This is a genomic window from Ancylobacter rudongensis (genome assembly GCF_900100155.1).
Taxonomy (GTDB): Bacteria; Pseudomonadota; Alphaproteobacteria; order Rhizobiales; family Xanthobacteraceae; genus Ancylobacter; species Ancylobacter rudongensis.
In genome coordinates, this window is record NZ_FMTP01000001.1 from 564,751 (window position 1) to 621,314 (window position 56,564).

A 56,564-nucleotide genomic window follows, 5' to 3' on the forward strand; every position below is an offset into this window, starting at 1 on the left:
GCTTCTGCACCACGTCATTATGCGCCTGCGGCCAGTACCAGCCCGAGCGCAGCCGCCAGCCGTCGACGATGTCGCCGACGAGGTAGATGGTGTCGGCGTCGTGATAGCGCAGGAAATCCAGCAGAAGATCGGCCTGGCAGCCCTTGGTTCCGAGATGGACGTCGGACAGGAACAGGCTGCGATAGCGGCGTGCCTCGGGTGCGTCGTTCACCTCGAAAGCCCCCTCGATCAGGCCCTCAAACGGGCTGGGCAATGTCTCCATGGGGAAGCATAAGCCCGAGTCGCATCACCCTTTTATGACGATGCTGCGCTGCACCTTTCACGGAAGGCGTGTCAGAGGAAGAGCAGGACCACGCTCAACGCCACCAGCGCCGCCATCGCGTAGTTGACGAGGCGCTGCTGGCGCGGGGTCGACAGCAGGCGGGCGAGCAGCGCGCCGAACCCCGCCCACAGGCACAGGCTGGGCAAGGTGACGACGCCGGAGACCAGCGCGATCATCGCCACCTCGGCGAACAGATGCTCGCCGCCCACCGTGGTGAAGGCCGGCACGATCGACAGCGCGATGGTCCACGCCTTCGGGTTCACCCATTGGAACAGCGCCGATTGCAGCAGGGTCATCGGCCGCTCCACCGCCGTCCCGCCCCCCGGCCCGCCGGCATTGGCGATCTTCCAGGCGAGATAGAGCAGATAGAGCGAGCCGACGATCTTCAGCGTCTGGTGCATGTAGGGGATGGCGAGGAACAGCGTGCCCAGCCCCATGCCGATCGCCACCACCATGATCGCGAACCCCACCGTGACGCCCCAGATCTGCGGCAGGGTGCGGCGGAAGCCGAAGGCGGCGCCGGAGCCGGCCGAGATCATGTTGTTCGGCCCCGGCGTCAGCGCCCCGGCGAGCGCGAACAGGAACATGGGCAGAAGCTGGGACGACAGCGGCACCGGATTTTCCTCGGCGGGGCGACAGGCCGGATCGGCGCGTCAGAGCTAGAGCGTTTTCGAGCGAAGTGGCTACCGGTTCGCGTGAAGAAAACGCGACAGAGCAAAGAACTGGATCATTTCACTGTTTCCATGAAACGGTGAAATGATCCACCCGGGTACCCGCCGGCCGCAACCCGGAAACGCCGACGCCGTGCGCCAAAACGACAACCGCCGGCCCTTGTTCGGAGCCGGCGGCGATCCTGGCAAAGCGGCGGGCGCGCGGCCCGGCGGCTCAATGGGCGACGAACAGCGGCACCGGCGGGTCGACCAGCAGCGAGGCGGTGACGCCGCCGAGGATCATCTCGGCCAGACGCGAGCGGCTGTAGATGCCCATCACCAGCAGGTCGGCGCCGAATTTCTGCGCCTCCTGGGGAATGACGACACCGGCCTGGCCCTCGGGGACATGGCGGTGCGTGGCATTGACGCCATGGGTGGAGAGGTAGGCGGCGAGCTTGGCGCCGGAGGCGGAGACATCCGTCTTGCTTTCCTCGACGGTGAGCACTTCCACCTGGTCGGCAAGCGCCAGCACGGGGAGGGCGAAGCGCACGGCATGGCCGGCCTCGCGCGAGGGCTTCCACGCCACCAGGACGCGGCCGATGCGGGCCGGCACCGGCTTGCCTGTCGGCACCACGATCACCGGGCCGTTGCAGGCGAGGGCGAGATGCTCGGGCAGGGTGGCGGCGAGTTCGTCGTCGACCGTGCCATAGCGCGTCTCGCTGACCACGGTGACGTCGGCAAAGGTGACTTCATCGCGCAGCGCGGCCGTGACCTCGCCCTCGATGGTCTGCCACACCCCGTTGACGCCGGCCTCGGCGACGGCGGCCTCGAACTGCGCCTTGAGGGTGACTTCCTTCTCCTTCGCCTCGCGTACCAGCTCGTTCACATAGATCGACAGCGCACGCCCGACGCGCGGCACGCCGGCGGGGTAGAGCGTGTAGACCGCCTTGAGGTTGGCCCCGGTCTGGCGCGCGAGGCCGGCGGCGAAGGCCAGACGGTCGCTGAAGCCCGAATCGGGCGCGGCGTGCAGCAGGACGGTACGGATGGACATGGCGTTTCTCTCTCCTGGCGGCTGTTCTTTTGACGTAAGGACATTGCCTCTCGATGAACATGCGGAAAACCACGATCCGCAAGAGGCATTAGGTATTCACCGTACCCGGCTTTCCGCCCCATCACGAGCGCGCGACCGTGCCGCGTGCGTCATTGCCATCGCATACGCGCTCACTACTCTCGCACCGCGCGCCGGGCCCGGCGCGTAGATGAGGGAGCATCTCATGGTTCGTCGCCTGACGGCTGCGCTTGCAGCCGGCATCATCACCGCTATCGCCGCAACCGCGGTCATGGCCCAAGCCGATGTCATCAAGGAGCGGCAGGCCCTGCTCAAGCAGTTCGGCGATGCCACCAAGCCGATCGGCGGCATGCTGCGCGGCAGCGTGCCGTTCGATCTCGCGCAGGTGCAGGCGGCGCTGGACCTCTATGTGAAGGACGCCAAGGTGCTGCCGACCCTGTTCCCGGCGGGCTCGGGCACTGGCGACACCGAGGCGCTGCCGGCGATCTGGACCAACAAGGCGGATTTCGACGCCCGCTTCGCCAAGCTCGGCACCGACGCCGCCGCGGCGCGCGCGGCGATCACCGACGAGGCCAGCTTCAAGGCCAATTTCCCCGGCGTGGTCCGCAATTGCGGCGGCTGCCACGACAATTACCGGCAGAAAAATTGACCGGCGCCCCCCTTTCCTCACCCACGCCGGCGCCGATGCTGGCGTGGGACCTGCCGACGCGGCTGGCGAAATGGAGCCTGGCGGCGCTGGTCGGGCTCGCCTTCGCCAGCCGCTACTGGGGCGACGAGGCGCTGGTCTGGCACCAGTGGAACGGCCTGGCCATATTGGTGTTGATCGTGTTCCGGCTGCTCTGGGGGCTGGTCGGCGGCTCGACGGCGCGCTTTGCCGGCTTTGTCAGCGGCCCGGTCGGCGGGCTGCGCTATGCCATGAGCCTGCTCAAGGGACAGCCGCCGCATTTCCTCGGCCACAACCCGCTCGGCGGCTGGATGGTGCTGGCGCTGCTGGCGATCGTGGCGGCGCAGGCACTCACCGGCCTGTTCACCAGCGACGACATCATCGTCTATGGCCCGATGACCGCCGCGGTGAGCGACGAGACGATCCGCAGCGCCTCCGCCTGGCACCAATGGCTCTACCCGTTCCTGCTGGCGCTGATCGGCCTGCATGTGCTGGCCAATCTCGCCTATTCGCTGTTCGGCCGGGACAATCTGATCCGCGCCATGGTCACCGGCTCCAAGCCGGCTGCCAGCTATGCCGACCGGGCGCCGGCGACGCCGGGCGGGGTGGGCCGCGCGCTCGCCTGCCTCGCGCTGGCGATCCTCGTCGTGTTTGGTGGTATCGCGCTGGCGGGAGGCCATCCCTTCCCGTGAAATAACCCGTTTGGCCGGCTGGCGAGCCCCCTTGCCGGAGTTGGTGAACCGTGCTCCATGGCGGCCCCATGAACGCGCTCAAGGGCATCGCGCTGCAGGTCGGCGCGACGTTCCTCTTCACCATCATGTCGGCCCTCGTCCGCATCGTCTCGGATCACGTTCCGACCGGCGAGATCGTCTTTTCGCGCTCGTTCTTCGCGCTGTTTCCGCTGCTGGCGCTGCTCGCCTGGCGCGGCGAGATCGGCGCGGCGGTGCGGACGGCGAATCCGCTCGGCCATGTCGCGCGCGGCACCATCGGCGTGTGCGCCATGGGGCTGAGCTTCGCGGCGCTGGCGCGGATTCCGCTGGCCGACGCCACCGCCATCGGCTTCGCCGCGCCGCTGCTCACCGTCATGCTGGCGGCGCTGCTGCTGCGCGAGCGGGTGCAGCTTTATCGCTGGGCGGCGGTGGTGGTCGGGCTTGGCGGGGTGGTGGTGATGCTGTGGCCGCACATGCACGGCTCGTTCGACACGCCCGGCCACATGTTCGGCGCGCTGTACGCGCTGATGGCGGCGGCCTTCACCGCCGGGGCGATGGTGCAGGTGCGCCGTCTCACCCAGACCGAGACGACGGCGAGCATCGTTTTCTATTTTCAGGCGCTCGCCGCGCTGGCCGGCCTCGCCACCGCCGGCTGGGGCTGGGTGCTGCCGAGCGGGCGCGAGGGGCTGCTGCTGCTGACGATCGGCTTCATCGGCGGGGTCGGGCAGATCCTGCTGACCGAGAGCTATCGCTACGCCCCGGCTTCTGTCGTGGCGCCCTTCGCCTATTCGGCCATGCTGTGGTCGCTGCTGCTCGGCTTCATCCTGTTCGCCGAGATGCCGCCGCTGCTGGTGCTGCTCGGCGGCGCCATCGTCATCGCCGCCGGGCTGTTCGTCATCTGGCGCGAGCGCCAGCTCGGCATCGACCGGACGCGCGAGGAGGCGGCGACCACGCCGCCGGCCGCGCCGGCCCCGTGAGGGCTCAGAACGCCTTGAAGGTGATCAGCGTCCGTGTGTCCTGGATGCCCGGGAAGAGCTGCACCTTCTCATTGACGAAATGGCCGATATCGGTGCCCTCAGGCACGTAGAACTTCACCAGCAGGTCGAACTCGCCGGCGGTGGAATAGATCTCGGAGGCGATCTCGGCGTCGGCGATGGCGTTCGCCACCTCGTAGGCGCGGCCGAGCTGACATTTGATCTGCATGAAGAAGGGAACCATCGCGGTCTTCCGGCTTGGGTCGGGAGGCCGATAGGAACCAGAAGGCGGGGGACGGCGCAACCCCCGGCGCGGGCAGCGCTCGCGCCCGGAAGCGCTTGCGCGGGCGGGCGTCCTCGCCTATCTCGCGGGGACGATCACGTTGGGGTGCCCAAGGCGCGCAAGCGCTCCGGGCTGAGAGGTAAGGCCGAGAGGCCGGGCGCGCCGCCGGGCACGCCGCCAACCCACGAACCTGATCCGGGTCATGCCGGCGGAGGGAACGGATCGCGCGCGCTCGGGGCCGCTTTCCCCGTCGCGACGCCTCCGCCTCCCGCGCGGCGAGGGGAGGCGTAGCATGGCAGGCTCCACACCGATTGCGGTGACGATGGCGGGCTCGGATAGCGGCGGCGGCGCCGGCATCCAGGCCGATCTCAAGACCTTTTCCGCGCTCGGCGTCTATGGCGCCAGCGTCATCACCGCGCTCACCGCCCAGAACACGCGCGGCGTCACCGGCATTCACGATGTGCCGCCCGCCTTCATCGCCGCGCAGATCGACGCCGTGCTGTCCGACCTCGCGGTCGATGCGGTGAAGATCGGCATGCTCTCGCGCCCCGAGGCGATCCTGGAAGTGGCCTCGGGGTTGAAGCGCCACGGCATGGCGACGGTTGTGCTCGATCCGGTGATGATCGCCGCCTCCGGCGACCGGCTGCTGGTGCCGGAGGCGATCGAGACGCTGCGCCGCGATCTGATGCCGCAGGCGCTGCTGATCACCCCGAACCTGCCGGAAGCCGCCGCCCTGCTCGACGCGGCGCCGGCGGAAGACCTCGCCAGCGTGCGGGCGCAGGCGCAGCTGCTGCTGGCGATGGGGCCGCGCGCGGTGCTGATCAAGGGCGGCCATGGCGAGGGGCCGGACAGTATCGACGTGCTGCTCGACGAAGACGGCTTCCTGGAGCTTTCGGCGCCGCGCATCGTCACCCGCAACACCCATGGCACCGGCTGCACGCTGTCCTCCGCCATCACCGCCGGGCTGGCCAAGGGCCTGCCGCTGCGCGAGGCGGTGGCGGCGGCGAAGGACTATCTGACCCGGGCGCTGGCTCGCTCGGAAGAGCTCGCCATCGGCCAGGGCCACGGGCCGGTGCACCACTTCCACGCCTGGTGGTGAGCGCGGACGTATCGGCTCTCGCGCCTCGCGGCGGAGCCTGCTAAGCGGGGCGGGTTCCCTCGCGAGCCGCCTCGTGCCCCTCATCGCCCCCCGCCACGCCATCGCCGCCGTCTATGCCGGGCTGTTCTTCGGCATCGGCGTGTTCATGCCGTTCTTCCCGGTCTGGCTGGAGGGGCGGGGCTTCGACGCGGCGATGATCGCGCTGGCGCTGGCCGTGCCCCAGGTGGTGCGGCTCGTCACCATGCCGCTCGGCGGGCTGCTGGCCGACCGCAGCGGGCGCCCGCGTGCCACGCTCATCGTCTATGCCGCCGCCACGGCGCTGTGCTTTGCCGGCATCGCCTTCGCCCCCAGCGCCACCTTCATCCTGATCGGATTGGGGCTCGCCGCCGTGTTCTGGCAGCCGAGCCTGCCGGTGCTCGACGCCTATGCGGTGGCGCGCCGGCGCGAGGGGCTGATCGATTATGGCCGGGTGCGGCTGTGGGGCTCGATGGCCTTCATCGGCGGCAACCTGCTGGCCGGCGCCCTGCTCGGCGGGGTGTTCTTCGCGAAGGTGCCGACGGACACGGTGATCTGGCTCATCGCTGGCGCCAGCGTGGCGGCGGCGCTGGCGGCGGCGACGCTGCGCGAGGTGCGCCCCCTGCCGCATGAGACGGCGGCGCGGCGCCCGACGCTGGCCGGCATGGCGCCGGTGCTGCTTGTCGGCCTGGCGGCAGCGGCGCTGGTGCAGGGCTCGCACGCCGTGCTCTACGCCTTCGCCTCGCTGATGTGGCAGGGCAAGGGCCTGTCGAGCACGCTCATCGGCCTGCTCTGGTCGCTCGGCGTGCTGGCCGAGGTGGTGCTGTTCCACTACGGCACGCGGGTGACGATGCGGCTGGGGCCGGAAAAGCTGCTGCTGCTCGGCGGCCTCGCCGGGGTTCTGCGCTTCGCGGTGATGGCGCTCGACCCGCCGCTGCCGCTGCTCCTGCTGCTGCAGCCGCTGCACGCGCTCACCTTCGGCTGCACCTATCTCGGCACGGTGGAACTCGTCGCCCGGCACGCCCCGCCGGGGCGGGGGGCCAGCGTGCAGGCGCTGGCGGCGTGGGCGACGGCGATCGCCATGGCGGGGGCGACGCTGGCCGCCGGGCCGCTGTGGCAGGCCTATGGTCCGGGAGCGTTCCTCGCGTCAAGCGGGCTGGCGCTGGCCGGAACGGGGCTCGCGCTGCTCACCGGGCGGCTGCGTCAGCCCCAGAGCGCCGGTTCGGGCGGGTAGACCAGGCTGCCCTGATAGCGCAGCGCCGGGGTGCGGTCGGCGGCGAGCAACAGCGGGCCGTCGAGATCGACGAAACGCGCCAGCGGCGCCAGCAGCAGCGCCGGCGCCATGGCCAGCGAGGTGCCGACCATGCAGCCGACCATGATGTCGAGCCCGGCCGCCTGCGCCGCGCGGGCGAGGAGGATCGCCTCGGTCAGCCCGCCGGTCTTGTCGAGCTTGATGTTGAGCGCGTCGTAGCGCCCGGCCAGCGCGTCGAGGCTGTCGAGCCCGTGCGCGCTCTCATCGGCGCAGACCGGCACCGGGCGGGCAATGTCGGCGAGGGCGGCATCGTCGGCGGCGGGCAGGGGCTGTTCGACCAGTTCGACGCCCGCCTCGGCGCAGGCGGCCAGGTGCGCCTCCACAGTGTCCGCCGTCCAGCCCTCATTGGCGTCGACGATGAGCCGCGTTTGCGGCACCGCCGCGCGGATGGCGGTAAGGCGTTCAAGGTCGCCCTCCGCGCCGAGCTTGAGCTTGAGCAAGGCGTGCCCCGCCTCGCGCGCCGACTGCGCCATCGCCTGCGGCGTGTCGAGGCTGAGCGTATAAGCGGTGACGACCGGCTGCGGCGCCGGCAGGCCGGCCATCTCATAAGCGCGCATTCCGGCCCGCTTGGCCTCGATGTCCCACATCGCGCAGTCGAGCGCGTTGCGCGCCGCTCCCGGCGGCAGCAGCGTCATCAGGTCCTCGCGGCGAAGCCCCTCCGCGACCAGCTTTTCCAGCGCGGCGAGCTGGTCGATCACGCCCTCGACGCTCTCGCCATAGCGGCCATAGGGCACGCATTCGCCGCGCCCGACATGGGCGCCGTCGCGCAGCTCGACGGTGACGACGGCCGCCTCGGTCTTCGAGCCGCGGGCGATGGTGAAGCGGCCGCGGATCGGAAAGCGTTCCGGGGTGATGAGAAGTTCGGTCATGGGACAGGCCGCCGGGAGAGGGGAATCGCGCGCCCAGCATAAGGCCCTCGGCCCCCGGCCGGGCGTCGCATCGAAAGCACAGTCGCGCCGATTACGCCGTCAACGGGGTGCCGTCGCCCGGATTCGCCGGGCCGCTCTCTCGACGGGCGGAGGACCGACCGCTAAGTAGAGCGTTGCGAATTTGTATCGGTGTCGCGGCCGCTTGGCGTGTCATGCCCGCAGGAGAGGTCATCTTGGGAGCTGCTGAAGCGCCGCTTCTGGCCACCGCCCGCAATGGCCGCGAACTCGTGTTCGTGGGCAATGGCCGCTGGGTGGCCGGGCAGGGGCGCGCGCTGGAAGGCAGCGTCGATGCCGCGCTGGCGGAAGTCGGCGCCGGCGCCAGCGAGACGGCGCGGATCGACCTTTCCGGCGTGCGCAGCTTCGACACGCTCGGCGCCGTGGTGCTCGACCGGCTGCTGCAATCGCTCGACAAGGCCAATATCCGCTTCCAGATCGTCGGGCTGGAGCGCCGCTTCCGCCCGCTGCTCGACGATATCGTCAAGGGAAGCCACCAGAACCCGCCACGCCGGCACCATGTGAACCCGGTTCTGGGCGCTCTCCAGCTGGTCGGCAAGACCACGGTGTCGATGGCGGAGGACGCCCTGGGGCTGCTTTCCTTCATCGGGGCGGTGGTGGCGGCCTTCCTGCGCGTGCTGGTGCGCCCGCACACCTTCCGCTTCACCTCGATGATCTATCATCTGGAACGGGCGGGGCTGCGGGCGGTGCCGATCGTGGCGCTGATCACCTTCCTGATCGGCTGCATCATCGCCCAGCAGGGCATCTTCCATTTCCGCAAGTTCGGCGCCACCACCTATGTCGTCGACATGGTGGGCATCCTCACCCTGCGCGAACTCGGCGTGCTGATCGTCTCGATCATGGTGGCCGGCCGCTCGGGTAGCGCCTTCACGGCCGAACTCGGCTCGATGCGGATGCGCGAAGAAGTCGACGCGCTGCGGGTGATGGGCTTCGACCCCAATGAAGTGCTGGTGCTGCCGCGCCTGGTGGCGCTGGTCATCGCCGTGCCGCTGCTGACCTTCATCGGCAATATGAGCGCGCTGTTCGGCGGCGGGCTGGTGGCCTGGCTCTATGGCGGCATCTCGCCGGCGATCTTCATCGCCCGGCTGCAGGAGGCCATCGGCCTCAACACCTTCGAGGTCGGCATGATCAAGGCGCCGTTCATGGCGGCGATCATCGGCCTCATCGCCTGCATGGAAGGCATGCGGGTGGGCGGCAGCGCGGAATCCCTCGGCGCCCACACCACCGCCTCGGTGGTGAAGGCGATCTTCCTGGTGATCGTGGTGGACGGGCTGTTCGCCATGTTCTTCGCCGCGATCGACATGTGAGGCGCGCGTGCACGCCGAAAGCGACACCCTTCCAGACAGTGGCTCCGCCATCCCCGAAGTCGCCCCCGGCGAGCCGATCATCCATGTGCGCGACCTGGTGGTGGCGTTCGGCGAGCGCACCATTCTCAAGGGCCTCTCGCTCGACGTGATGCGTGGCGAGATTCTCGGCTTTGTCGGTGCCTCGGGTGGCGGCAAGTCGGTGCTGACCCGCACCATTCTGGGGCTGGTGCCCAAGCGCGCCGGTACGGTGGCGGTGTTCGGCCAGGATCTCGACGAGCTGACCTTTGCCGGCCGCCGCGCGCTGGAGCAGCGCTGGGGCGTGCTGTTCCAGCAGGGGGCGCTGTTCTCCTCGCTGAGCGTGCGGCAGAACATCCAGTTCCCGATGCGCGAATATCTCGACCTGTCGCAGGGGCTGATGGACGAACTGACCATCGCCAAGCTGGAAATGGTCGGCCTCGCTCCCGACGTCGCCGAGAAGGCCCCTTCCGAGCTTTCCGGCGGCATGATCAAGCGCGTGGCGCTGGCGCGCGCGCTGGCGCTCGACCCGGAAATCCTGTTCCTCGACGAGCCGACCTCGGGCCTCGACCCGATCGGCGCCGGCGAATTCGACGAATTGATTGCAACCCTCCAGCAGACTTTGGGGTTGACGGTATTCATGGTAACCCACGATCTGGACAGCCTGCATACGGTGTGCGATCGCATCGCCGCGCTCGCCGACGGCAAGGTGATCGCCGTCGGACCTATCGAGACCATGCTGGCGTCGAAACATCCCTGGGTTTCGGCCTATTTTCACGGCAAGCGGGCGCGCGCCGCCGGCTTCGGATCTGAAGGGGCGCGCTGAGGACACCATGGAGACACGCGCCAACTACACGATCATCGGGCTGTTCACTCTCGCCGTCGTCGCGGGGGGCTTCGCCTTTGTCTGGTGGTTCACCGGCTCGGCCAATCGCGGGCCGCGCACCTCCTATGACGTCGTGTTCAGCGGCGTGGTGAGCGGGCTGCAGACCGGCTCCTCCGTCACCTTCAACGGCATTCCGGTCGGCGAGGTGACGGCCCTGCGGCTCGATGCGCAGGACCCGCGCAAGGTCATCGCCCGCATCGCGGTGCAGCCTGACACGCCGGTCAAGTCCGACACCCGCGCCACGCTCGATTCGCAGCTGCTCACCGGCCTTGCCTCGGTCGGGCTGGTCGGCGGCTCGACCCAGGCCGCGCCGCTGCCGGCGCCGCCGGACGGCCAGCTGCCGAGCATCGAGGCCGACACCTCGGCCGTGCAGGACCTGATGCGGACCGCCCGCGATGTGCTGGGGCGGGTCAACGACATCGCCATCCGCGTCGATGACCTGATCAAGGCCAACGACGCCAAGATTTCCTCGGTGATCGACAATGTCGACAAGTTCACCGCCGCCCTGGGCGAGAATTCCGGCAATATCGACACCTTCCTGCGGGAAATGGGCGGCGCCGCGCGGCGCATCTCCTCGCTGGCGGACAATCTCGACAAGCTCGTCGTGGCCGTCGATCCGCAAAAGCTCGGCAGCACGGTGGACGATATCAGCGCGTTCACCTCGCAGCTCGACACCATGGCCAGCAAGGTCAACGTCATCCTCGACAATGTGAATGCGATGACCACGAGCGAGGAAGGCAAGGGGATGTTCAACGAGATTTCCAGCGCGGCCGCCGAAGTGCGCAAGCTCGCCGCCAATCTCGACACCCGCACGGCCGAGCTGTCGGCCAACCTCAACAAGTTCACCGGGCCTGGCCTGCGGCAATACGAGGCGCTGGCGGTGGACGGCCGGCGCACGCTCGGCGAAATCGAGCGCGTTTTCAGGAATTTCGAGCGCAACCCGCGCCAGTTCATCTTTGGCGGGTCGAACGTACCCAGCTACAATGGGCGCTAGGCGATGGGGCGCCATATGATGGGAAGTCGTGCAACCGACGGGGGCAGGGGCGTTCGCGTGAGTTTTGACGAGACAGGCGACCGCGCGGCCGGGCGCAGCTTTCCGGGGCGGGGCTCTTGCGCGCGCAGGCTCGCGGGCGCGCTCGGCATGGCGGCGCTGGCCGCGCTGCTCGGCGGCTGCAGCACGCTTCTGTCCGGTGGCGAGACGGCGGTGCCGACCTTCGATCTCAGCGCGCCGGCCGATTTCAGCGCCCCGCGCCGGGGAACCGGCCTGCTGGTGGTGGGCCCGCCCAGCGCGCTGGCGGTGCTCGACACCGAGCGGATCGTGGTCGAGCCGCAGCCCGGGCAGATCACCTATCTCGACAAGGCGCAGTGGAGCGACCGGCTGCCGGCGCTGTTCCAGGCGCGGCTGATCGAATCCTTCGAGAACGGCAACCGCGCCCGCTCGGTCGGCCGGGCCGGCGAGGGGCTGAGCGCCGACTACATGCTGCTCTCGGACCTGCGCGCCTTCGGCATCCGAACCTATGAAGGCGGGCCGGTGGCGATGGTCGAGGTGTCGGTGAAGATCGTCGGCGCCAGTTCCGGCCGCATCGTCGCCGCGCAGGTGTTCACCGCCCGCGCCCCGGCCGCCTCCACCAGCGGGCCGGACGCGACCGCGGCGCTCGACCAGGCCTCGGACGAGGTGTTCGTGCAGCTGGTGCGCTGGGCGTCCGCCCGCTTCTGACGCGCGGGAGCCGACAGAGGCGCTGCGCTTCGGCGAGCGTCTCCCCCACCGTCCCCATCGTGTCCAGACGCAAAAAAGCCCGGCTCGCGCCGGGCTTTTCCGTTTGGTTCGTCAGGCGTGGATCAGAACTTGTAGCTGATCGCGGCGCGGACGATGTTGCTGGTCAGGTCGGCCTTGGCGCTGACAAAGCTGCCCGAGGTGCCGGCGAGATAGCTGGTCACGTTGGCCTCGCCGAGGTCGACATAGAGATATTCGCCGCGCAGGATCCAGTTGTCGGTGATCGCATATTCAAGGCCACCGCCGACGGTCCAGCCGGTGTTGACGTTGTCATGCGAGCCGGAGGCCGCGGTGGTGAAGTCCGGCGCGCCGCCGCCGGTGAGGCCCATCACGGTGGTCGAGCTGCTGACCTTGCCATAGGCGAAGCCGCCGGTGCCGTAGACGAGCAGGCGGTCGAAGGCGTAGCCGAGGCGGGCGCGCACGGTGCCGAACCACTCCAGCTCGGCGCTGGTCTGGTAGTAGGGGCCGCCCGGCGTGGCGTAGAAGGCGATGCTCTCCTCGGCGCCGGTCCACTGGAAGTCGGCCTCGACGCCGACGACCACATTGTTCTCGAACTGGTAGTTGTAGCCGATCTGGCCGCCGGCGACCCAGCCGTCCATATTGCCGAAGTTCAGGTCATTGCCGGCATAGAGCCCGGCCTCGGGCGTGTAAACGCCGCCGGTGCTGTCGAAGAACAGCACGTCGGTGGCCTTGGATTCACCCCAGGCATAGCCGGCATTGCCGCCGAGATAGAGGCCGGTCCAGGAGAAGGCCGGCACGAAAACCGCGACCGGCTCGGCCTTGACGGGATAGGGCATGTCGGCGGCCAGGCTGGCGGTGCCGGTGGCAAGAAGGGCAGCCGCGCCAAGAAGCAGCGAGCGGTTCATGAGGTTTCTCCAGGTAAACGCACTGACGGGATAATGACATTCCCGGCAAACAGTTCGGTTGTGGCCTGCTACCCCCGCGTTAGTTCCTGAAGGTGCGCCCGAAATGTCACAGAAGACGTTCTCGAATACCATTTGGTCCGTATCAGCTTGGCTGGCTACCTCCCGGAGGTAGCGGACAACATGGCAGGCAGGGCGAGCCCGTCGGCGGTTCGGCTTTATCGGGTGGTCCCGACGGGCCGGCACTGAACGGCGGGTGGCGGGATGGGCGGCAGGCGGGTGCGAAACCCGAGGGCGAGTCGGCAGTGACCCCGGGTTTGCTTGGGCGGGGCGCGCCCTTTTTTGGGAGGAGCTGCGTGCTTCGAGGCTCGCGCCGCTCGCGCCTCAGCATGACGAGGGTCATGCGCAGCAAAAAGGGCGCGGCTTGCGCCGCGCCCTCGATAGCCTCTCACGGTAGAATGGATTTCCTCAGAAGTCCATTCCGCCACCCGAAGTCGGCTGTTGCCGACTTCGGCACCTGGAAACCGCAGGGGCGAATGGGCTTCCTCAGAAGTCCATGCCGCCACCTAAGCCGGACTCGCCCGGCTTAGGCACTCAGCGACAAGCAGGGGCGAATGGATTTCCTCAGAAGTCCATTCCGCCCATGCCGCCCATGCCGCCGCCCGGCATGGCGGGGGCCGCGCCGGCCTTCTTCGGAATGTCGGCGATCATCGCTTCGGTGGTGATCAGCAGCGAGGCCACGGAGGCCGCGTTCTGGATCGCCGAGCGCAGCACCTTGGCCGGGTCGATGACGCCGGCCTTGTACATGTCGACATATTCGCCGGTCTGGGCGTTGAAGCCGTAGGCGTAGTCGCTCTTCTCAAGGATGCGGCCGACGATCAGCGAGCCGTCTTCGCCGGCATTGTTGGCGATCTGGCGCGCCGGGGACTGCACCGCCTTGCGGACGATGTCGACGCCGGTCTTCTGGTCCGGATTGGCGGTGACGACGGCGTCCAGCGCCTTGATGGCGCGCAGGAGGGCGACGCCGCCGCCCGGCAGCACGCCTTCTTCCACGGCCGCGCGGGTGGCGTGCAGCGCGTCGTCGACGCGGTCCTTCTTTTCCTTGACCTCAACCTCGGTCGCGCCGCCGACGCGGATCACCGCGACGCCGCCGGCGAGCTTGGCCAGGCGCTCCTGCAGCTTCTCGCGGTCGTAGTCCGAGGTGGTCTCCTCGATCTGCGCCTTGATCTGCGACACGCGGTCCTCGATGTCCTTCTTCGAGCCGGCGCCGTCGACGATGGTGGTGTTCTCCTTCTCGAGCACGACCTTCTTGGCGCGGCCGAGCATGGCGAGCGTCACGGTGTCGAGCTTGATGCCGAGATCGTCGGAGATGGCGGTGCCGCCGGTCAGGATGGCGATGTCCTGCAGCATGGCCTTGCGGCGATCACCGAAGCCGGGCGCCTTGACGGCCGCGACCTTGAGGCCGCCGCGCAGCTTGTTGACGACGAGGGTGGCGAGCGCCTCGCCCTCGATGTCCTCGGCGATGATCAGCAGCGGCTTGGAGGTCTGCACCACGGCTTCCAGCACCGGCAGCAGTTCCTGCAGGCCCGAGAGCTTCTTCTCGTGGATGAGGATGTAGGGGTCCTCGAACTCGACGCGCATCTTCTCGGCATTGGTGATGAAGTAGGGCGAGAGATAGCCGCGGTCGAACTGCATGCCCTCGACCACGTCGAGCTCGGTCTCGGCGGTCTTGGCTTCCTCGACGGTGATGACACCCTCGTTGCCGACCTTCTGCATCGCCTCGGCGAGGTACTTGCCGATCTCGGAATCGCCATTGGCGGAGATGGTGCCGACCTGGGCGATCTCGGCGTTCGACGTCACCTTGCGGGCGTTCTTCTTCAGATCGGCCACGATCGCCTCGACCGCGAGGTCGATGCCGCGCTTGAGGTCCATCGGGTTCATGCCGGCGGCGACCGACTTGGCACCTTCCTTCACGATCGCCTGGGCGAGCACGGTGGCGGTGGTGGTGCCGTCGCCGGCGAGGTCGTTGGACTTCGAGGCCACTTCGCGCACCATCTGCGCGCCCATGTTCTCGAACTTGTCCTCGAGCTCGATCTCCTTGGCGACGGTGACGCCGTCCTTGGTGATGCGCGGGGCGCCGAAGCTCTTCTCGATCACGACGTTGCGGCCCTTGGGACCGAGCGTGACCTTGACGGCATTGGCGAGAATGTCGACGCCGCGCAGCATCTTCTCGCGCGCGTCGCCAGCGAACTTAACTTCCTTGGCAGACATGATTTCTTACTCCGGTGATGCGTTGCGAGCAGCGTGAGCGGCTGGCTCAGGCGGCCTTCTTGGCCGCAGAGGTGGCGTCCAGAACGCCAAGGATGTCGGACTCCTTCATGATGAGGTAGTCGACGCCATCGATCTTGACCTCGGTGCCCGACCACTTGCCGAACAGCACCCGTTCGCCGGCCTTCACGTCCAGCGGGACCAGCTTGCCGGCCTCGTCGCGGGCGCCCGGGCCCACAGCGACGACTTCGCCCTGCGAGGGCTTTTCCTTGGCTGTGTCGGGAATGATGATACCGCCCGCGGTCTTCTCTTCCGCATCAATGCGCTTGACCACGACCCGGTCATGCAGGGGACGGAACTTCATCGGCTCTCTCCAATCGTGAACGATCGTTTGATCCTGCACCTGCGCCCGCCCGGCCGGAGGGCCGGGGGTATCTCGCGGTGCCGTGCGACATCTAGGCGCCGGGGATAGGGGGCGCAAGGTGCGGGCGGCAAAAAACTGGCAGTCTCGTGAAGAGAGTGCCAGCGCGGCGGCCGCCTTGCTGTCAGCACTCCGTCGCAAATGCTGCTAGTGCATTGATATTGAACATCTATTGCGATTTTTAGCCTTGCCGGAAGCCGGCAACGGTCGCACACTCCCTTATCGTCACGAAAGGAGGTTCCGCATGACCGATCATGGGGTGTCGTCGCGTGGTGGGCTCTCGCCGCAGGCGGAGGGGGAGGGGGCGGGTACCGGCGGGCGGGTGTCGCCGGATTTCCGCAAGCAGCTGGAGGGCTATGGCCTCACCACTGCCCAGATCCTCTACCGGATGCCCGATCATCCGGGAATTCTGCAGACCTTTCTCTGGCAGCATTACGATCTGTGCCCGCATTTTCCGGAGCTGAACCGCTTCCTCGCTTTCTGGAAGCGCGAGCTGGAAGGCCCGCTGCACTCGGTGCTGGTGGCGCATTCGCGGCTGATCGGCCCGGCCGAGCTGCGCCGCGTCGACGGAGAGTTCCGGCTGAACTGAGGCGCGCTTCTTTTGAGCGTGCCGCCCTCTTCTTGCCGCGTGCGACGTGCTATGAGCGCAGCAAAGGGGGCCGGTCCGGCGCCCGAGGGAAGTCAGGCAGCTGGTCACGCCGGTGGATCATCGTTCTCCGCGCACGTCGGAATTGCTCTCGGCGATCGTCACCGCCCATTCGGCGGAACGCATCGGCGTGGGCGAAATCGTGCACGCGCTGCGCAACCGCGCCTTCGGCCTGTCCATCCTGCTGCTCGGCCTGCCGAACTGCCTGCCGATGCCGCCGGGCCTGCCGGTCATCTGCGGCATCCTGCTCTGCCTTGTCGGCGGGCAGATGCTGGTGGGGCGCGATGAGCTGTGGCTGCCGCGCTGGCTGGCCAACCGCACCATTTCGCGCGGGCTGCTGGAGAAGATCGTCAACGGCTCGCTGAAGCTCATCCGCCGCTTCGAGGGCTATTCCCGCCCGCGCCTGCCCTATTTCTCCTCGCCCTCGGCGCGCTTCGTGCTGGGCGGGCTGGTGGTGGTGCTCGGGCTGCTGCTGCTGCTGCCGATCCCGATCTTCGGCAATCTGCCGCCCGGCATCGCCGTGGTGATTCTCGGCCTCGGCCTGGTCGAGCGCGACGGCGTGTTCATCCTCGCCGGCGTGGCGGCGACGCTGATCAGCTTCGGCGTGATGGGGATTTTGAGCTGGCTGCTGTTCCAGGGCGCGCTGGCGGTGTTCTGAGCCGAAGGTGGGCGACGGGCCGAAATGGCGCCTGGTTGCATTTTACCATATACAACCTAAGATATTCCCCTGTTCCATTCGCACGTCGATGTGGAGGCGGGAATGTCAGCCGTGCTGGCCAGCCAAGCGACACCGCCCCCGGCGAAGACGCGCCGGCGACTCATCCTCTGCCTCGACGGCACCTGGAACACCGCCGATGGCGAGGAGATCACCAACATCGTCCGCCTGCGGGACATGCTGCAGCCGGGTGTGACCGACGGGGTCGAGCAGCGTATCTATTATGATGAGGGCGTCGGCACGCGCGGCGGGCTCGACACCTATCTCGGCGGCGGCATGGGCCGGGGGCTGGATGTCAATGTGCGCCAAGCCTATCGCTTTCTCAGCCGCTTCTACGAGAAGGGCGACGAGATTTATATCTTCGGCTTTTCCCGCGGCGCCTTCACCGCCCGCAGCCTCGCCGGCTATATCGGCGCCACCGGCCTACTGCATCGCGACAATTGCACGCGCGAGAATGAGGAAGCGACCTGGCTGCACTACCGGACCGATACCAAGGACCGCTACCCCAAGGACGGCCTTCGGCTGGCGCGGCTGTGCCACGAAAATCTGCGCATCCGCACGCTGGGCGTGTTCGACACGGTCGGCTCGCTGGGGATTCCGCTCGATGCCGCCGATTGGCTCACCGGCCGCCGCAGCCAGTACCAGTTTCACGACACGACCCTGTCCTCTGTCATCGACCATTCGCTGCAGGCGCTGGCCATTGACGAGATGCGCCGCTTCTTCCCGCCCTCGCTCTGGCAGGTGCCGCAGCACGCCAATTTCACCACGGTCGAACAGGTCTGGTTTCCCGGTGTGCATTCCGACATTGGCGGCGGCTATGGCGCGGGCGGCATCGGCGCGGTGACGCTGGACTGGATGCTGAACCGCATCGACACGCTCAACGCCGGGGCCGGGCAGGCCTCTCTCAGCTTCCGGCCCGGACACCGGCCGGCCCCGTCGGGCGCAGCGCCGGTGGCGATCCACGAATCCCGCCATGGCTGGCGGTCGATCCTCAGCAATCGCGAGCCATCGCTGCGGGTGATCGCCCAGCAGCGCCCGCCCGACAAGGGCTACACGCTGGCCGCGCTGCCCCCGCACGCCAAGCCGCTCGGCGAATATGTGCACCTTTCGGCGCTGGAACGGCTGATGGGTGGCAACAATGCCAAGGGGGAGGCGTACCGGCCCCGCAACCTCGCCTTCGCGCTCGAACAGTTCTTCGCGCCGGCGCATGTGGCGCTGGCGCACCCCACGGTGGATCTCGGCTTCATGGGCGATGCCGGCCCGCTCGACTGGCTGAACGATCCGGCCGACTTCGCCCGGTTGCAGAGCGCCATGCCACCGGAGCATCACCCGGCTCTGGCGACGGCACGGGCGAACTGGGTCCAGCCGCCCACGCCTCACCCCGCGTCTCAGCCTGCGGCGGCGTCGCCAGCCCCCTAACCTCGCTCAGCCCCGCCCGACAAAGGGGGCGCTGCTGGCCATGATGGTCATGGTGAGGATGTTGGCGTCAAGCGGCAGGCTGGCCATGTGGGCCACCGCGCGGCCGGCATGGCCGGCGTCGAAGGTCGGCTCGACCATGATCTGGCCGTTGGGCTGCAGCACGCCGGTCTTCATCTTCGCCGTCATGTCGGTCTCGGCATTGCCGATGTCGATCTGGCCGCAGGCGATGTTGTGGGCGCGGCCCTCCAGCGCCACCTGCTTGGTGAGGCCGGTGACGGCGTGCTTGGTCGCGGTATAGGAGCCGGTCAGCGGGCGCGGGGCATGGGCCGAGATCGAGCCATTATTGATGATCCGCCCGCCCTTGGGGTCCTGCGCCTTCATCAGCCGCATGGCGTGCTGGATGCACAGGAACACGCCGGTGAGGTTCACATTCACCACATGCTGCCAGTCTGCCAGCGGGATGTCCTCGATCGGCGTGGCCGGCGACCAGCCGCCGGCATTGTTGAACAGCACGTCGAGCCGGCCGAAGCGCTGCTGCACCGCCGCGAACAGCGCCGCCACCGAGGCGGGGTCGGCGACATCGGCGGTGATGGCGTGGCCCCGGCCGTCCATCGCGGCGGCCACCGCCTCCAGCGGCTCGGCCCGGCGCCCGGTGAGCACCACGGTGAAGCCGGCCTCATGGAGGGCGATCGCGGCGGCCTTGCCGATGCCGGTGCCAGCGCCGGTGACGAGGGCGATACGGGGGGCGTTCATGCGGAGTTCTCCCAACGAGCGCGCCGTCGGCCGGCGCCCAGGCCTGTGTGCGGGTGCCCCATCACGGACGGAGGCAGGATTGTGTCACAGTTTCGGACGCGACAAGGAACCCAAAAGCAAATTCGGCGTTGTCAAGGCGAACCCCACGTCTTTCAAAACCGGAGGGCAAATCATGCCTATTCTTTTGTGGCTTATCGGTATCCCGATTCCGATCATTCTTCTGATCTGGCTCCTCACCTGACGGGTGAAGACGCCTTTCACCTGCGGCAATTGCAGGTTTTTACAAAATGGGTTGCCCGTATAAGCATCCGGGCGGCCCATTTTGCTATCGATCGCGCCTCAGCGCCCGTAGGGCGGGCGTGGGATCGAGGTGTGCGCGGCCCGCAGCGCCGCCGACCAGCGCTCGCGCAGATCGTGGAAATAGGGCTCGCCCGGCTCGATGCGGTAGTTCAGTTCGGCCTGCCCGCCATCGCGGCGCGCCACCAGAATGTCGATCGGCATGCCGACACCGAGATTCGAGCGCATGGTCGAATCCATCGAAATCAGCGCGGATTTCAGCCCGTCATAGAGATCGGTGTCGAAGGTGATCGAGCGGTCCAGCACCGGCTTGCCATATTTGTGCTCGCCGATCTGCAAAAACGGCGTGTCGCTGGTGCATTCGATGAAATTGCCGGCGGCGTAGATCATGAACAGCCGCATGCGCCCGCCATTCACCTGCCCGCCGAACAGGAACGAGACGTCGAAGCGCAGATCCGCCTCCTTCAGCGCCGCGCCGTAGAGATCATAGACATGGCGCACCGCCCGCCCGACCAGCTGGGTGGCGCGGAACATGCTGCTGCAGGTCGAGAGCGTCTCCTTGGCCCCGGTCTCCGGGTTCTCCAGACCCTCCTGCAGCGTGCTGATCACAGCCTGCGAGATCGACAGGTTGCCGGCGGTGGACAGCGCCAGCACATGCCGGCCCGGCTCCTCGAAGACGTGGAGCTTGCGGAAGGTCGAGACGTTGTCGAGGCCGGCATTGGTCCTCGTATCGGCGATCATGACGAGGCCGTCACGCACCAGAATGCCGCAACAATAGGTCATGAAAGGCACTTCCCCCATCCGCGCCGGCGCCAGAAGGCGCCGCCCCGCGCCCTTATACCGGGCCGCTTTCCTGCGGGGCAACCTCAGCGATGCACGTTACGCCCGATCGCTCAGCCCTGAACCTGGCGACTCGACTGGTCAACCTTGAGGGCGACGGTGAGGTTTTCGTCGCCGCCACCATAGCGATTGCCCCGCACCGGGGCCGCGCCGAGATAGTCGAGCCCGACGGCGAGGCGCACATAGGCCTCGGTCGGGCACTGGCCCTGGGCGGCGTCGAAGCCGATCCAGCCGAGCCCCTCGATATAGGCTTCCGACCAGGCATGCCCGGCCTGATGGCCGGCGCGCTGCTCCGCCTCGGCGCCGTCGCCGACGAGATAGCCGCTCACATAGCGCGCCGGCACGCCGATATGGCGGGCGCAGGTGGTGAAGACATGGGCGAAGTCCTGGCACACGCCGCGCTTGGCCTTGAAGGCGGCGGCGGCGGTGGTGGAGACATGGGTCGGGTCGGCGTCGAACTCGATCGCCGCCGTGATCGCGTCCATCAGCGCGTGCAGCCGGGCGATGCGGTCGCTCTCGCCGCCGCTGGCGGCCTGCGCGAAGGTCATGAGGTCGGCGTCGGGGGTGGTGAGGTCGGTGGTGCGCAGGAAGAACGAGGGCGGAAAACGCTCGTTTATGCCGCGAATGACCCCGGCGGTGTCCTGTGTCTCGACCTCGCCCTCCACCAGCACCCGCAGCTCCTTGATCGGGCCGTCGAGGGCGAAGGTGTGGGTCAGGTTGCCGAAGGCGTCCTGGTGGGCGCGCAGCTGGCAGCCTTCCGAGACGTCGATGCGCCAGGTGACGACATACTGGCCATCATGGTTGCGCGGCGTCAGGCGCAGGGTCTGGATCGCGCCATTGGCCGGCGGATCATAGGTGTAGATGGTCGCGTGATTGACATGGATACGCATGACGCAGGCCGGTTCAGAGCAGGTACTGCTCGTTGACGATGGAGCCGAGGCGGTTGTTCTCGGTCACGAAAGTGTCGATGTATTCGTGCAGGCCGGTCTGGAAAATGTCCTCCATGCGGCTGTTGCCGAGCCGGGTCAGGGTCGAGCGCGCCAGCCTCTGCGAGCCGCCCTGGCGGCCGTAATAGGCGGCGATATCGTCGAGATAGCGCGTTATGTTCTGGTAGCAACTGGTCAGCGAGCGCGGCATCTGCGCGTTGAGGATCAGAAGATCCGCCACCAGCCACGGCTTCACGCTTTCGCGGTAGACCCAATGGAACGAGGTCAGCGCCGACACCGAGCGCAGGATCGAGGCCCACTGGAAATAGTCGAGCGGGCCGCCAATGTGCTCGGAATCCGGCAGCAGCACATGGTATTTCACGTCGAGGATGCGGGCGGTGTTGTCGGCGCGCTCGACATACATGCCCACGCGCGAGAACCAGAAGGCGTCGTTGCGCAGCATGGTGCGGTAGGCGGCGCCGTCGAAGCGCAGCGAGGTTTCCTTGACGAAGGACATGAAGCGCGCCAGCTCCTCGCGCGTCATGTTCTTGGTGGAATAGCGCTTCAGCTCCAGCCAGGAGGAGTTGATCGTCTCCCACATCTCCATGGTCAGCGCGGTGCGGACCGAGCGGGCATTGGTGCGGGCGATCTCGAAGCAGTTGCGGATCGAGGACGGGTTTTCTGGTGAAAACGCCAGGAAGGTGATGACGTTCTGCTCGCTGATGTCGTCGCCATACACCGCCTTGAACTGCTCGGCGCAGCCGGCGGTGAGCAGGGCCGAGCGCCACTCATTGGTGGAGCCGCCATAGGCCGCCGGCAACTGGGCGAGACGCTGCGTCACATCGAGGATGCGGGCGAGGCAATCCGCCCGCTCCATGTAGCGGGACAGCCAGTAGAGATTGTCGGCAGTACGAGAGAGCATGGGACCCGCGTTCTATTTGGCGTTGCGCCAGGCGAGCGTGGCGACGCCCGCCGCGATCAGCAGCGAACCGCCGACCCGGTTGATGATAGCGACCATGCGCGTGTTCTGCACCGCCCCGCGCAGGCGGCCGGCGAGCAGCGCGTAGCCGAAGGCATTGGCGGCGGCGAGCACGAGGAAGGTCGCCTCGAAGATCGCCAGCTGGGTGAGGAAATCCCGGCCCGGATCGAGGAATTGCGGCAGGAAGGCCACGAAGAAGGTGATGCTCTTCGGGTTCAGCGCCGTGACCACCCAGGCATGGGCGATCATGGCCCCGGCCGAGCCCGCCGGGCGGGCCTCGCCGAAGCTCGCCTGTCCGCCGGCGCGCCAGAGCTTGATGCCGAGCCAGATCAGATAGGCGGCGCCGACCCATTTCAGCGCGGTGAACAGCGTCGCCGAGGTGGCGAGCAGGGCGCCGAGGCCGAGCATGGACAGCGTCATGGCGGTGAAGTCGCCCAGCGCCACGCCGAGGGCGACCGGAAACGCCACCTTGCGCCCTTGGCCGAGCGCATAGGAGACCACGAGCAGGATGGTCGGCCCGGGGATCACCAGCAGGACCGCCGAGGCGGCGACGAAGGCCAGCCAGGTTTCAATCGACATCTGCGCTCCCCCTCATTGCATTCCAGAGAGCACCGTCATCCTGAGGTGCGAGCGAAGCGAGCCTCGAAGGATGCTCATCTGGGGCGATATCCCTCAAAGCCCGGTTGCGCCGGGCTCCTCAGGATGACGTGGTGTTTTCCGTCGCTAGAACGCCGAACTCAGCTCTCCTCCAGCACCCAGGTGTCCTTGGTCCCGCCGCCCTGGCTGGAATTGACCACCAGCGAGCCGGCCTCCAGCGCCACGCGGGTCAGCCCGCCCGGCACGATCCGCACCTTGTCGGACCCCGTCAGCACGAAGGGGCGCAGATCGACATGGCGCGGGGCGATGCCTTCCTCGACGAAGGTCGGGCAGGTCGACAAAGCCAGCGTCGGCTGGGCGATGAAATTGTTCGGGTCCTGCTTCAGCTTGGCGCGGAACAGCTCGATCTGCGCCTTGTCGGCGCGCGGGCCGATCAGCATGCCGTAGCCGCCCGAGCCGTGCACTTCCTTCACCACCAGCTCGTTCAGATGGTCGAGCACATATTTCAGGTGGTCCGGCTCGCGGCAGCGCCAGGTCGGCACGTTCTTCAGCAGCGGCTCCTCGCCGAGATAGAAGCGGATGATGTCAGGCATGTAGCTGTAGACCGCCTTGTCGTCGGCGACGCCGGTGCCGACCGCATTGGTCAGCGTGACGTTGCCGGCATTGTAGGCGCTCATCAGCCCCGGCACGCCGAGCGCGCTGTCGGGACGGAAGGCGAGGGGATCGATGAAATCGTCATCGAGCCGGCGATAGATGACATCGACCCGGCGCGGCCCCTCGGTGGTGCGCATGTAGACAATGTCGTTGCGCACGAACAGGTCGCGGCCTTCCACCAGTTCCACGCCCAGCTTGTCGGCGAGGAAGGAGTGCTCGTAATAGGCCGAATTATAGATGCCGGGGGTCAGCACCACGACAGCCGGGTCGCTGTTGGACGTGCCCGGCGCCAGCGATTTCAGCGTCGCCAGCAATTCGTCGGTGTAGTTCTCGACCGGCGCGACGCGGTTTTCCGCGAACAGCTCCGGGAAGAGCCGCATCATGATCTCGCGGTTCTCTAGCATGTAGGAGACGCCGGAGGGCGTGCGGGCATTGTCCTCCAGCACATAGAACGTGTCGGCGTCGACACGCACCACGTCGATGCCGGCAATGTGCACATAGAGGTCGTGCGGCACCTTCTGGCCGTTCATTTCCGGCCGGAAGGCGGGGTTCTGGTACACCAGATCCTCCGGCACCACGCCGGCTTTCAGGATCTCGCGCCGGGAATAAATGTCCTTGAGGTAGAGGTTCAGCGCCTTGGTGCGCTGTTCCAGCCCCAGCGACAGCCGGCGCCACTCACCCCCGGTGAGGATGCGCGGGATGATGTCGAAGGGGATCAGGCGCTCCTGCGCATCGCTCTCGCCATAGACGGCGAAGGTGATGCCGATGCGCCGGAATATGAACTCCGCCTCCCGGCGGCGATAGTCCAGCACGTCGGGCGGCACATTGCTCAACCAGCGGGAGAGCGCGGCGTAAGCGGGCCGGATCGAACCGTCCGCATTGGTCATTTCGTCGAAGGCGACGCTCATTGGTGCAAATCTACTCCCCAACTCAGCCAAGTTAGCTACAAAGCTCGTGCCAGCGGAAGGGGAGGAACCTCTCCCGCCGCGATAATTGCGAGATTGCGCACCATCTGCCTGTTTTAGCGGCATTGTGCCCTTGCAAGCGGCGACCGGTGCAGTGAATTGCGGCGGATGGCGGTATCGTCATCCCGAAGTGGGAGGAGAATCGAATGGCGGGCGCGGCAGAGCCGGTGACGGCGGCGGTCCTGGTCATTGGCGACGAGATACTTTCCGGGCGCACCAAGGACCGGAACATCGGCTATATCGCCGAATATCTCACCGCCATCGGCGTCGACGTGCGCGAGGTGCGGGTGGTGCCCGACATCGAGGACGAGATCGTCGGCGCGGTGAACGCGCTGCGCGCCCGCTACACCTATGTCTTCACCACGGGCGGCATCGGCCCGACCCATGACGACATCACCGCCGATTCCGTGGCGAAGGCGTTCGGGGTCGGCATCGACGTCGACCCCCGCGCCCGCGCCATGCTGCTGGAATACATCAAGCCGGAAGACCTCAACGAGGCGCGGCTGCGCATGGCCCGCATCCCGCACGGCGCCGATCTGGTGGAGAACCCGGTTTCCAAGGCGCCCGGCTTCTGGATCGGCAATGTCATCGTCATGGCCGGGGTGCCGACCATCATGCAGGCCATGCTCGACCAGGTGGCGCCGAAGCTGCGCACCGGCGTGCGCATGCTCTCGCAGACGGTGCGGGCGGACGCGCGCGAGGGCGATGTCGGCGGGCCGCTCGGCGCCATCGCCAAGGCCAACCCGGAAGTGAGCATCGGCAGCTATCCCTTCATGGCCGAGGACGGGCGCCCCAACACCAATCTCGTGGTGCGGGGCCGCGATCCCGAGAAGCTGGCGGCGGCGGTGGCGCAGGTCGAGGCCATGGTAGCGGCGCTGGCGCCGCGGCCGTGAACCCGCCGGTCCGAATTTCCCGTGCGAAGCCGGGAATTTCCACCCGGCGGCACTGGAGAAGGCGCGGCGCTGCCGCTATTGATCGCCGCTGACGTTTCTGCCAGCCTTGCCGGGATTTCGCCTGATGTCCGATGACCGCCAGAACAAGGCCTTTCCGGTCTCCTGGGATCAGTTCCACCGCGACGCGCGCGCCCTGGCGTGGCGTCTGGCCGGCGCCGGCCCGTTTGAGGGCATCGTCTGCATCACGCGGGGCGGGCTGGTGCCGGCGGCGATCGTGGCGCGCGAGCTCGGCCTGCGCATGATCGAGACGGTGTGCATCGCCAGCTATCACGACTACACCAAGCAGGGCGAGATGCAGGTGCTCAAGCCCATCGCCGAGGTGGTGACGTCGGTAGCGGGCGAGGGCGGCAAGGGGCTGCTGGTGATCGACGATCTGGTCGATACCGGCAAGACGGCACGGCTGGTGCGCGATATGCTGCCTTCCGCGCATTTCGCCACCGTCTATGCCAAGCCGCTCGGCCGGCCGCTGATCGACACCTTCATCACCGAGGTGAGCCAGGATACGTGGATCTATTTCCCGTGGGACATGGGGCTGAGCTTCCAGCCGCCGATCCGCGACGGGGTAGCGTGAGGACAGGACATGCCCGGCAGCAGCACTGAAAACCCGGAAGACGAAAACGACGAGGGCTATGAAGCCGCCTTCGACCAGCACCGCGCGGCGCTCTACGACATGCTCATGGAGTATGCCGACGATCACGACCTGAGCGACGGCTTCATGGCGGTTCTGGCCTCGGATATCGGCCTGTCGCTGCGCATGGTCGCCTATGCCTCCGAGACGGAGAAGCCCTCGGTCGGTGGGCTGCGGCTCGACCTCGACCGCTATGCCCGCGAGCTCGGCGACAGCGTGCGCGACGCCAAGAAGTACGCCGCCGAGTTCATCGCCGAAGCCAAGGCCGCGCAGGAAGCGGACGATGCGGAGGACGACGAGGACGAGGACGAAGACGACACCGGACCGGACGAGGATGGCTCGGACGGGAGCGATGCGGACGGCGACCCGAAAAGCCGCCCGTCCTGAGGCACGGGAGCCGGCGGGCGCCTCGCCTTTCGGCTTCCCCTGCGCTATGCCGGAGGTGCGGCAAATCGCGCCGCTTAGGGAACCTTACCGATGACCCCCGCGATCATTTCCGGCATTCTTCTCTCGCCGATCACGGCCTTCGTCGCGCGTCTCCTGCTTGTGTTCATGTTCCTCGGCAGCGCCATAGCCAAGATCACCGACTTCGCCGGCGCTGAGGCCGAGATGGCCCATTTCGGCCTCAGCCCGCCGTGGCTTTTCGCGGCGGCGACCATCCTCACCCAACTTGCCGGCGGGCTGCTGATCCTGCTGAACCGGGCCACCTGGCTGGGCGCCGGGGCACTGGGCGTCTTCACCCTGCTGACCATCCCCATCGCGCACCATTTCTGGAGCATGGAAGGGCCGATGGCGCAGATCGAATTCTATTTCGCGGTCGAGCATCTCGCGGTGCTCGGCGGCATGCTGCTGGTCGCCATACTGGCCGAGCGCACGCGCGCGGCCTGACAGCGGCACGGGCCGGGCGCATGCGCGGCCTAACGGTGAAAAGTGTAACGGGAGCTCCTATGACGACCGCGCTGCGCACGATCGACCCTACCAGCGATGCGGCGATCGCCGCTTCCGTGACGCCGCGCCCCATCGAAGAGATCGGCGAGCGGCTCGGCGTGCCGCCCGCCGCGCTCTACCGCTACGGCCCGGACAAGGCGAAGATCGCGCTCGACGTCGCCCGCGCCGCCGAGGCGAAGGCGGATGGCAAGCTCATCCTCGTCACCGCCATCAACCCGACCCCGGCGGGCGAGGGCAAGACCACCACCACCATCGGCCTCGGCGATGCGCTGGCCCGCGCCGGCAAGCGCGTCGCCATCGCCCTGCGCGAGCCGAGCCTCGGCCCGGTGTTCGGCTCCAAGGGCGGAGCGACCGGCGGCGGCCATGCGCAGATCGTGCCGATGCAGGACATCAACCTGCATTTCACCGGCGATTTCCACGCCATCAGCGCCGCGCACAACCTGCTCGCCGCCGCCATCGACAACCACATCTACTGGGGCAACGCCCTCGACATCGACACCCGCCGCATCAACTGGCGGCGCGTGGTCGACCTCAACGACCGCGCGCTGCGCAGCGTCGTGGTCGGCCTGGGTGGGCCGGCCAACGGGTTTTCCCGCGAGGACGGCTTCGACATCACCGTCGCCAGCGAGGTGATGGCGATCTTCTGCCTCGCCCGCTCGCTGGAGGATCTGGAGGAGCGGCTCGGCCGCATGGTGGTGGCGCAGAACCGCGCCCGCCAGCCGATCACCGCCGGCCAGCTGAAAGTGACGGGGGCGATGACCGCGCTGCTGCGCGACGCCTTCCAGCCCAATCTGGTGCAGACATTGGAAGCAACGCCGGCCGTCGTTCACGGCGGCCCCTTCGCCAACATCGCCCATGGCTGCAATTCGGTGATGGCCACCCGCACCGCGCTCGGCCTCGCCGATTATGTCGTCACCGAAGCCGGCTTCGGCGCCGATCTCGGGGCGGAGAAGTTCCTGGACATCAAGTGCCGGCAGGCCGGGCTCACGCCCTCCGTCGTCGTCATCGTCGCCACGGTGCGGGCGCTGAAGATGCATGGCGGCGTGGCGCAGAAGGACCTCGGGCCGGAAAATGTCGCCGCCGTTTCCGCCGGCACCTCCAACCTCGTGCGCCACATCGAGAACATGAAGGCGTTCGGCCTGCCCGCCGTGGTGGCGATCAACCGCTTCACCAGCGACACGCCGGCCGAGATCGAGGCGATCAAGGCCGCCTGCGCGGCGGTGGGCGCGAGCGTGCATCTGTGCTCCCACTGGGCCGAGGGCTCGGCCGGGGCGATGGGCCTCGCCGAGGAAGTGGTGACGCTGGCCGCCGGCCCCTCCCACTTCCGCCCGCTCTATGACAGCGCCCTGCCGCTGGTGCAGAAGATCGAGGCCATCGCCACCCGCATCTACCGCGCCGGTTCGGTGGCGATCGAGCCCGCCGCGCTGCGCAAGCTCGCCGAATTCGAGGCTCAGGGCTATGGCGACCTGCCGATCTGCATGGCCAAGACGCAGTACAGCTTCTCCGCCGACCCGACCCGGCGCGGCGCGCCGGAAGGCTTCGTGCTGCCGGTGCGCGATGTGCGCCTCTCCGCCGGCGCCGGCTTCATCGTGGCGCTGTGCGGCGACGTGATGACCATGCCGGGCCTGCCCTCGCGCCCGGCGGCGGAAGACATCTTCGTCGACGAGACCGGCTTCATCGGTGGGGTGTTTTAAGCGCATCCCCGAACGCGGCGGATCGCCACCGCTGAAAGCCTCGCGGGCGTGGCGAAACTGGTAGACGCAACGGACTTAAAATCCGTTTCTCTCTGAGAGTGCCGGTTCGAGCCCGGCCGCCCGCACCAGTCCCTTCCCCTGCGCGCGGCAAGGGCGGCCACCCCTTTTCCGGACGGCCGCCCGTCGCCTGCGCGGTCAGTCGACCAGTTCGATCTTGTGTTCGTAATGGCCGGCGTCCCGGCGTGTGGTGGTCATCTGCCCGCGCTTGCCGATGAACCGGCCGGTGCCGCCGACGATGGCGCGCACCTGCGGGGCATCGACCACCATCTCGCCGGCGCCAACCGCGTAGACCGAGCGTCCGGCGATAACAAGCGTGTCGGTGCCGCCGAAATCCAGCACGATGTCGGCGAGGCGGTCGAAGAACTTGTCCTTGTCACCATCGGGCACATCCACCGTGGTGATGAGGCCGCTCATCACGCCCTTCTTGCCGTCCGGGGTGGTGAAGCCGGCCTCGAAGGCCAGCATGTCGCCATGCGAGGCGCCTTCCTTGCCGAGGTCGATATGGACCAGTTCCGGCTTGTCCTGGATGACGCTGAAGGTCTCGCCGGCCTGGGCGGCGGCGGTGGTGAGCAGCAGGGCGGAGAGAAGGCCCGCCAGGGGAGAGAGAATGTTCATGCGGCGCGTCCTTTTGGGCGCAGGTGCCCGTCCGGGAGCACAATAGCTCCGCACTGGCGCTACCAACCCTGCGGCGCGACCGCAAAGGCGATTTTTGGCCGCATCGGCGCCTGGTTCGGGCGTGGGGTTTCTTTCCCCGTGCCGGCCGATCCGAAGGTGGCGCGGCTGGCGATCTATCCCCCGCTTGGCATCCGCCGCGTCGGCAGCAGCGCGGAATTCTCCTACGCACCGGAGGTTCCCGGCCTGCCGGCCCTGGCCGATGGCCGTTACAAGGACGGGCGCGACAAGCTGAAGACGCAGGCGCAGCGCTTCCGCGTGAGGCGCCGTTCTGGCAGCGGCGGCGCGGCGCGGCAGACTGAAAGCGCGTCAGTCCACCGGGCAGGCGGCGCCGGTGTCGACCCAGGCCTGGGCCAGCGCCTTCGCCTCCTTCTGCGTGCCCGGTGCCGGGGTGCGCCCGGGGCCCGGGGCCCAGCCCCAGCCGACGAGGCTGTCATCGCCGATATGGTGCACGAGATCGGCCAGCGAGCGGCCGCCATTGGTCGCCGGGTTCTTGATCTGGGCGCAGAGCTGGGCGACCGTCCGGCCCTCGAACGCCATTTCGCGCGGGGCGAGGAACCACGGGTCATGCCCCGGCATGCGGGCGGGGTCGTAATTGGCCGCCTGATGGCAGGCGGAACAGCGCAGCGCCGCCAGCCCCTTGCCATCCGCGCCGCGATAGACCGGCGGCTGGTGCAGGCGCTGGCTGTCGCCCTGCAAGGGCCGGTCGCCGACGGGGTGGCAATTGACGCAGCGCGGGCTGGTCAGCACCCGGCCAAGCTCGGTGAACAGCGCCGCCGAGCGCGTGGCCGGGTCCTTGATGCTGTCGAAGCTGGCGGGCGGCGCCAGCCCCTCGGAGGCGGCGTTGGACACCGGGGCGGGGGCCATCAGTGCCATCAGCAGCCCGGCGGCAAGGGCGGCCGCGCCGGTTGAGGCGATGAGGCTGGGCAGGCGCAAGAGGATCATCATCGCCGGTCGCCCCGTTACAGAAGGTAGCGGGCAGGCTCGGCGAGCACGACGTCGCGAACCGCCTCATGATAGCGCACATAGCCCGAGCAGCGGCACAGATGCCCGTCCAGCGCGTCGAGAATGGCCTGTTCGAGCCCGGCGCGGGGGATCGGCGCCGCCTCCAGCCGCTCCAGCAGCACCTGCGCCTCGTTGAGGAAGCCGGCGGTGCAATAGCCGCACTGAAAGGCGTAATGGGCGACAAACGCCTTTTGCAGCGCGGTCAGCTGGCCCGCCCTTGCGTGGCCTTCCACCGTGCGGATATGGGCGCCGTTGAAGCTCACCGCCGGCATGACGCAGGTGGGACGGGTGGCGCTGCTGCCGGCGGGGTCGTCGACAATGACCACGCAGCTCAGGCACTGGGCGGCACCGCAGCCGAACTTGGTGCCGGTCATGCCGAGCACCTCGCGCAGGAAATCGTTCATCGACAGGTCGTCGCGAACCTCGATCGGGCCAAACGGCGTGCCGTTGATGGTGAGCGAAAGCGCGGTCATGCGATTACCTTGCGCAGCATGGCGGGCGTCACCGGCAGCGACTGGAAGCGGTGGCCGGTGGCGTCATAAATGGCGTTGAGCAGCGCCGGCACGACCGGGATCATCACCACCTCCGCCATGCCCTTGGGCGGCTCGCGCGGGGACACCGGCGGCAGCACCTCGATCTGGAGATGGTGCAGCGGCACATCGGAGGCGCGGGCGACCACATAGTCGCCGAGATTCCACTGGCCGTTGCCGGGGCCGTCCTCGAAGGGCGGCAGGCTCTCCAGCAGCGCGTAGCCGACGCCCATGGCGAAGCCGCCCTGCGCCTGGCCCTCCACAAGTTCGGGCACCAGCACCTCGCCGCACTCGAACACGCTATAGGCCTGCACGATGCGGATCGCGCCGCCCGGCACGCTGATCTCGACCCGCACCGCCGTGCCGCAGGAGGAGGTGAAAGCGGTGCCGATGCGGTTATAGGCGGTGGGCGGGAAGAACACGAAGCTGCGGTCGATCACCTTGAACGGTTCATCGCCATAGCGCACCGCCAGCGCGTCGATATCGGCCGCCCAGTCCAGCCCGCCCAGCGGAAACGCCGCCTGCGCCCACGCCCAGCGCGAGAAGGCGTGCGCCATCGCCCCGGTAATGCCCTTGAGCGCATGCGCCCGCGCGGCGATGGCGGTCTGCGCCAGCGGCGGCAGGCCGGACATGATGAGGAACCCGTCCTGCCAGAACGCTTCCTCGGCCAGAAATTCGCGGGGATCGCCGGCCTTGATCCCCCACAGGTCGAGCGCGGCGGGCCAGAGGCCGAAGCGGAAGATGATCCGCGCCGCCTGCGCCGGCGCCTGGGTGCTGACATGGGCGCCGATCGAGGCGCTGGTGGCCGAGCTGATCGCCGGCACCCAGCGCGGGTCCTTGGCCGCCGCGTCCTGCTCGGCCTGCGTCATCGCATAGGGATCGCCCGAGGTGACGAGGCCGAGGGCGTCATACATGTCGATACGGGCGACCGTCACTGCGTCGGCGCTCTGGCCGAGAATGGCCGCCACCCGCCGCGCGATGGCGGTGCCGATGCCGTTGCCCATCTCCACCGCATCGGCCTGCAAGGTGACGCGGCCATCCGGGCCGATCTCGACACGCCCGAGCGAGCAGTCGGCGCCGGTGCCGTAATCCTTGGTGCAGCAGGCGACCCCGGTGCCGACCCGCACGCCGGGGGCGGCGGCGGCCTTCTTCGCCGCGCGGTCGCGCCAGATCGGGTGGGCTTCCAGCTTGTCGAGGATCTCCGGCGTGCGCACCGACACCGTCCACGGATTGCCGGTCATGGTGCGCCCGCCGGCGGTGAGAAGGTTGCGCCGGCGCAGGTCGATCGGGTCGATCTTCAGCGTCGTCGCCGCCTCGTCGATCAGCGTCTCGATCGCGGTCATGGTCTGCAGCGTGCCATAGCCGCGCATCGAGCCGGCGGTGACGCCGCGCGTGTGCTCGGCCACCGTGGTCACGTCGACCTTGGGGATGTCGTAAATGCCGGTGGCGGCGGTGGCGCCGACCACGGCGACGCTGGCGGAATAATTGGCGAGGCCGCCGCCATCGAGCACATGGTCGGCGGCAAAGGCGGTGATGCGGCCGGTGGCGCGGTCGACGCCGATCTGCGAGCGCATGTCGAAGGCGTGGCGCTTTACCCCGCCCTGGAACTGTTGGAAGCGGTCATGCGCCAGCCGGATCGGCCGGCCGGGCAGGAACAGCGCGGCGAGCCCGACATAGAGCGGGAAGGGCGTGTGGTCGCGCCCGCCAAAGCCGCCGCCGAGTGAGGCGAAGTCGAGGTCCAGACGTTTCGGCCGCAGCGTGGCGGGCGCCTGCGCCAGCATATAGTCGAGCGCCTCCGCCGCCTCGAAGGGCGACTGCACGCCGAGCACGAGATGCAGCGCGCCGGCGCCCTCCTCGTACCAGCCAAGGCCGGCTTCCGGCTCCAGGAACATCGGGTCGACCGACTGGGTCTGGAAGTCGCGCTTGAGCACCAGCAGGTCGGGCGTGTCCGCCGCCAGCAAAGCGCGGATCTCCTCGCCATAGGTCGCGCCCCTGGCATAGTCGCCGCCCTGTGCGGTGGGCAGCGGCTTCCAGATCGGCCGGCCGCCGCCCTCGGTAAAGCCGGGGCTGATCCAGCCTTCCTGCAGTGGCGAATAGATGTCGGGCGCCTCCGGCGTCGGGCCGGCGATGCGGGTGAAGCGCAGCGCGGCATAATTCGGGCCGGTGCGCGGGCCGGTCTCGGCGCCGAAGCGCACCAGCGCGCTGTCCTCGCGAAAGGCGATCCGCGCCCGGTCATAGGCGTCGAAATCGGTAAACAGCAGCAGCGCCACCGGCTGGCCGAGATAAAGCGGCGTCTGGCCAATGGGGCAGAACAGGTCGCCGGCATAAAAGGGCGGGGCGCGCAGGGCGCTCGCCGCGACATCGGCGGCGCCCACCACCTTGGTCGGCTGCGCCGTCGCCGGCAGAGCGTCGAGGTTCAGTCCCGCAAAGACATGGCTGGCATCGCGCGCCCGCACCAGCAGGGCATGGGCTGTGGCAGTCGGCCAGCCCTCCATGTCGGCGGCGCGGAAATCCGAGGCGTAGAGCTTGGCGCCCGTCACCTTGGCGATGCCGTCGATGCGGGCGCGGCCGATCCGCGGCGCGTCGGCGCGACCCGGCAGGGTCTGGCTCGCCTCGAAGGGCAGGGCGATGGCGGGCGAAAGCCGGCTGAGGCCGAGGGTGATGCCGCTGGCGGCTACCCAGCTGAAAAGCTCGCGACGTGTCGGCTGCATTTTCTGCCGTTGGCCCCCGCCGCGTGCACTCGGGAAACCTTAGAACACTTCCGAACGAACAGCTAGAAAAGTCGCCGGCAAATGACCGGAAGAAGGGCGCGCCAGCCGCACATCGGCCTCTCGCCCCATCCGCATACCTCTATGTAAACGCACGAAAAATAGTCTCGCTCGCCCCCCGGCGCCGAAGGGCCGCGTGCTAGGGTGTCGTCGCGGAAGTTGAGGGTGGGGTGGTGACGTGAAGCGTATCGTTGGATGGGTCGCGTCTGCGGCCCTTGTCGTCCTGCTCGTGCCGCCGCTTGGCGCCGGTCCGGCCCTCTCCCAGTCCCACCAGCCGCCCGAATTCCGCGAGCCGGTGGTGCTCTCCAGCGTCGATGGCGTGCTGGAAGTCACGCTCACCGCCCATCAGGGTGAGGCGACGCTCGACACCTCGCCCGTGCCGGTCAAGAACACGCTGCTTTATGGCTATCAGCTGGTGCGCGGCAAAGCGTCCAATGGCGTCAACGCCAACCGGGACAATTATCCCGCGCCGACGCTGCAGGTGTTTCCCGGCGAGACACTCATCATCCATTATGAGAACGGGCTGGCCGGCCTCGCCATCCGCGACTTCTACGATCCGCGCTACACCGCCGTCGGCGGGCAGGTGCCGGTCTATCCCCCGGCGCTCACTGTCTCGCCGCTGAACCTGCACACGCATGGCCTGCATGTCAGCCCGAAGTCGAATTCCGACAATGTGCTGCTGCACATGCCGCCGGGCACGGTGAACACCTATGTCTATGATGTTCCGGAGAACATGCCGCACGGCCTGTACTGGTACCATCCGCACCTGCACACGCTCACCTCGGCCCATGTCTATCTCGGCCTCGCCGGCCTGCTGGCGATCGGGCGGCCGGACGGCAACCTGCCTGTGGTGACGCAGAAGTCCATCCCGGTGCGCAGCATGGCGCTGCAGTATAATTTCGTGTTCGACCGTACCGGGCCGGAGCCGAGCTTCAACAATGCCAGCTGGCCGCAATTCATCAGCACGCTGACATCGCCTCTTGAGGGCGAACTCGCGGCCGGCACCTACCGCCCCATCCTGGCGCCGGTGAACTTTGCCGGCTCGGCGAAGGGCTCGCGCTTCGCCACCGTGTGGTATTCCGGCCCGCTGTCGATCCACAATATGCGCGGGCGCACCCAGTTCATCCCGAACAATCTGCAGAGCTTCACCGCCGCTTCGGGACCGGAAGGCAACGTGCCGGCCGACCCGGCGCTGCCGGACCATCTGCGCGACATCCAGTTCACCGTGAACGGCCAGTTCCAGCCGGTGCTGCGCGGCAAGCCGGGCCAGACCGAGATCTGGATTCTCGCGAATATCAGCGACATGGCCTATATGAGCGTGCGCCTGACCGAGACCGCGACCGGGCGCCACCCGAAGATCGCCATTGTCGGCCAGGACGGCAATCCGAGCCCGTCCGTTCGTTATCCGGTGGAGGAAGGCGGCACCCGCCTCGTCATTCCCCCGGCCTCGCGCTTCGCCATCGCGGTGACGCTGCCGCTGGAGGGCGAGCTGGTGCTCGACATGCCCGCGCGCGGCGGCGGCGCCCGCACCGAGAACGCCCCCGGCATCCTCTACACCAGCAACGGCACCGAAAACCCGCCCGCCGTGCTCGGCACGCTCAGCGTGGTGCCGTCGGCGGTGAGCTATTATGACGGCTTCTTCCTGTTCCCGACGCAGAAGCTGATGAGCGCGGTGGTGGATGGCGCGACGGGCGAGAGCACGCCCTTTGTCGAGGGCCAGCCGCTCGGCGCCTTCACCTCCTTCGACGACCTGTCCAAAGTGACGCCCGACGTCACCCGCAACATCCTGATCAATGGCGGCTTCCTCAACGACCTCGCCAGCAAGGCAGACCCGAAATCCTTCATCTACGCCTTCGACAGCGGCGCCTTCCCGAATGTGCCGCTGATGCAGCCCCGGCTGGATTCGGTGGAGGAATGGGTTTTCCGCAACGAGAACAATGACGAGCACCCCATCCATGTGCACGTCAACGACTTCCAGATCATCTCGGTCTCCGATCCCACCATCGGCCTGAAGGTCGGGGCGGTGCAGCAGGGCGTCGACAACGCCAATGTGCCGGCGCCCAATCTCGGCCCCGAGGAATCGGTGATCGAGCCGGGCGCGCTCACCATCCGCACCCGCTTCGAGGATTATGCCGGCCTGTTCGTCATGCACTGCCACCGGCTGAACCATGAGGACAACGGGCTGATGGCGCTGGTCAATGTCATCCCGGCCATCTCGTCCTATGCCGTGGCGGTGCCCAGCGCGCCGGGCCGTGCTGCCACCGTGCGGGTGATGGACGGCGACACGCTGCTGGCCACAGTGACGCCGTTCCCCGGCTATGAGGGCACGCCCAGCGTCGCCATCGGCGATGTCGACGATGACGGCATCTATGATCTCATCGTCGGCGCCGGCCCGGGCCATGCGCCTGACGTGGCGGTGTTCTCCGGCTCGGGGAAGAAAAGCGCGCCCTTCGCCACCGAGCTGGCGCGCTTTGCCGCCTTCGACGCCGCCGCCACCGGCGGGGTGAGCGTCGCGGCGGCGCAGATCGACGGCCTGACCACCGGCGACAACATCATCGTCGGCTCCGGCCCCGGCGTCTCCAGCGAGATCCGGGTGTTCGGCTCGAAGCTGCCGGCGGTGGGCACGGCGCCGGAGCTGTTCTCGACCTTCAACCCGTTCTATGGCGAGCGCAACGGCGTCACCCTCGCCACCGGCTTCGTCGATTTCACCACCGGCCGGCAGAGCCTCATCGCCGCTCCCGGTCCCGGCTCGCCGGCAACGGTGAAGGTGTTCGTCTTCCCAGGGCTGAAGGCGATGGAGGGCGAGATCGGCAGCCACGCCCACCGCACCAAGGGCATGCCGCGCCCGGTGCTGTCCGCCTCCTTCACGCCGTTCGCGCGGGACTATCGCGGCGGCGTCTCGCTCGCCACCGGCTGGCTGGCCGGGGTGCTCGGCGGCGCCGAGCGCATCGTCATCGGCCAGCAGGACGGGGCGGAGGTGGCGGTGTTCTCCGCCGGCTCGGCGCTCGATGGCGGACCGGCGATGTATCTGCACAGCGCGAGCGCCCACCAGAAGGCCGAGTTCACCGAGATGGCGCGCTTCACACCCTTCGGGGCCGACGCGCGCGGGGTGAGCGTCGCCACATCGAGCACCACCTCGGGCGCCGATCTTCTGGTCGCCACCGCGCCCGCCGGGGGCGGGGCGAGCGTGCGGCGCTTCGCGATGGAGCGGGCGGGGGAGGGGGCGAAGACGCTGGCCGCCACGCCGCTCAGTGAGGCGAAGGTTCCGAGTGCCGGTGCGGTGGTTCTCGGCGGCGACTGAGGCTCAGGCGATGCTCTCGCCGCCATCCACCACCAGCGCCTGGCCGGTCATGAAGGAAGAACGATCGGAGACGAGGAACAGGATCGCTTCCGCGATCTCCTCCGCGCTCGCCCAGCGCCCCATGGGGATCTTCTCGCGCACATAGGCCTCGATCGCGTGCCGCCCGCCCATCTGGGTGATGAAGGGCTCGTTGAACGGGGTGTCGACCCAGCCCGGGCACAGCGCGTTCACCCGCACATTGTGGCGGGCATAGTCGATCGCCATCTGCCGCGCCATGGCGATGACCGCGTGCTTGGAGGTGGTGTAGGCGATCATCTCGCGGTCGTAGAACACGCCGGAGTTGGAGGCGGTGATCAGGATCACCCCGCCGCCCTGCGCCATCATCGCCGGCATGGCGAGGCGCGCAGCGAGATAGGACGCCCGCACATTGATCCGCCAGGAGCGGTCCATGCCATCCGGCGCCACCTCGGTCAGCGGCCCGCCGACCTGCACGCCGGCATGGCTGTGCAAAATGTCGAGCCGGCCATGGCGGGCGAGCGTGCCGCCGACCAGCGCCTCGACCTGCGCGTCGACATCGACATCGGTCGTCACCGCCTCGCCCCGGCCGCCGGCGGCCAGGATCGCCGCCACCGTCGCCTCGCCCGCCGGCCCGTCGCGGTCGGCGACGATGACATGCGCCCCCTCGCGCGCCATGGCCAGCGCCCCCGCCCGGCCGATCCCCGAGCCGGCACCGGTGACGATGGCGATCTTGTCCTTGAGAATCATGATGCACCTATGCGGAGGCCGGGCGGCGCCGGCGCAGCAGCAGCTGCGCCGCGATGACGAGGAGGATCGACGCGACCAGCACCAGCGCGCCGATGGCGTTGATCTCCGGCGTGACGCCGCGCCGTATCGAGGCGAAGACATACATGGGCAGCGTGGTCTGCGACCCCGCGACGAAGAAGGCGACGATGAAATCGTCGAAGGAAAAGGTGAAGGCGAGCAGGAAGCCGGCGAGGATGGCCGGCAGGATCTGCGGCAGCACGATAGAGCGGAAAGTGGTGAAGGGGCTGGCATAGAGGTCGCTGGAGGCTTCCACCATGTCGCGCCCCAGCGCCCCAAGCCGGGCGCGCACGATCATGGTGACGAGCGCGGTGGAAAACAGCCCGTGCGCGGCGATGATCGAGCCATAGCCGAGCGACAGGCGCGGCGGCGCGTCCCCCGGCCACAGCGCCGCGATCGCCGGATTGACGATGCCGAACAGCTGCACCAGCGCCACCAGCGTGGCGATGCCGATCACCACCCCCGGCACCACGATGGCGGCGCCGAACAGCGCGTCGAACACGGCGCGGGTGCGCGGGCCGGCGCGGCCGAGCCCGATGGCGGCGGCGGTGCCGCAGAGCGAGGCCAGCGCGGCGCTGGTCGTCGCCACGATCAGGCTGTTGGTCAGCGCTTCCATGAGGAAGGTGTTGGAGAGCGCCCGCCCATACCACTGCACGGAAAAGCCGGTGAAGTCGCTCGCATGCCGCCCGGCATTGAACGAGAACAGCACCACCAGCGCGATCGGCAGATAGAGGAAGCCGTAAACGGCGATGACGAAGGCGCGCATCATAGGAGATCGACCTGTCGGGCGCCGGAGAGCCGGGCGGTGATGCGGTTGGCGGCGAGCAGCAGCACGACGGCGATACCCACCAGCGCCACCGCGATGGCCGAGCCGAACGGCCAGTTGCGCGATTGCAGGAACAGGTCGACCAGCGCATTGCCGATGAAGAACACCTTGCCGCCGCCCAGCAGGGTCGGGATCAAATATTCGCCCAGCAGCAGGATCAGCACCAGCGAGAAGCCGGTCATCATGCCCGGCAGGGAAAGCCGCAGGGTGACGCTGAAAAAGGTGGAGAACGGCGTCGCGCCGAGATCGGCCGAGGCCTCCAACAGCCGGCGGTCCAGCCGCTCCAGGCTGATATAGATCGGCAGGATCATCAGCGGCAGATAGCCATAGACGATGCCGAGCAGCACCGCGCCGGGCGTGTTGATCAGGCGCACATCCGGCAGGCCCACCAGCTCCAGAAAGGCGGGAATGCCGCGCCCGCCGAGAATATACATCCAGGCATAGGTGCGGATCAGCAGGCTGGTCCAGAACGGGATGACGATCAGCGCCACCAGCAGCAGCCGGCGCTGCGGCAGCACCTTGATCGCCAGATAATAGGCGACGGGATAGGCGATCAGCAGGCAGGCCAGTGCCCCGGCCGGGGCCAGCACCAGCGTGTTCCAGAACGCCGCGGCCCGTGCCGGCAGATTGGCGTATTGGGCCAGCGTCAGCGCCGGCTGGTAGCCCCCCGCCGGTGCCCGCTCGCCCAGGCTGAACACCACGATGGCGACGAAGGGCAGCACCAGGAACAGCAACAGCCACACCGCCGCCGGGGCGAGCAGCAGGGCCGTGACCAGTCGCTTGCGGGCGGCGCTCGACATTCGGGGTCCTGTTCACACGGGGGCCAAGGGAGCGCGCAGGCGCGCTCCCTCAAGAAGGCAACGGGAGCGCGCAGGCGCGCTCCCGGGGACGCTGGTGGATCAGGCCGACTTGAAGCGGGCCATCAGCTCGGCGCGGGCCGGGTCGGTCAGCGTCGCCGCCGCGCCGAATTCCAGCGGGGCGAGCAGATCGGCGGCGGGGTAGAGGATCGGGTTGTCGAGCAGATCCTTCGGCAGCAGGGCGTTGACGCGCGCATCGGTGGACGGCGCGCCATTGGCGATATGCTCCTGCACCGCCACCTTGGGGTCCATCAGGTAGTTCAGCAGGGCATAGGCGGCCGGCTTGTTCGGCGCGTCCTTCGGGATGGCGTAGAAATCGGTCCAGATCTCGCCGCCTTCCTTGCCGAGCACATAATCGATCGCGGGAATGTCGCGGTGCAGCTGGGCGCCGTCATTGGTCCAGCACATGGTCAGCCAGGCATCGCCGCTGCGCATGGCGGGCTGGTAGTCGCTGGAGATGGCGAACAGATGCGGCTTGACCTTGAGCAGCAGCTCCTCGGCCTTGGCCAGTTCGTCCGGCTTCAGCGAATTGAAGGAATAGCCGTAATATTTCAGCGCGTTGCCGATGGTGGTCAGCTGATAGTCATGCACCATGGCGCGGCCGCTGCCGGTGGTCATGGCGGTGTCGAAGAAATCCTTCCAGCTGGTCATCGGCTTGGTCAGCTTCTCGGTGTTGACCGCGAAGCCGGTGGTGCCCCAGTTCTTCGGCACCGCGCACAGCACGCCGTTCACCTCGCCTTCGGCGGTGAAGCGCTTGTTCTGGGCGGCGGCGTCGTAATTGGGCAGCTTCGACACGTCGAGCGGGTCGATCAGGTCGAGCTGGCGATAGGTCGAGATGGTGTAGTTGGTCGGCACGAACAGCGACCAGCCGGAGGCGCCGGCCTGTAGCTTGGCCAGCATTTCCTCGTTGGAGCCGAACACGTTCACCTCGACCGCGACGCCGGTCTTGGTCTGGAACTCCACGAAGGTTTCCGGGTCGTGGTAGTTCGGCCAGGTGGCGATCGACATGCGGTCGCCGAGCTCGCCCGCCGCATAGGCCGGCATCGGCCGCAGGCCAAGCTCGCTCGCCAGCACCGCCGTGGCGGCGCCGAGGCCGGTCACGCCGAGAAAGTGCCGGCGGCTGATCGAGCCGCGGCGAAAGCGCAGCAGCTGGTCGATGAATTCCCGCGCCGAAAGGGGCAGGCCGTCACGATACGATTTCGACATGGCTGGATTCCCTCTGTGTGGTCTTGTTGTCCGACGCCGGAAACGCCAGCGGCGCGCCGGGGTTGAAGCTGATGGCGACGGGGTCGCCCGGTTTCAGGAGGTCGCTCTGCGCCGCGCTGTGATCGGCGGTGGCGAGCAGGGTGCCGAGCAGCGGCACCTCGATGGCGTATTCGGCGGTGGAGCCGAGAAAGATGCGGTTGCGGATGACGCCGGACAGGCCGGCCTCGCCGGCGGGCGTGCCGAGGCGAAGCGCCTCGGGGCGCAGGCTCACCGACACCCTGGCGCCGGTGGCCGCCGCGCCGCCCAGCCGGGCGGTGACGTCCATGCCGTTGGCGAGGCGGATGCGGGCGCCGCCGGTGGCGTTCTCCAGCACGGTGCCGTCGAGGAAATTGGTCTTGCCGACAAAGGCGGCGACGAAGCGGTCGGCCGGGCGGTCATAGATCTCGTCAGGCGCGCCGAGCTGGACGATGCGCCCGCCATTCATCACGCACACCACGTCGCTCATCGAGAGCGCCTCTTCCTGGTCGTGGGTGACGAGGACGAAGGTGATGCCGAGCTCGCGCTGCAGATTCTGCAGCTCGATCTGCATGTCGGTGCGCAGCTTCTTGTCGAGCGCCGCCAGCGGCTCGTCGAGCAGCAGCACCGAGGGGCGGTTGACCAGCGCCCGGGCGAGGGCCACCCGCTGCTGCTGGCCGCCGGAGAGCTCGTGCACCTTGCGGGCGCCGAAGCCGCCGAGCTGCACCATCGCCAGCGCATCGGCGGTGCGCCGGGCGATTTCCGAGGAGGTCAGGCGCGGGCGAATCTGGCGCAGGCCATAGGCGACATTGGCGCTGACATCGAAATGCGGGAACAGCGCATAGTGCTGGAACACCATGTTCACCGGCCGGCGATAGGGCGGCACATCCGCCATGTCGGTGCCGCCGATCAGCACCTGGCCGGTGCTCGGCTGCTCGAAGCCGCCGATCATCCGCAGACAGGTGGTCTTGCCGCAGCCCGAGGGGCCGAGCAGGGCGATGAAGGCGCCCTTCGGCACGGCGAAATCGGTGGGATGGACGGCGGTGACGTCGCCATAGCGCTTGCTGACGCCGCGAAACTCGATGTCGAGGGTCTGCTGGCCTGCCACCGGGCGCTCTCCGCAGCTTTCCGGCCGCCATCCGGCGGGCGGTCGATCGTCGTTACGCAAAAAGCTAACGCCAGCGCGTTTGAGGGTATATACCTTCGCAGTGGTAGAAAGAGCCTATATATTCGTCACGAGGGGTATAGATGCTGGGCACGGGCAGCGACGCCACCGGCGGGCAGGGAGAGAGCGAGCGCGCGCTGGCGGCGCGGCTTCTGGCGCAGGCGATCGCGGCGGCGCATGAGCGCAGCGCGGACGTGCGCACCGGGCCGGGCGACGATCCGTTCGGCCACGCCCTCATCGCCTGGCTGCGCGTCCATGTGCCGTTCGACCATTGCGTCGCCTTCGGCTATCGCGGCACGGCCCGCCCGCCGCTGCTGTTCGAGACCTTCAACCGCGCGGAAAGCCACGTCTATGTGACGCTCTATCAGGTCGGGCCCTATCTGCTCGACCCGTTCTACCACGCCGCCATCGAGCGCATTGAGGGCTTCCGCCGCATGCGCGAGCTGGCGCCGGACCGCTTCTATGCCAGTGAATATTACCGCTCCTATTACAGCCAGACCGTGCTGGCCGAGGAGGTCGGCTTCTTCGTGCCGCTGGCCAATGGCGCCGGGGTGGTGGTGTCGCTGATGCGCAAGGCGGCCTCCGGCGCGTTCGGCGCGGCGCAGGTGCGCGCCTTGCGCGAGCTGGCGCCGATCGTCCTCGCCTTGTGCCGGCTGCGCTGGGGCGGCGAGGTGATCGGCGAGGACACGCGCGGCCGCCCGGGGCGCGAGGGCGAGGGCAGGGCCGGGCGCGGGGTGGATCGCGGCAAGATCTGGCGGGACCTGGCGCTGACCTCCCGCGAGGGCGAGGTGGTCGACCTGATCCTGCAGGGCCATTCGGCCGATTCCATCGCCCGCCTGCTGTCGATCTCCGCCGGCACGGCGAAGGTTCACCGCCGCAACATCTACCGCAAGCTGAACATCAATTCGCAGGCCGGCCTGTTCGCCCATTTCGTCGCGATCATGCAGCGCAAGCCGTGACGCCTCAGCCCTTCGCCGCCGCCGCGCTCTCGCGCATCATCAGCGCGGCGCCGAGAAAGAAGCCGAGCGCGCCGAGGCCGAGCAGGATTGTGGCGACCTCCGTAATCCACCACGCCTCGCCCCCGCTCGGCACATAGGCCAGCGTCGAGGCCGCCATGAAGGCGACGCAGCCGAGCAGGTTGATGAACACGATCTGCCAGTCGAGTTGCCTCGGCCGCCAGCTCCAGTAGCGGTGCGCGGTTTCGACAAAGGCGAGATAGCCCGAGACGAGAAACAGCACCGAACCGATCATCCCCGGCAGCCAGACCGCGAGGTCCTGCGTCACCCAGCCGGCGCCGACCACCAGCGGGTCGAACGTGTTGAAGTTGAACGCCACCGTGCCGACGAACTGGCAGAAGGTGCTCAGCCATCCCGCGCTGTGCGGGTGCCAGCCGATCAGCGAGATATGGCGCGGCGCGGCGGCATCCTTCGGGTCGACGGTAAAGGCGCTCTGATTGGCGGCCTGGAAATGCTGGAGATAGCCCGCCAGGGTGAACGGGATCGAGCCTGAGAAGAACACGATGTTGATCGGCGTCGCCGCCAGCCCCGCGCCGGCCGGCAGCAGGCTGAGCAGGCTTCCCGCCAGGAACAGCAGCGAGCCGAGCGCGAACAGCGCGCCGGTCCACCAGTTGTAGCCCTGCGTCTGCCAGAACGGCACCGGCGCGTTTTCCAGCGCCCGCGCCGTGCGGGCCAATCCCTTGCGGTGCTGGCGCGCCTGCCAGACGATGCGTCGCCCGGCGAGCAGGTAGCTGCGCCGCGTGATGAAGGGCCACGGCCCGGCGACATGGATGCGCAGGCCGGAGGGGTGGAGATGCACCCCCTTCATCGGGCCTCTCCGCCGGGGCCTGCGCGGCGCGGGAAAGGTCTCACGCCGCGCTCGCCGCCTTCAGCGCCGCGGTGGCGTCGCCCGCCTCAGCGGGGAGCCGGTCGAACGGCAGCACCTTCGGCTCGGTGAGGTCGGCCAGCGCGGCGAGGTCGAAGCGGGTGAAGTTGAGGCTCTTATAGTCGCGCAGGAAGAACAGCGTGCGGTCGAGATCGGAGAGGCTGGTCCAGCAGGTATATTCGGTGGCGTAGGCTTGGCCCTGCGGCTGGTCGAGCCCCGCCACCTCCATATGGCCGCCGCCCTGGCCGGGATAATCGATGCTCGCCCCGCGCGGCCGGTCGAAATTGTTGAGGACATGCGCCAGCGTGCGCACCGCGAGGTCCGGCGTCGCCGCCTTCTCGGTGAACTCGGCATAGTAGGCGGCGCGAACGAACCGCCCGACCGAGGTGTTCGAGGCCGGCAGGCCGGCGGTGGCGATGCCGGAATCCGGCTGCACCGCCCGATAGTCGCCAAAGCGCGCCGATGACTTATCGACATTGGAGAGGAAGGTGTAGTTGTTGAGATTGGTGAGGTGCCAGCCGAAATCCGGGCCGTTGGTCATCACCCCCACCGGATTGTCATAGACCTTCATCGCGCCGCGATCGAACTCGATCACCAGCGCCGCCCCGGTGGCATCGTGCACCACATAGTGGAAGGGCGATTCCACCCCGCCCAATATGGCGAGCGGCACCAGCAGGACCGGCTGCGCGTCGAGCGCCGCCTTCACCTCAGCCACCGTGGCGAACTGGCCAAGGCACCAGCTGCCGAGATCGGAGGCCGACAGCACCGCCTGCGTCATCGCGACCGAGCGCTGCGTGCCGCCGGCGGCGGGGTAGGAGAGCAGACTGAAGGTCAAGCCCCGGTCGTTCAGCCCTTCCAGCACCTTGAGGTCGTCGAGGCCGACAGGGGCCTGCGGCGTCGGCAACCGGCAGGGCATGGTGACGGCAATCATCGCGTGGCGGGCGGCAAACTCCGTCGCCTTGTGCCCCTCGACCTGCGAGCGGGTGCGGAAGCCGACGGGAAAGAAGGCCATCTGGTAGGGCAAATCGATCGTGAGTTCGAGCGTGCGGCCGAAATAGGCCTTGCCGCCTGCGTCGCGATAGCCGAGCGATGTGCACATCCCGTCCGTCCTTCCGGTTCGGGCGAGGGCCTGCGCCTCGCCACCGCGCCTCTCCTGTCGCGCCGCGCCGCCGGCCGGCGCGCGGTTCGTTGCCGGTGTTTGGTGGCATGATTCACCTGGAGGGGAAAGACCGGGCGCCGTCGGCGCGGCGCACCGATTCTTGCCGGCCGGCTTTGCCGGGGTGAAGCCCCCAAAGGGGCGGACGGGTGCGAGCGCCCCTGGCTTCGGGCGAATTTGCTCTCGCTGGAAGGCCTTGCTACCCGTTTACCCAGCGTCTCCGACTCAGGGGCGCGGCCGGAGAGCGACGTTGACCAATTGGTGTCCCGTCTCAGTTCGATCGGGTCGGTGGCGGCGTTGCCGCAGCGCCGTCTCGCTGCGCGCCGGGGCGGTGGGCCTCGCCGCGCTGCCGCTTGCCGGCTGCATTCCGGCGGGCGCACCGGCGATTCCCATGTTCGGGGCCTATTTTCCGTCCTGGCTGCTCTGCGCGGTCATCGGCGTCCTCGGCGCGGTGCTGGTCCGGCTGGTCTTTGTCCGCGCCGGTATCGACGACGCGCTACCGGTCCGGCTGCCGGTCTATGTCTGCGTCGCCGCCGGCATCGGCTTTGCCGTCGCCCTTCTCGGCTTTGGGCGCTAGCGGATGGCGGAAGACGCGCATCACCCCTCCCGCCCGCTCGGCCTGCTGGTCAGCCTGCTCGCCGTGGCGGCGGCGGTGTTGCTCGGCTGGCATTATCTGCGCGATGCCGCGCTGAACCCGCTCTCGCAGGACGCGGAGCTGACGGCTGACGTCACCGCCATTTCCGCCTCGGTGCCCGGCCGGATCGTCAGCATCGCGGTGCGCGAGAACCAGGCGGTGGCGAAGGGCGAGCTGCTGTTCGCCCTCGACCCCGCCACTTACGAATTGCAGGTGGCGCAGGCGCGGGCCGATCTCGCCCTCGCCGAGGCGGCGCTGGCTGACAAGCAGCGCGCCGTCACTGCCGAGCGGGCCAATGCCGTCATCGCCCAGGAACAGGTGACGCGGGCGCGGCAGAACCTCGCCCTCGCCACCCAGACCCTCACCCGGTTGGAGGCGCTGCGCCCCAAGGGCTATGTCAGCGCCCAGCAGGTGGACGACGCCGCCACCGCCAAGCGCGATGCCGAGGTGAGCCTGCGGCAGGCGCTCCAGCAGGAGGCGGCCGCCCTCGTGCTGGTAAGCGACACGGCGGCGGCGGTGGCGCTGGTGGAGGCGCGGCGCGCGGCGCTGGCGATCGCCGAGCGCGCGCTGGCCGACACGCAGGTCATGGCGCCCTTCGAGGGCCGGGTGGTGGGGCTGGAGACGGCGCTGGGCGAATATGTGCTGCCCGGCCAGTCGATCTTCGTGCTGATCGACACTGGCGCCTGGTTCGCCTCCGCCGCCTTTGTCGAGACGGAGCTGGCCGGCATCCGCGTCGGCAGCTGCGCCACCGTCTACACGCTGGCCAACCGGGAGGTGAAGATTCGCGGCCGGGTGGAGGGCATTGGCTGGGGCGTGCAGTCGACCGAGCAGATCACCCTGCCGCGCAAGATGCCGATCGTGCCCAAGAGCCTCGACTGGGTGCGGGTGGCGCAGCGCTTTCCCGTCCGCATCCGCCTGCTCGACCCTCCCGCCGAGCTGATGCGCATCGGCGCCTCCGCCACTGCGACCGTGCACCATGACACGGACTGCTGAGAGCCCCTGGGGCGGGATCCTCCGCGCGGCCTGGGCGGACCTGCAGCCCGCGCCGGGCCGCTTCGCCATGACCTGGCGGATCGCCCTGCTATGCGCGCTGGTTTGCGGTACGGCGATGCTCTACAAAGTACCGGAATCGGCGATCAGCTGCTACCTGATCATTTTCCTGATGCGTCCCAACGGGGCGGAGAATGTCGGTCAGGCGCTCGGTCTGATCGTCCTCATCAGTCTGATCGTCCTCCTCATCGCACCGATCATCCAGCTCACGGCGGAGCAGCCGCTGCTGCGCATCGCGGTGATTGCGGCGAGCTCCTTCGCCTTTCTCTACCTCAGTTCGGCGTCCCAGCTGGGCGAGATCGGCGCCATCATCGCCCTCGTCATCGCCTTCGTGCTGACCCTTGTCGACCAGGTGCCTGCCGGCGAAATCGTCACCCGCGGCCTGCTCTATGCCTGGCAGATGGCGGTTATGCCTATGGTAATGCTGGCGATTTTCTCGATGGTGCTCGGCACCTCGCCCCATCGCCTGCTGCGCGAAACGCTGGTGGAGCGCCTCGAAGCGGCGGCGCTCGCTCTGTCCGGCAGGGGGCGCCATGCCTTGCACGCCGCGCTGGAGGAGGGGCTGGAGGCGAGCGGCAAGCAGGTGCAGCTGGCGCGCCTGTTCCACACCGCGCCAAGCCGCGAGATCAGCTGGATTTCCGGTGCAGCGGCAACGACTTATCGGTTGATGCTGGCGGTGGCGGCGCTGCCGGCCGGCCTCACCGACTCGGTGTCGGCGCAGCGTTGCCGGGCGATGGCCGCAACCCTTCGCCGCGGCGGCCAACCGATGCCGGACAGCGCTGCCGGCACCGCCGAGGGCGCGCCCGGCGCCATCAGGCAGGCGCTGGCGGATCTGGAAAAAGACAATGGCGGCAGTGCCTTGGGCGCAGCCAAGCCGCCCTTTCTCGCGCCCGATGCCTTCACCAATACCGACCACCAGCGCTACGCGCTGAAGACCACGGCGGCGGCGATTTCCTGCTACCTGATCTATTCGCTGATCGACTGGCAAGGAATCCATACCGCGATGGTAACCTGCTACGTCGCCGCGCTCGGCACGACGGGCGAGACGGTGCACAAGCTGGCGCTGCGCATCACCGGTTGCCTCATCGGCGCGATGCTCGGCCTTGGCTCGATCCTGTATATTATCCCGCATCTTCAATCGGTTGGCGGGCTGATGGCGCTTGTGTTTTCAGGCGTCCTGGTCGCGGCTTGGGTGGCGTCGGGCAGCGAGCGCATCTCCTATGGCGGCGTCCAGATCGGCCTCGCCTTCCTGCTCACCATCCTCGACGGCTTCGGCCCGAGCACCGACATGGACTCCGCCCGCGACCGCGTGGTCGGGATTTTGCTCGGGAATCTCGTCGTTTATCTCGTCTTCACCCAGATTTGGCCGAAGAGCGCGGTCGCCGATGTGCGTGAAAGACTGGCCAAGGCGTTAGCCGCACTGGCGCGTCTGGCCACGCTCGATCGAGCGGTGCGTGCGCAGGCGGTCCATGACGCGGCTCTGGTGGAGACCGAGCTCGCTAGGGCGCGCGAGGCGTTGGCACTGCTGGCTTTCGAACCTCGCCACCAGCGCCCGCCGGAGGGGCATGTCCGGCGCCTGCGCCGGCTGGTGGAGGAAGCCGGCGCGGTGCTGCCGCCGCTGATGTTCGCCGAGAGCGTGCCGGCCGAAACCGCGCGGCGCTTGGCCGAGGCGGCGGCGCAGGTCGACCGTCGCGACGAAGGGCGGTCGCAGCCGGACGCCATTCCAATGCCCGGCGATGATCAAAGCGATGCTCTCGCCCGGCGGACCGAGCGCATCGCCGCTCTGGCGGCGGGGTAGGGCATGGAAGCCAACCGCTCGTTCCCCCTCGGTCGAACCGGACCGCTCTTCCTGCTGCTGGTGGGCGCCCTCCTTTCCGGCTGTGCGACCAACGCCCTGAAGACGGCACCGCAGGACCCGTCGCAACCCTGGGCGCCGGATGCAGCGGCCTCGTCAGCATCGGCGGAGGGCGAGCCGATGCCGACAGCGGCGTCTTCGGCGAAGCAATTCACCGTGCCGGCCGACCCGGAAGTGGCGCAGATGCAGGCGACGCCGGGCATCGACCCGCGGCGCCCCTATGGCCTGCCGGAACTTATCGACATCGCCCAGACGCAGAACCCGCTCACCCGCCTCGCCTGGCAGCAGGCGCGGCAGGCGGCGCTGGCGACCGGCATGGTGGAGGCCACCTATCTGCCCTTCATCTCCGCCAATGTGATCGGCGGCTGGCAAGATGTCTCCGCTTCGCTGCCCCTGACGGTCGGCAGCACCAACCAGGTGTCGAACAGGGTTGAGGGCGTGTCGCCGCAGGTGGCACTGCAATGGCTGCTGTTCGACTTCGGCCAGCGCGACGCGCTGCACAAAACCGCGCGCCATAACGCTACCGCCGCCAACATCCTGTTCAACGGCGCGCATCAGAAGATCATCTACGATGTGACGCGCAGCTACTTCCTTTACAGCGCCGCGCGCAGCCGGGTTCGGATCGCCGAGCAGAACGCCGCCAACGCGCGCAAGATCGACGCCGCGGCGCAGGCGCGCAATAACGAGGGACGGGGTACCACCGTGGAGGTGGCGCAGGCGCGGCAGCTTGTGGCGCAGGCGCAGTTTGGCCTGGTGCAGGCGCAGGGCGCCGAGCGCGACGCCTATCAAATGCTGCTGGGTGCCATGGGGGTGTCCCCAATGACCCAGATCACCATCCGCGAGGCGGGTCGGCGGGCGCTGCCCGAGAGCGTTGGCGCGCCGACCGAGGAGATGATCAAGGCCGCTCTTGCCCGCCGGCCGGATGTGCTCGCCAGCTTCTCCGCCTTGAAGGCGAGCCGCTCCGCCATCGGCGCGGCGCAGGCCGAGTTCATGCCGAAGGTCTTCCTCGGCGCGGTAGCGGCCGGTGGGGACGCCAGCTTCAGCGCGACCGGCCTGCCGACCATCGGCCAGCAGGCCTCCGCCTCCGGCGTGCTGCTCGGCGTGACCCTGCCGCTCTATGATGGCGGGCTGCGCGCGGCGCAGCTGAAGAACGCCGAGTCACTGGCCGCCGCGAGCGAAGCCACCTTCGAGAAGACGCGCGACGCCGCCGCCCGGGAGATCGTCATCAGCGCCGATACTCTGCGCTCGGCGCTGGCTTCCTACCGTGCCGCCACCGCCCTCGCCAGCGCCGCCGCCGTCACCTATGACGCGGCCCTCGATGCCTATAAGAGTGGCGTCGGCGACATCACCGCCGCCACCACCGCCGATAGCGGCCTGATCACCGCCCGGCTGGCGCAATCCGACGCCCATGCCGCCGCGCTGGTGGCGGCTGCCAACCTCGCCTTCGTGCTCGGCGCGATGACGTCCTCCGACGTCCCCGCCGGACTGACGGGGCGGTGAGGGACCACAGATTGGGGGCACGACAGCGCGGCTTGCTTGATCTCAAGGTGCCTATGTCGCTACCCTCCGGGCATGGGCTGCTGCCGCGACCATCCATTTTCTCCGGCAACATGTCGGCACATCAGCGGATGAGAGATGCCCGGGAACGTTCGCTTGCCGTGGCTGTCTCCTCCCACTCTCCCTGCCTCCCTCTCGTGAAAGGACGCCCGTCTTGACGTCAGAAACGTCCAGCCCCGATCCCCGCCCCGACCTGCGCAGCGACCTTCTTGACGACCTTTACGGCTCGTCGGACCTGATGGGGATGCTGCCTAAATCCGTCTTTCCGCAAGCGGAGAGGGAGCCGCGCCACGTTTTTGCGGCGGTGCGCGACGAATTGATGCTGGACGGCAATTCGCGCCAGAACCTCGCCACCTTCTGCCAGACCTGGGTCGACGAGGAGATCCGCGACCTGATGGACCTGTCGATCGACAAGAACATGATCGACAAGGACGAATATCCGCAGACCGCGGAAATCGAGGCGCGCTGCGTGCGGATGCTCGCGGATCTGTGGAACGCGCCCAATGCGGCCAGCACGCTGGGCTGCTCCACCGTCGGCTCTTCCGAAGCCGCGATGCTGGGTGGGCTCGCGTTGAAATGGCAGTGGCGCAAGCGCCGCGCCAAGGAAGGCAAGCCGGCCGACAAGCCGAACCTGATCTGTGGGCCCGTGCAGATATGCTGGCACAAATTCGCCCGTTATTTCGACGTCGAGCTGCGCGAGATTCCGCTGGAGGGCGACCGGCTGATCATGACGCCGGAGGAGGTGCTCGCGCGCGCCGACGAGAACACGATCGGCGTGGTGCCGACGCTTGGCGTCACCTTCACCTGCCAATATGAGCCGGTGAAGGCGGTGAGCGACGCGCTGGACAAGCTGCAGGCCGAGACCGGGCTCGACATCCCCATCCATGTTGATGGCGCTTCAGGTGGATTCCTGGCGCCCTTCTGCGCGCCCGACATCGAATGGGACTTCCGCCTGCCACGGGTAAAGTCGATCAATACATCCGGCCATAAGTTCGGCCTCGCACCGCTTGGCGTGGGCTGGGTGATCTGGCGTGAGGCGAGCGACCTGCCGCCGGAACTCGTCTTCGACGTGAATTATCTCGGCGGCGACATGCCGACCTTCGCCCTCAATTTCTCGCGTCCGGGCGGGCAGATCATCGCGCAGTACTATAATTTCGTCCGGCTCGGTCGGGAGGGCTACGCCAAGATCCAGAACGCCTGCTACGACACGGCGGAATATCTCGCCCGGGAGATCGCCGCGCTCGGGCCGTTCGAGATGCTCTATGACGGCAACCGGCACGAGGGCATTCCGGCGCTGTGCTGGAAGCTGAAGGACGACAAGGGCTTCGGCGGCTACACGCTTTATGACCTTGCCGACCGGCTGCGCTCGCGCGGCTGGCAGGTGCCGGCCTATTCCATGCCGGCCAACCGCCAGGACCTCGTCATCCAGCGCATTCTGGTCCGCCACGGCGTGAGCCGCGATCTCGCCAGCCTGCTGCTCGACGATTTCCGCCGCGCGCTGGATTTCTTCGCCAAGCACCCGGTCACCCACCCGCTGACGGACGACGAGGCGGCCGGCTTCAACCACAACTGAGCGAGAAGGGGCGGGCGCGTCGGGCGCCCGGCCCTTTGCGCCGCCTCAGCCCAGCGTCATCAGGCTGGCATTGCCGCCGGCAGCGGCGGTGTTGGTGCTGGTCGAGCGCTCCAACATCAGCAGGTCCAGCGGGTATGTCTCGCCGCGCGCGATGTCGTCGGGCGCGAGGCCGTGGACCAGCACGATCGGCCCTTCGCGGGCGGCGATCGCCTCGTTGAGCTGGCGAAGAGCGTCGCCATCGCCCTCGAACAGCACGGCGTCGAATGCGGCTTCGTCGTGGCTGGCGGTGAGGTTCACCCAGTCTTCAAGACCGCTCGGAAGCGCCGGCATCTGCGAGCCCTCCAGCAGCACCCTATTGCCCGTGGCGAGCGCCGAGGCGATCTGCACGGCGAGCCCCTTCTCGGTCGCGGCCAAACAGAGGACGGTGCCGCGTGGAGAGAGCGCATAGAGATTGCGCTCGCCCACCGGGCCGGGCAGTTCCGCCGTTTGGCCGAAGGGCGAGGCGTCGAGTGCCGCACCGCAGAGCGCCCTTGTCCCGGTATCGGACTGGAAGTCCACCCAGAGCCGGGCAGGGGCGGGGGCCTCGCGGGGGGGCAGCAGGGCGGCGGGGCGGCGTGCCAGCAGGCGGCCGAGATAGAGTGGGCCGCCGGCCTTCGGCCCGGTGCCGGAAAGACCATGCCCGCCAAAGGGCTGCACCCCGACCACAGCGCCGATGATGTTGCGGTTGACATAGACATTGCCGGCCCCGATGCGGGTACCAACGCGCGCAATGGTCTCGTCGATGCGGGTGTGCAGGCCGAAGGTGAGGCCGTAGCCGGTGGCGTTAATGGCGTCGATCAGGCGATCAAGTTCGTCGCGGGAATAGCGCACCACATGCAGCACCGGGCCGAACACCTCGCGGGTAAGCGCGCCGATGCCGTCAATCTCGATCAGCGTCGGCGGCACGAAGGTGCCGTGGCGCGCCTCGTCCCCGAGTGCACGCTGCGCGACCCGGCAGCCGGCCTGGCGCAGCCGCTCGATATGCGCCTCTATACCGGCCTTCGCCTCGGCCGAAATGACCGGGCCAATATCGGTCGACAGATGCACCGGATTGCCGACGGCGAGTTCATTCAGTGCGCCATTCAGCATGTCCAGAATGCGCTCGGCCACATCCTCTTGCAGGCAGAGAACGCGCAGCGCCGAGCAGCGCTGGCCGGCGGAATCGAAGGCGGAGGACAGCACATCGGCCACCACCTGCTCGGCCAGCGCCGAGGAATCGACGATCATCGCGTTCTGCCCGCCGGTTTCGGCAATCAGCGGGATGACGCTTCCTTCCGGGCTGAGCCGGCCGGCGAGCTGGCGCTGGATGAGGCGGGCGACCTCGGTGGAGCCGGTGAACATGACGCCGGGCGTGCGGGTGTCACCCACCAGCGCCGCCCCCACCTCACCGGCGCCGGGAATGAGTTGCACCGCGCCGGCTGGCACGCCGGCCTCGCGCAGGATTTCCACCGCCGCAAAGGCGATGAGCGGGGTCTCCTCGGCCGGCTTGGCCAGCACGACATTGCCGGCCGCCAGTGCGGCGCTGACCTGGCCGGCGAAGATGGCGAGCGGGAAGTTCCACGGGCTGATGCAGACGACCGGACCCAGCGGGCGGTGGGTGTCACCGGAAAAACCGTCACGCACCTGCGCGCCGTAATAGCGCAGGAAGTCCACCGCCTCGCGGACCTCGCCGATGGCGTTCGGATAGGACTTGCCGGCTTCGCGCACGATGATGCCGATCAGCGCCGGCATGCGCGCTTCCATCAGCTCGGCGGCGCGGAACAGGCAGGCGGCGCGCTCGGCCGGAGGCGTCGATTGCCAGATCGGCGCGGCGGCGTGGGCGAACTCCATGGCGCGGGCGACGATCTCGGGCGTCGCTTCCACCACGGTGCCGACCTGGTCGCGATGGTCGGCGGGATTGAGCACCGGCCGGGGTGTTCCTTCCAGGGCGAGGGGTTCGGCCAGCAGAGGGCAGGCCGCCAGCGGGGCGGTGCTGCCGGAAAGCAGCGCAGCGGCGAGTGAGGCAAGGCGCTGTTCGTTGGACAGGTCAAGCCCGGCCGAATTGCGCCGCTCGGCGCCGAAAAGCTCGGCCGGGGCGGCGATGCCGGGGTGCGGCGCCCCCACCGGCTCGATGCGCTGGGCGGCCTCTACCGGGCTCTCCGTCAGTTCGTCCAGCGGGACGTTGGGGTCGGCGATGCGGTTGACGAAGGAGGTGTTGGCGCCGTTCTCCAGCAGGCGGCGGACGAGATAGGCCAGCAGCGTCTCGTGAGTGCCGACCGGCGCATAGATGCGGCAGGGCCGGCCGAGCTTCTCGCGCCCGACCACTTCCTCGTAAAGCGGCTCGCCCATGCCGTGCAGGCACTGGAACTCATACTGCCCGGCATAGTAGTTGGCTCCCGCCATTTCCATAACGGTGGCAAGGGTTTGCGCGTTATGGGTGGCGAATTGCGGAAACACCGCGTCGGGGGCCACCAGCAGCTTGCGGGCGCAGGCGAGATAGGCGACGTCGGTGTGAACCTTGCGCGTATAGACGGGAAAGCCCTCCAGCCCGTCCACCTGCGCGCGCTTGATCTCGCTGTCCCAATAGGCGCCCTTCACCAGCCGAACCATCAGCCGGTGGCCGGAGCGGCGGGCGAGGTCGATCAGGAAATCGACCACATAGGGGCAGCGCTTCTGATAGGCCTGAATGACGAAACCAATTCCATTCCAGCCACTTAGAGACTCATCGAAACAAAGTGATTCAAGCAGGTCGAGCGAGATTTCCAGCCGGTCGGCTTCCTCGGCGTCGATATTGAGCCCGATGTCATAGTGTCGGGCGAGCTTCGCCAGCGCTGCAACACGCGGCAGCAACTCATTCATAACACGCGCATATTGCGCGCGGCTGTAGCGTGGATGCAGGGCCGAGAGCTTGATCGAGATGCCCGGTCCCTCATAGATGCCGCGCCCCGCCGAGGCCTTACCGATGGCATGGATCGCCTGCTCGTAGTCGGCGTAGTAGCGCTGGGCGTCCGCCTCCGTGGTGGCGGCTTCGCCAAGCATGTCAAAGGAATAGCGGAAACCCTTCGCTTCCATCCGGCGCGAATTGGCCAGCGCCTCCGAGATGGTCTGGCCGGTGACGAACTGCTCGCCCATCATCCGCATGGCGACGTCGACGCCGCGCCGGATCAGCGGCTCGCCGCCGCGCCCGATGAGTCTAGTGAGAGCGCCCGTCAGGCCGGTCTCACTCGATGTGGTGGTGAGCTTGCCGGTGAGCACCAGCCCCCAGGTGGCGGCGTTGACGAAGAGCGAAGGGCTGTGGCCGACATGGGCCTGCCAGTCGCCATGGCCGATCTTGTCGCGGATCAGCGCGTCACGGGTGGCGCGGTCGGGAATGCGCAGCAGCGCCTCGGCGAGGCACATCAGCGCCACACCTTCCTGGCTGGAGAGCGAATATTCGTGGATCAGGCCTTCCACCGGCCCCTTCTGGCCCTTCTCGCGCAAGGCCTCCACCAGCGCCCGGGCCCGCGCACGGGCGGCCTCGGCTTTCGGCGCAGGCAGGGCGGCGGGACCGAGCAGAACCGGCACCGCCTCAGTCTCGGGCACCCGATAGGCAGAGGTGATGCGGGCGCGCAGCACGCTCTGGGGCTGGATCTGCGAGGCGAAGGGCAGGAACGGGCTGTCTGATGGCAGGCTGCCCCGGCTGGCTTCGGGCGCTGCGGCTTCCTCAATCTGCAGAACAGCGCCGAGGCCGCGCTCGGTGCGCTCGACGGCCGCCGTGAGCGCGCTCTTGACGAGGGCGTGCGCGGTGCAGCCCTCGCGCTCGGCGGCGGCCTTGAGGCGGGCCCGCAACGCATCGTCGATCTTCACGCCAATGGTGGTCTGCGACATGGTGCGATTTCCTCGCTGTCCCGGCTGGAGCTACCGCCGGGAGTAACCGGCGCCATGAGAAGTGTAACCTCGGATACCAACAGGTGCAACCAGATCTGGAGAGAGGGATGCTGACGCATGCAGGCGGGTTGCGCTCCCGGCGGGTGGCGCTGAGCAACCCATCCGGCTCCGCCCCGGCGAGCGTCCGGCGCGGCGTTGCCGCCATGATGACATGAAGGATACTCCTTGGCAGCCGCGCGAGGGATACCCACCTGACCTCTATGACCCGTCTTGCACACACCCCCCTTTCCGTTCTCGACCTCTCCTTCGTCGCCTCCGGCAGCAGCGGCCCGGAGGCGCTGCGCGGCACGCTCGACCTTGCCCGCCATGTCGACGGCCTCGGCTTCGACCGCTTCTGGGTCGCCGAGCATCATAATCTTGCCTCCGTCGCTTCCGGCGCGCCGGATATCATGGCCGGGCAGATACTGGCGGCGACCGAGCGCATCCGCGTCGGCTCCGGCGGGGTGATGCTGCCGAACCACGCCCCGCTGATGGTGGCCGAGCGCTTCAAGGTGCTGGAGGCGCTCTATTCCGACCGGGTCGATCTCGGCCTGGGCCGGGCGCCCGGCACCGACCAGCTCACCTCCCACGCTCTGCGCCGCCGGCAGGATGTCGATCCCGGCGATGATTTCCTAGATCGGCTGAAGGAGCTGATGCTGTGGGACAGCGGCCAGTGGCCGGCCGACCATCCCTACCGCACGATCCAGGTGATGCCGGTGGACGTGAAGCTGCCGCCGATCTTGCTGCTCGGCTCGTCGGGCTACAGCGCCCGGCTCGCGGCGCAGATCGGGGTCGGCTATGCCTATGCCCATCATTTCGCCCAGCATGACGTGCTCGACGCGATGCTGAGCTACCGCGCGGGCTTCCAGCCCTCGGAGCGCCTTGCAACACCCCACGCCATTCTCGCTCTGGCGGTGGTGTGCGCGCCGACCGACGAGGAGGCGGAGTATCTCGCCGGCAGCGTCGATCTCGCCCATCTGCGGCGGGCCCGTGGCCATTACGGCCCGATCCCCACCGCCGACGAGGCGGCCGCCTATCCCTACACCGAGGCGGACCGTGCCTTTATCCGCCGCAACCGCGACAAGGTGCTGGTTGGCGGTCCGGACAAGGTGGCGCA

General features: G+C 68.2%; 51 protein-coding genes, 1 tRNA gene and 1 pseudogene (2 of these 53 only partly in view). 27 read left to right on the plus strand and 26 right to left on the minus strand.

The features are described from left to right. The 3 genes from BLO63_RS02540 to BLO63_RS02550 all read right to left on the minus strand — a co-directional run. On the minus strand, positions 1 to 262 hold the start of the coding sequence (locus tag BLO63_RS02540; protein ID WP_091436463.1) for a UDP-2,3-diacylglucosamine diphosphatase. 596 nt of this gene lie to the left of the window's left edge; only the first 262 of its 858 coding nucleotides appear in the window; the start codon lies at positions 260 to 262; its stop codon lies beyond the left edge, outside the window. A gap of 71 nt (positions 263 to 333) precedes the next feature. Beyond that, positions 334 to 936: a LysE family translocator gene (locus BLO63_RS02545; protein WP_091436465.1), complete on the minus strand. Its 603-nt coding sequence runs from the start codon at positions 934 to 936 to the stop codon at positions 334 to 336. Between the two features lie 271 nt (positions 937 to 1,207). After that, entirely contained in the window at positions 1,208 to 2,023 is an 816-nt protein-coding gene (locus BLO63_RS02550; RefSeq protein ID WP_091436466.1) for a universal stress protein, read from the minus strand. A gap of 223 nt (positions 2,024 to 2,246) precedes the next feature. On the opposite strand from BLO63_RS02550, the gene BLO63_RS02555 reads away from it, so the two are divergent. The 3 genes from BLO63_RS02555 (at position 2,247) to BLO63_RS02565 (ending at position 4,392) form a co-directional block, all read left to right on the plus strand. Next, on the plus strand, positions 2,247 to 2,690 hold the full coding sequence (locus BLO63_RS02555) for a c-type cytochrome (RefSeq protein WP_091436467.1): 444 nt from the start codon (positions 2,247 to 2,249) through the stop codon (positions 2,688 to 2,690). Continuing rightward, on the plus strand, positions 2,687 to 3,397 hold the full coding sequence (locus BLO63_RS02560; protein WP_244517560.1) for a cytochrome b/b6 domain-containing protein: 711 nt from the start codon (positions 2,687 to 2,689) through the stop codon (positions 3,395 to 3,397). Before BLO63_RS02555 ends, BLO63_RS02560 begins: the two co-directional genes overlap by 4 nt. A gap of 68 nt (positions 3,398 to 3,465) precedes the next feature. Next, complete coding sequence (locus BLO63_RS02565; protein ID WP_091436470.1) at positions 3,466 to 4,392, plus strand: DMT family transporter; 927 nt, start codon at positions 3,466 to 3,468, stop codon at positions 4,390 to 4,392. A 4-nt stretch (positions 4,393 to 4,396) separates the two neighbouring features. On the opposite strand, the gene BLO63_RS02570 is transcribed toward BLO63_RS02565, so the two are convergent. Further along, a complete protein-coding gene (locus tag BLO63_RS02570) occupies positions 4,397 to 4,633 on the minus strand; it encodes an Lrp/AsnC ligand binding domain-containing protein (protein WP_018391378.1) in 237 nt (78 codons plus the stop codon). 331 nt (positions 4,634 to 4,964) lie between these two features. Between BLO63_RS02570 and thiD the strand changes: the two genes are divergently transcribed. Then, positions 4,965 to 5,771 carry a bifunctional hydroxymethylpyrimidine kinase/phosphomethylpyrimidine kinase gene (thiD, locus tag BLO63_RS02575; protein ID WP_091436472.1) on the plus strand — a complete coding sequence of 269 codons (807 nt, stop codon included), beginning with the start codon at positions 4,965 to 4,967 and terminating at the stop codon, positions 5,769 to 5,771. 73 nt (positions 5,772 to 5,844) lie between these two features. Next, entirely contained in the window at positions 5,845 to 7,020 is a 1,176-nt protein-coding gene (locus tag BLO63_RS02580) for an MFS transporter (protein ID WP_091436474.1), read from the plus strand. Here the strand turns inward: BLO63_RS02580 and dgcA are convergent. After that, positions 6,990 to 7,967 (minus strand): N-acetyl-D-Glu racemase DgcA, encoded by a 978-nt coding sequence (gene dgcA, locus BLO63_RS02585; protein WP_091436475.1) that lies wholly within the window; start codon positions 7,965 to 7,967, stop codon positions 6,990 to 6,992. The two genes, BLO63_RS02580 and dgcA, sit on opposite strands and share 31 nt — an antisense overlap. 233 nt (positions 7,968 to 8,200) lie before the next feature. Between dgcA and BLO63_RS02590 the strand changes: the two genes are divergently transcribed. The 4 genes from BLO63_RS02590 to BLO63_RS02605 are packed head-to-tail and all read left to right on the plus strand — an operon-like array spanning position 8,201 to position 11,967. Then, positions 8,201 to 9,349 (plus strand): ABC transporter permease, encoded by a 1,149-nt coding sequence (locus BLO63_RS02590; protein ID WP_091436477.1) that lies wholly within the window; start codon positions 8,201 to 8,203, stop codon positions 9,347 to 9,349. 49 nt (positions 9,350 to 9,398) lie between these two features. Continuing rightward, positions 9,399 to 10,190, plus strand: a complete 792-nt coding sequence (locus BLO63_RS02595) for an ABC transporter ATP-binding protein (RefSeq protein WP_205409259.1) — start codon at positions 9,399 to 9,401, stop codon at positions 10,188 to 10,190. Positions 10,191 to 10,197: 7 nt separating this feature from the next. After that, entirely contained in the window at positions 10,198 to 11,244 is a 1,047-nt protein-coding gene (locus BLO63_RS02600) for an MlaD family protein (protein WP_091436480.1), read from the plus strand. A 57-nt stretch (positions 11,245 to 11,301) separates the two neighbouring features. Then, positions 11,302 to 11,967, plus strand: coding sequence for an ABC-type transport auxiliary lipoprotein family protein (locus tag BLO63_RS02605; RefSeq protein ID WP_091436482.1), 666 nt, complete (start codon positions 11,302 to 11,304; stop codon positions 11,965 to 11,967). A 122-nt stretch (positions 11,968 to 12,089) separates the two neighbouring features. On the opposite strand, the gene BLO63_RS02610 is transcribed toward BLO63_RS02605, so the two are convergent. The 3 genes from BLO63_RS02610 to groES form a co-directional block, all read right to left on the minus strand. Next, positions 12,090 to 12,890 (minus strand): outer membrane protein, encoded by an 801-nt coding sequence (locus BLO63_RS02610; protein WP_091436484.1) that lies wholly within the window; start codon positions 12,888 to 12,890, stop codon positions 12,090 to 12,092. Between the two features lie 621 nt (positions 12,891 to 13,511). Continuing rightward, complete coding sequence (gene groL / locus BLO63_RS02615; protein WP_091436485.1) at positions 13,512 to 15,158, minus strand: chaperonin GroEL; 1,647 nt, start codon at positions 15,156 to 15,158, stop codon at positions 13,512 to 13,514. A 46-nt stretch (positions 15,159 to 15,204) separates the two neighbouring features. Then, positions 15,205 to 15,519 (minus strand): co-chaperone GroES, encoded by a 315-nt coding sequence (gene groES / locus BLO63_RS02620; protein ID WP_091436487.1) that lies wholly within the window; start codon positions 15,517 to 15,519, stop codon positions 15,205 to 15,207. A 301-nt stretch (positions 15,520 to 15,820) separates the two neighbouring features. Between groES and BLO63_RS02625 the strand changes: the two genes are divergently transcribed. The 3 genes from BLO63_RS02625 to BLO63_RS02635 all read left to right on the plus strand — a co-directional run bounded on the left by BLO63_RS02625 (position 15,821) and on the right by BLO63_RS02635 (position 18,356). Next, on the plus strand, positions 15,821 to 16,165 hold the full coding sequence (locus tag BLO63_RS02625; RefSeq protein ID WP_091436489.1) for an usg protein: 345 nt from the start codon (positions 15,821 to 15,823) through the stop codon (positions 16,163 to 16,165). A 112-nt stretch (positions 16,166 to 16,277) separates the two neighbouring features. Next, complete coding sequence (locus BLO63_RS02630; RefSeq protein ID WP_244517561.1) at positions 16,278 to 16,880, plus strand: exopolysaccharide biosynthesis protein; 603 nt, start codon at positions 16,278 to 16,280, stop codon at positions 16,878 to 16,880. Positions 16,881 to 16,982: 102 nt separating this feature from the next. After that, the gene (locus tag BLO63_RS02635; protein WP_091436492.1) at positions 16,983 to 18,356 is read left to right on the plus strand and encodes a DUF2235 domain-containing protein; all 1,374 of its coding nucleotides are present in this window, start codon (positions 16,983 to 16,985) and stop codon (positions 18,354 to 18,356) included. Between the two features lie 6 nt (positions 18,357 to 18,362). On the opposite strand, the gene BLO63_RS02640 is transcribed toward BLO63_RS02635, so the two are convergent. The 6 genes from BLO63_RS02640 to BLO63_RS02665 form a co-directional block, all read right to left on the minus strand. Continuing rightward, the gene (locus tag BLO63_RS02640) at positions 18,363 to 19,109 is read right to left on the minus strand and encodes an SDR family oxidoreductase (protein ID WP_091436494.1); all 747 of its coding nucleotides are present in this window, start codon (positions 19,107 to 19,109) and stop codon (positions 18,363 to 18,365) included. A 339-nt stretch (positions 19,110 to 19,448) separates the two neighbouring features. Then, positions 19,449 to 20,189, minus strand: coding sequence for a proteasome-type protease (locus BLO63_RS02645; protein WP_091436496.1), 741 nt, complete (start codon positions 20,187 to 20,189; stop codon positions 19,449 to 19,451). A 110-nt stretch (positions 20,190 to 20,299) separates the two neighbouring features. After that, on the minus strand, positions 20,300 to 21,136 hold the full coding sequence (locus BLO63_RS02650) for a transglutaminase family protein (protein ID WP_091436498.1): 837 nt from the start codon (positions 21,134 to 21,136) through the stop codon (positions 20,300 to 20,302). Positions 21,137 to 21,149: 13 nt separating this feature from the next. Continuing rightward, entirely contained in the window at positions 21,150 to 22,094 is a 945-nt protein-coding gene (locus BLO63_RS02655) for an alpha-E domain-containing protein (RefSeq protein WP_091436500.1), read from the minus strand. A 12-nt stretch (positions 22,095 to 22,106) separates the two neighbouring features. Beyond that, on the minus strand, positions 22,107 to 22,730 hold the full coding sequence (locus BLO63_RS02660) for a LysE family translocator (protein WP_091436502.1): 624 nt from the start codon (positions 22,728 to 22,730) through the stop codon (positions 22,107 to 22,109). A 158-nt stretch (positions 22,731 to 22,888) separates the two neighbouring features. Next, the gene (locus BLO63_RS02665; RefSeq protein WP_091436504.1) at positions 22,889 to 24,310 is read right to left on the minus strand and encodes a circularly permuted type 2 ATP-grasp protein; all 1,422 of its coding nucleotides are present in this window, start codon (positions 24,308 to 24,310) and stop codon (positions 22,889 to 22,891) included. 203 nt (positions 24,311 to 24,513) lie between these two features. On the opposite strand from BLO63_RS02665, the gene BLO63_RS02670 reads away from it, so the two are divergent. From BLO63_RS02670 to BLO63_RS02695, 6 genes are all read left to right on the plus strand, one after another. After that, the gene (locus BLO63_RS02670) at positions 24,514 to 25,260 is read left to right on the plus strand and encodes a competence/damage-inducible protein A (protein WP_091436506.1); all 747 of its coding nucleotides are present in this window, start codon (positions 24,514 to 24,516) and stop codon (positions 25,258 to 25,260) included. A gap of 124 nt (positions 25,261 to 25,384) precedes the next feature. After that, entirely contained in the window at positions 25,385 to 25,891 is a 507-nt protein-coding gene (gpt, locus tag BLO63_RS02675) for a xanthine phosphoribosyltransferase (RefSeq protein WP_091436507.1), read from the plus strand. 9 nt (positions 25,892 to 25,900) lie between these two features. Further along, complete coding sequence (locus BLO63_RS02680; RefSeq protein WP_091436509.1) at positions 25,901 to 26,335, plus strand: hypothetical protein; 435 nt, start codon at positions 25,901 to 25,903, stop codon at positions 26,333 to 26,335. A 90-nt stretch (positions 26,336 to 26,425) separates the two neighbouring features. Further along, positions 26,426 to 26,836 (plus strand): DoxX family protein, encoded by a 411-nt coding sequence (locus BLO63_RS02685; RefSeq protein WP_091436511.1) that lies wholly within the window; start codon positions 26,426 to 26,428, stop codon positions 26,834 to 26,836. Positions 26,837 to 26,895: 59 nt separating this feature from the next. Further along, positions 26,896 to 28,590, plus strand: coding sequence for a formate--tetrahydrofolate ligase (locus BLO63_RS02690; protein WP_091436512.1), 1,695 nt, complete (start codon positions 26,896 to 26,898; stop codon positions 28,588 to 28,590). 42 nt (positions 28,591 to 28,632) lie between these two features. After that, positions 28,633 to 28,718 (plus strand) — tRNA-Leu (locus BLO63_RS02695). Between the two features lie 67 nt (positions 28,719 to 28,785). On the opposite strand, the gene BLO63_RS02700 is transcribed toward BLO63_RS02695, so the two are convergent. Next, a complete protein-coding gene (locus tag BLO63_RS02700; protein ID WP_091436514.1) occupies positions 28,786 to 29,265 on the minus strand; it encodes a hypothetical protein in 480 nt (159 codons plus the stop codon). On the opposite strand from BLO63_RS02700, the pseudogene BLO63_RS21250 reads away from it, so the two are divergent. Then, positions 29,152 to 29,607: pseudogene (locus BLO63_RS21250) on the plus strand (LodA/GoxA family CTQ-dependent oxidase); the annotation flags it as partial. The gene BLO63_RS02700 and the pseudogene BLO63_RS21250 sit on opposite strands and share 114 nt — an antisense overlap. 24 nt (positions 29,608 to 29,631) lie before the next feature. Here the strand turns inward: BLO63_RS21250 and BLO63_RS02705 are convergent. From BLO63_RS02705 to BLO63_RS02715, 3 genes are read right to left on the minus strand one after another with little or no spacing between them, the layout of a single operon-like run. Further along, a complete protein-coding gene (locus BLO63_RS02705; RefSeq protein ID WP_091436515.1) occupies positions 29,632 to 30,270 on the minus strand; it encodes an Isoquinoline 1-oxidoreductase subunit in 639 nt (212 codons plus the stop codon). A gap of 14 nt (positions 30,271 to 30,284) precedes the next feature. After that, positions 30,285 to 30,800, minus strand: a complete 516-nt coding sequence (locus BLO63_RS02710) for a (2Fe-2S)-binding protein (protein WP_091436518.1) — start codon at positions 30,798 to 30,800, stop codon at positions 30,285 to 30,287. Beyond that, complete coding sequence (locus BLO63_RS02715) at positions 30,797 to 33,568, minus strand: xanthine dehydrogenase family protein molybdopterin-binding subunit (RefSeq protein WP_091436519.1); 2,772 nt, start codon at positions 33,566 to 33,568, stop codon at positions 30,797 to 30,799. The genes BLO63_RS02710 and BLO63_RS02715 overlap by 4 nt, the downstream gene beginning before the upstream one ends. Before the next feature lie 235 nt (positions 33,569 to 33,803). Between BLO63_RS02715 and BLO63_RS02720 the strand changes: the two genes are divergently transcribed. Next, positions 33,804 to 36,926 (plus strand): multicopper oxidase family protein, encoded by a 3,123-nt coding sequence (locus BLO63_RS02720; RefSeq protein WP_091436521.1) that lies wholly within the window; start codon positions 33,804 to 33,806, stop codon positions 36,924 to 36,926. Between the two features lie 3 nt (positions 36,927 to 36,929). Here the strand turns inward: BLO63_RS02720 and BLO63_RS02725 are convergent, their stop codons facing one another. From BLO63_RS02725 to BLO63_RS02745, 5 genes are all read right to left on the minus strand, one after another. Then, positions 36,930 to 37,691, minus strand: coding sequence for an SDR family NAD(P)-dependent oxidoreductase (locus BLO63_RS02725; RefSeq protein ID WP_091436524.1), 762 nt, complete (start codon positions 37,689 to 37,691; stop codon positions 36,930 to 36,932). Between the two features lie 7 nt (positions 37,692 to 37,698). Beyond that, on the minus strand, positions 37,699 to 38,514 hold the full coding sequence (locus BLO63_RS02730) for an ABC transporter permease (RefSeq protein ID WP_091437246.1): 816 nt from the start codon (positions 38,512 to 38,514) through the stop codon (positions 37,699 to 37,701). Continuing rightward, positions 38,514 to 39,374 carry an ABC transporter permease gene (locus BLO63_RS02735; protein WP_091436525.1) on the minus strand — a complete coding sequence of 287 codons (861 nt, stop codon included), beginning with the start codon at positions 39,372 to 39,374 and terminating at the stop codon, positions 38,514 to 38,516. The genes BLO63_RS02730 and BLO63_RS02735 overlap by 1 nt, the downstream gene beginning before the upstream one ends. A gap of 99 nt (positions 39,375 to 39,473) precedes the next feature. Then, complete coding sequence (locus BLO63_RS02740) at positions 39,474 to 40,637, minus strand: ABC transporter substrate-binding protein (protein WP_091436527.1); 1,164 nt, start codon at positions 40,635 to 40,637, stop codon at positions 39,474 to 39,476. After that, positions 40,618 to 41,760, minus strand: coding sequence for an ABC transporter ATP-binding protein (locus tag BLO63_RS02745; protein WP_091436529.1), 1,143 nt, complete (start codon positions 41,758 to 41,760; stop codon positions 40,618 to 40,620). Before BLO63_RS02745 ends, BLO63_RS02740 begins: the two co-directional genes overlap by 20 nt. Positions 41,761 to 41,900: 140 nt before the next feature. Here BLO63_RS02745 and BLO63_RS02750 point away from each other — a divergent pair, with 140 nt between their 5' ends. Beyond that, a complete protein-coding gene (locus BLO63_RS02750; RefSeq protein ID WP_091436531.1) occupies positions 41,901 to 42,776 on the plus strand; it encodes a helix-turn-helix transcriptional regulator in 876 nt (291 codons plus the stop codon). A 4-nt stretch (positions 42,777 to 42,780) separates the two neighbouring features. Here the strand turns inward: BLO63_RS02750 and BLO63_RS02755 are convergent, their stop codons facing one another. Both BLO63_RS02755 and BLO63_RS02760 read right to left on the minus strand, forming a co-directional pair. After that, positions 42,781 to 43,641, minus strand: a complete 861-nt coding sequence (locus tag BLO63_RS02755; protein WP_091436533.1) for a hypothetical protein — start codon at positions 43,639 to 43,641, stop codon at positions 42,781 to 42,783. Between the two features lie 40 nt (positions 43,642 to 43,681). Continuing rightward, on the minus strand, positions 43,682 to 44,797 hold the full coding sequence (locus tag BLO63_RS02760; protein WP_091436535.1) for a linear amide C-N hydrolase: 1,116 nt from the start codon (positions 44,795 to 44,797) through the stop codon (positions 43,682 to 43,684). A gap of 307 nt (positions 44,798 to 45,104) precedes the next feature. On the opposite strand from BLO63_RS02760, the gene BLO63_RS21255 reads away from it, so the two are divergent. The 5 genes from BLO63_RS21255 to gad all read left to right on the plus strand — a co-directional run bounded on the left by BLO63_RS21255 (position 45,105) and on the right by gad (position 51,523). Continuing rightward, positions 45,105 to 45,431, plus strand: a complete 327-nt coding sequence (locus BLO63_RS21255) for a YtcA family lipoprotein (protein WP_244517563.1) — start codon at positions 45,105 to 45,107, stop codon at positions 45,429 to 45,431. Between the two features lie 3 nt (positions 45,432 to 45,434). Next, positions 45,435 to 46,481, plus strand: coding sequence for a multidrug transporter subunit MdtN (gene mdtN / locus BLO63_RS02770; RefSeq protein WP_091436537.1), 1,047 nt, complete (start codon positions 45,435 to 45,437; stop codon positions 46,479 to 46,481). Continuing rightward, on the plus strand, positions 46,465 to 48,336 hold the full coding sequence (locus tag BLO63_RS02775; protein WP_091436539.1) for an FUSC family protein: 1,872 nt from the start codon (positions 46,465 to 46,467) through the stop codon (positions 48,334 to 48,336). The genes mdtN and BLO63_RS02775 overlap by 17 nt, the downstream gene beginning before the upstream one ends. Before the next feature lie 3 nt (positions 48,337 to 48,339). Continuing rightward, positions 48,340 to 49,893 (plus strand): TolC family protein, encoded by a 1,554-nt coding sequence (locus BLO63_RS02780; RefSeq protein ID WP_244517565.1) that lies wholly within the window; start codon positions 48,340 to 48,342, stop codon positions 49,891 to 49,893. A gap of 211 nt (positions 49,894 to 50,104) precedes the next feature. Further along, the gene (gene gad / locus BLO63_RS02785) at positions 50,105 to 51,523 is read left to right on the plus strand and encodes a glutamate decarboxylase (RefSeq protein WP_483073321.1); all 1,419 of its coding nucleotides are present in this window, start codon (positions 50,105 to 50,107) and stop codon (positions 51,521 to 51,523) included. Between the two features lie 45 nt (positions 51,524 to 51,568). On the opposite strand, the gene putA is transcribed toward gad, so the two are convergent. After that, positions 51,569 to 55,408 (minus strand): trifunctional transcriptional regulator/proline dehydrogenase/L-glutamate gamma-semialdehyde dehydrogenase, encoded by a 3,840-nt coding sequence (gene putA, locus BLO63_RS02790; protein WP_091436543.1) that lies wholly within the window; start codon positions 55,406 to 55,408, stop codon positions 51,569 to 51,571. Positions 55,409 to 55,668: 260 nt separating this feature from the next. Between putA and BLO63_RS02795 the strand changes: the two genes are divergently transcribed. Beyond that, positions 55,669 to 56,564: the 5' portion of an LLM class flavin-dependent oxidoreductase gene (locus BLO63_RS02795; protein ID WP_091436545.1), read on the plus strand. Its footprint extends 133 nt past the window's final position; the window shows 896 of its 1,029 coding nt (coding positions 1–896); its start codon is at positions 55,669 to 55,671; its stop codon lies beyond the right edge, outside the window.

Bases quoted from the DNA above. Each gene is read 5' to 3' on its own strand.
- BLO63_RS02550 (WP_091436466.1), bottom strand. From the start codon at position 2,023: ATGTCCATCCGTACCGTCCTGCTGCACGCCGCGCCCGATTCGGGCTTC.
- BLO63_RS02555 (WP_091436467.1), top strand. From the start codon at position 2,247: ATGGTTCGTCGCCTGACGGCTGCGCTTGCAGCCGGCATCATCACCGCT.
- BLO63_RS02565 (WP_091436470.1), top strand. From the start codon at position 3,466: ATGAACGCGCTCAAGGGCATCGCGCTGCAGGTCGGCGCGACGTTCCTC.
- BLO63_RS02570 (WP_018391378.1), bottom strand. From the start codon at position 4,633: ATGGTTCCCTTCTTCATGCAGATCAAATGTCAGCTCGGCCGCGCCTAC.
- thiD (WP_091436472.1), top strand. From the start codon at position 4,965: ATGGCAGGCTCCACACCGATTGCGGTGACGATGGCGGGCTCGGATAGC.
- dgcA (WP_091436475.1), bottom strand. From the start codon at position 7,967: ATGACCGAACTTCTCATCACCCCGGAACGCTTTCCGATCCGCGGCCGC.
- BLO63_RS02600 (WP_091436480.1), top strand. From the start codon at position 10,198: ATGGAGACACGCGCCAACTACACGATCATCGGGCTGTTCACTCTCGCC.
- BLO63_RS02610 (WP_091436484.1), bottom strand. From the start codon at position 12,890: ATGAACCGCTCGCTGCTTCTTGGCGCGGCTGCCCTTCTTGCCACCGGC.
- groL (WP_091436485.1), bottom strand. From the start codon at position 15,158: ATGTCTGCCAAGGAAGTTAAGTTCGCTGGCGACGCGCGCGAGAAGATG.
- groES (WP_091436487.1), bottom strand. From the start codon at position 15,519: ATGAAGTTCCGTCCCCTGCATGACCGGGTCGTGGTCAAGCGCATTGAT.
- BLO63_RS02625 (WP_091436489.1), top strand. From the start codon at position 15,821: ATGACCGATCATGGGGTGTCGTCGCGTGGTGGGCTCTCGCCGCAGGCG.
- BLO63_RS02635 (WP_091436492.1), top strand. From the start codon at position 16,983: ATGTCAGCCGTGCTGGCCAGCCAAGCGACACCGCCCCCGGCGAAGACG.
- BLO63_RS02640 (WP_091436494.1), bottom strand. From the start codon at position 19,109: ATGAACGCCCCCCGTATCGCCCTCGTCACCGGCGCTGGCACCGGCATC.
- BLO63_RS02645 (WP_091436496.1), bottom strand. From the start codon at position 20,189: ATGACCTATTGTTGCGGCATTCTGGTGCGTGACGGCCTCGTCATGATC.
- BLO63_RS02650 (WP_091436498.1), bottom strand. From the start codon at position 21,136: ATGCGTATCCATGTCAATCACGCGACCATCTACACCTATGATCCGCCG.
- BLO63_RS02655 (WP_091436500.1), bottom strand. From the start codon at position 22,094: ATGCTCTCTCGTACTGCCGACAATCTCTACTGGCTGTCCCGCTACATG.
- BLO63_RS02660 (WP_091436502.1), bottom strand. From the start codon at position 22,730: ATGTCGATTGAAACCTGGCTGGCCTTCGTCGCCGCCTCGGCGGTCCTG.
- BLO63_RS02665 (WP_091436504.1), bottom strand. From the start codon at position 24,310: ATGAGCGTCGCCTTCGACGAAATGACCAATGCGGACGGTTCGATCCGG.
- BLO63_RS02670 (WP_091436506.1), top strand. From the start codon at position 24,514: ATGGCGGGCGCGGCAGAGCCGGTGACGGCGGCGGTCCTGGTCATTGGC.
- gpt (WP_091436507.1), top strand. From the start codon at position 25,385: ATGTCCGATGACCGCCAGAACAAGGCCTTTCCGGTCTCCTGGGATCAG.
- BLO63_RS02680 (WP_091436509.1), top strand. From the start codon at position 25,901: ATGCCCGGCAGCAGCACTGAAAACCCGGAAGACGAAAACGACGAGGGC.
- BLO63_RS02685 (WP_091436511.1), top strand. From the start codon at position 26,426: ATGACCCCCGCGATCATTTCCGGCATTCTTCTCTCGCCGATCACGGCC.
- BLO63_RS02690 (WP_091436512.1), top strand. From the start codon at position 26,896: ATGACGACCGCGCTGCGCACGATCGACCCTACCAGCGATGCGGCGATC.
- BLO63_RS02700 (WP_091436514.1), bottom strand. From the start codon at position 29,265: ATGAACATTCTCTCTCCCCTGGCGGGCCTTCTCTCCGCCCTGCTGCTC.
- BLO63_RS02705 (WP_091436515.1), bottom strand. From the start codon at position 30,270: ATGATGATCCTCTTGCGCCTGCCCAGCCTCATCGCCTCAACCGGCGCG.
- BLO63_RS02710 (WP_091436518.1), bottom strand. From the start codon at position 30,800: ATGACCGCGCTTTCGCTCACCATCAACGGCACGCCGTTTGGCCCGATC.
- BLO63_RS02715 (WP_091436519.1), bottom strand. From the start codon at position 33,568: ATGCAGCCGACACGTCGCGAGCTTTTCAGCTGGGTAGCCGCCAGCGGC.
- BLO63_RS02725 (WP_091436524.1), bottom strand. From the start codon at position 37,691: ATGATTCTCAAGGACAAGATCGCCATCGTCACCGGTGCCGGCTCGGGG.
- BLO63_RS02730 (WP_091437246.1), bottom strand. From the start codon at position 38,514: ATGCGCGCCTTCGTCATCGCCGTTTACGGCTTCCTCTATCTGCCGATC.
- BLO63_RS02735 (WP_091436525.1), bottom strand. From the start codon at position 39,374: ATGTCGAGCGCCGCCCGCAAGCGACTGGTCACGGCCCTGCTGCTCGCC.
- BLO63_RS02740 (WP_091436527.1), bottom strand. From the start codon at position 40,637: ATGTCGAAATCGTATCGTGACGGCCTGCCCCTTTCGGCGCGGGAATTC.
- BLO63_RS02750 (WP_091436531.1), top strand. From the start codon at position 41,901: ATGCTGGGCACGGGCAGCGACGCCACCGGCGGGCAGGGAGAGAGCGAG.
- BLO63_RS02755 (WP_091436533.1), bottom strand. From the start codon at position 43,641: ATGAAGGGGGTGCATCTCCACCCCTCCGGCCTGCGCATCCATGTCGCC.
- BLO63_RS02760 (WP_091436535.1), bottom strand. From the start codon at position 44,797: ATGTGCACATCGCTCGGCTATCGCGACGCAGGCGGCAAGGCCTATTTC.
- mdtN (WP_091436537.1), top strand. From the start codon at position 45,435: ATGGCGGAAGACGCGCATCACCCCTCCCGCCCGCTCGGCCTGCTGGTC.
- BLO63_RS02775 (WP_091436539.1), top strand. From the start codon at position 46,465: ATGACACGGACTGCTGAGAGCCCCTGGGGCGGGATCCTCCGCGCGGCC.
- BLO63_RS02780 (WP_244517565.1), top strand. From the start codon at position 48,340: ATGGAAGCCAACCGCTCGTTCCCCCTCGGTCGAACCGGACCGCTCTTC.
- putA (WP_091436543.1), bottom strand. From the start codon at position 55,408: ATGTCGCAGACCACCATTGGCGTGAAGATCGACGATGCGTTGCGGGCC.